Genomic DNA, 57,671 nt, shown 5'->3' on the forward strand with positions numbered 1-57,671 from the left:
CGCAAACAAATGGTATATGTGAGCGTTTCCATAAGACGATTTTGCAGGAGTTCTATCAAATTACGTTTAGGAAGAAGCTTTATAGCTCATTGGAAGAATTACAAGTTGATCTAGACGATTGGCTGAAATTCTATAATACTGAACGGACTCATCAAGGAAAAATGTGCTGTGGTCGTACACCACTTGAAACTTTACTTGATGGAAAACGGATTTGGGCTGAGAAAAATTTAGCTCAAATTTAACCTGACAGGCACAATAAAAAATGGGTAACTGTCAGATCAGGTTTGAGCTAGTACAAGTTAGGCCACCTGACCTAACGGGTTAATCTTATCATAGTACATTGCTTCAAACTCAAAAGGCGATACATAACCCAGTGCACTGTGTACACGCTTTTTATTGAACCAATCTACCCAGTTTAGTGTCGCAAGTTGTACATCCGCTGATGCCAGGCACGAAGTGTTTCAGGAATACAACTAATCTTAGGCGCAATTGCTGTGATTGCAGCCCAAGTAGAAGGATAATCTTGTTCAGATTCAATCAATAATTGAACCGCTCTTTCTCTGATTTCAGGGGTATATTTTAATTTTGTCATCGGGACACTACGCTTCGCTACGTCTTGCGAAGCAATGCTTCTCATCTCAGAATATTGACTCTCCGACAAACCCGGTACCGTTCACGGTAATCCATTCGCGTCGGTTGCAAGATGTATTTTTGTTGTTCGTCCACCGCGTGATTGTCCAATTGCTCTTTCGAAAACATGCCGAGCTCCACTTGCATGTTGATGCACGCGTATGTAGCTTCCATCAATGAATACCCATTCCTGATCCAGAATGCCTCGTAATCTAAAAAAATTTATCCCATAATCCCATACTTGCCCAGCGATTGAAGCGATTGTAAGCAGTTTGCCAAGGGCAAAGTTCTTGAGGAATATCCCGCCATGTCGCATCCGTACTTAGTTTCAATAAGATAGCTTCCATGATATTTATACTGTTTTTGAACAGTAACAACCATGTAATCGCATAGTATCTTGAATTTGCTGCCAAATATCATCGGTGAGAAGAGTACGTGCCATTGAAAAAATGTAGAAATGAAAAGAGCTTAAACGAGGATTTTAAGCATTTAAAACCAATTCTTCAAATGAGGACACGTCCTAAAATTAGTCTAAAGATTTAGATAATTTTCAAGCAGAATTTGATATATTTAGGTTTAAATTTAATTAATTTGATTAAATTATTACAGATAAGAATTAGTTTTACTTTATTGAGTGAAAAATGGAAAAATATACTTGGGTTGGAACGTTCGAAAAAATTTCAGAATGGTTATTACAGTATGAAGGTAACCAAGAGTATTTAATTCAGCTCCTTAAAAAAATTGGTGTAAATAAAGGTCTAGATGATCAAGATAAAAGTGGTAACAGTTTTCTATTACAAGAAATTGATCCTTTTAGTTTTATCGCACTCATATTGAAACATGGTGAAGAAAAAAGAAATCAATTGATCCAGAATTTAAGTGATCTAGAAAACTTAAATCTAGAAACTCCTTCAGATTACTCGGGGGTTCCTAATGTTCTACCTTTAGGCGCATGGCTATTTGCTTATGCAAAAGAACGCCAAAATTCAGATATTAAAACTTTATGGAAACTATTTGTTGCTATTCACAGGAGTGAAGAGCTAGAACAATTATTTAATAGTGCCTTAGAGATTAAGCAAACGGCTATAGGCAAGTTAAGCCAAATGATGTTTATGTTATTCCCTAGTAAATTTTTTCCGCTAGATGGTCAAACGGAAGATTGGCTAATTGAAAACAATATTTTAAGTTCCAAGAAAAAATTTTTATGGGTTGATTATAAAGCTGTTTTGGATGAATTGGCTGAGAGATTTAACTACTCTTTTGCTGAGCTTTCTCATAGATGTTGGTTTATAAATACTTATGATCTAAATGCAGAAAATCTAGATATTTTATTAGATAGGAATTATCAAAGAATTAGTGAAGGTACAGACAAAATTAAAGGTTTTATCAATCATTCAAAAAAACAGTTAGCTTTAGAAATTGGGTTAAAGAAGGATAAATCTACTAGTAAAAATATTTTAGATTTAGATAATTTCAATATCATTTTAGAGCATAGGTTAGATATAGAAATTCCTAGTCAATGGCGAGTTTTAGGTAACTCGAATCTAAGTCAAAAAAATGCACCTAATCTTTGTGGCAAAGAAGTATGTGTTTTCCGAATTAAAAATGAATTGCATAGCTGGAATAATGTTTTAGATATTTTAGATTTATATGATGGTTGTAATATCAGTGAAGTGAAGAGCTTTATTGATGATTTAGGTATAAAAATAGATATCAAAAAAAATGAGGAAAAAATGGTAAATCATCCTTTAAATCAAATTCTATACGGACCTCCTGGCACAGGTAAAACATATGCCACAACAGAATTGGCTGTTCAAATTGCTGATCCAGTGTGGTATGCCTCACTAACAGAGACCGACATTATCGAACGTCATAAGATAATTAAAGAAAAATATGATGAATTAATTAAGGCAAAGCAAATAGCTTTTACCACTTTTCACCAAAGTTTTAGTTATGAAGACTTCATTGAAGGTTTAAAAGCATATATTCCTGAAGAAGAGAAAAATATTGCTTATAAGGTTGAAGATGGGATTTTTAAACGTATTGCTATTGCAGCGATGAAATCACAAGGTATTTATCAATCAGATATAGGATTGAACCAAGAGCCAACTATTTGGAAGATATCTTTAGGTGAACGTTGGGAAACAGAACGACGTAAAAGATATTTTGAAAATGGTCAAGCAAGAATTGGCTGGAGTAATGTTGGTGATTTAAGAGAGGACCGTACTGAAAAAGAGCAACTATATTATGAATCGCTTAAGTCAAATACACATTCTACTTTGTATGATTTTAGCTCGAGAATAAAAATTGGCGATATTGTTTTATGTCTAAAAGACCAGCAAACAATTCAAGCTATCGGTGTCGTTACATCTGATTATTACTATGATTCAATTGATGAAGATGACTATGCACATGTCAGAGATATAAATTGGATTGCGAAGGATATCAGTTTAAATATCTTAGCTTTGAATGATCAAAAGAATTTAACTTTAAAAACTGTATATGAGTTATACAGAATGAGTTGGTCAAATATCCTTGAAGAGCTAAAAAAACAAGATATTGAAATAGATGGTCTGCATACGTCAGAAGTGGCTTTAGATCAGAATCATAACTATGTCTTAGTGATGGATGAAATCAACCGAGGTAACATATCAAAAATATTTGGTGAACTCATTACGCTTATTGAAGATGATAAACGTGCCGGTAAGTCTGATGCACGTGAGTTAACTTTGCCATATTCAAAAGAATCTTTCACTGTACCTTCAAATTTATATCTCATCGGTACGATGAATACAGCAGATAAGTCACTAACACAGTTAGATTTAGCTCTGCGCCGCCGATTTGAGTTTAAGGAAATTGGTCCAGATAGCCAAATTCTAGAGGATATGGAAGCATCGCAGCATGATGTGGATATTCCTCTAATGCTCAAAAAAATGAATCAACGCATTCAATATTTAAAAGGTAAAGATTATCAAATTGGTCATAGCTATTTCATGCCTTTGTGTTCGGTAATGGACGAAACTAAGTATCTGGAAACATTACGACGAATTTTTGAAAATAAGATCATTCCGCTATTGCAAGAATATTTCTTCAGTAATTTAAAACATATCGGTTTAGTACTGAATGATAATCCTGATGATATGGATAAGCGAAAGATAATTCAGGACTTGAATTTTGATGAAAATATCTTTGGCTATGGGCAGCAACCAAAAGCAAATCCATTGTTTGCCGTTGCATTAAATCTAGACTGCTTCAGTGATCTAAAACGTTTCCAACAGATCTATAAGTAAGATGATTACGGTAACAGAATACGCAGAGCTACAGTCTTATCAAAAGACTGTAGTGACTGATAAGGCTGCGAATACGGTGATAGCAAGCCGAAGAGCTTATATCAGCCAAGAGACCTTGGATTGGATCGTTGATAAGTACCAAGCACCTCATACAGATGAAACAGAACAGATTCCTATATTAGATGATGTGAGGCGTAACAGTTTTAAGCTGGGTGCTTATGTAGGCTATATACAAAGCCCTTTCAATGATGAGCAGATTCAAATTTTACCTAAAATTGAATTGGGTGACAGCCAGATTGAAAAGTCTAAGCTGATATTAAGAAACATACTTTCTGAGGTCTATGACATACGGCCTAAACAGATTAGTGAAGCTGATTTAGAGCAAACTGATTTGCCGTTACATGAATGGATTATTCGACGCTTTTTGGAAGAGCTCGAACAACTTATCCATCATGGGCTAAAACGTGATTACGAGTTAGTACAAGATGTGCAGCCTTATCTGAAAGGAAGGCTATTAGTTCAACAACAGATTAACCATGGAGTAGGTAAGGATCATCTATTTGAAATTGAATATGATGAGTTCCTGTTTAATGGTATTGAAAATCGCTTAATTAAAACAGCGTTAATTTATGCATTAGAAATGACTAGGAATGATCATTCTATCGCAATCGGGCATGATTTTACTGAATTAATGCATGAGATACCAACATGTCATGATCCCGTTGAAAGCTTAGGGCAATGGCGTGAAGGCAAGTTATTTAGTCAATACGAAGATATAAAACCATGGTGTGAGCTATTATTGCTGAATATCAATCCATCATTTCAAAATGGCGAACGCCGTGGCATGTCTTTACTATTTTCTATGCCACAGCTCTTCGAAAAATATGTGGCAAAAAAGCTACAAACTCAGTTAAAACCTTGCCATAGATTACAGATTCAACCGAGTCGACAAACATTGGTGAGTCACACACCTAAAAATAGAACATTACAAAACTGGTTTGCATTAGAACCTGATTTAGCTGTCTATCAAGGGGGGGACTGTCAGGTTATTCTTGATACCAAATGGAAATTTATTCATCAAGAGAAGGCTAATTCCACTGAAAAATATGGAATCAGCCAGGCTGATTTGTATCAAATGCACGCCTATGGCAATAAGTATTTAGGCCAAAAAGGTCAGTTGATTTTGATCTATCCAAAACATCAAAAATTTACAGTTCATTTGCCACATTTTAACTATTCAGATGAACTTAGTTTATATGTACTTCCTTTTGATTTGGAAAATGGTATTTTGGTTGGAAAAGAGTATATAGAAGCTATGATTTAAAGGGATTTTATGAAAATTTTATCAATTAATACCCTTGATATCGGTCAAAAGCTAACAAATAAGGAACTGAACCGTACCGGGATTGTCGGAGACTTTTTATTTAAGTTAGGCCACCTGACCTAATATTTTAATCTTATCATAGTACATTGCTTCAAACTCAGAAGAGGCTAGTAAGTTCTCTTCTTTATGGGATTGTAGACTGGCATAAAAAGCAACTTGAATTGAGTTGGTTTTCTCAATCAATATATGAACTAAAGATTACAGTAGTAATCTTTAGTTGTTGAAATTTACTTGGGTAAAAAGGTTAAAAATTTTCATCAGATTAAGGATGAATTTTATTTAACTAAAAGCTGTTTATTAAATCAGTGGCTATTCAGTCCAATGTTATTTTAGTGCTAGATTGTTGTTTTTTTAGTGATAAATAAGCAGAATTGTACTTTGCTTGGAAGTTATTTGAGGGGTAAGGAGTGAAAACGATACTGCTTTCGATCATGGGGATAAGCCCTCAGGTATTAACTGAAACACTTTATGCAATTCACATGCAAGGTAAGCCTTTTCCTGATGAAGTTTACTTAATCACATCAGTAAATGCAAAAGCAAAAGCAATTGAGTGGTTATTTGAAAGAGGGCAGATTGAGGATTTAAAAGCGCATCATAACCTTCCAGACTTCAAATTTGAATTAAGTCATATTTTGCTGATGCAACATGATGATGGTGTGGAGATTTTTAATGGGCGTGAAGAAGAGGATCAACAAAGTATTGCGGACTCCATTACTCGTATTGTTGCTAAGTTCACTGCAGATGAGAACTGTCGAATTCACGCATCAATAGCAGGTGGTCGTAAGACTATGGCATTTTATATGGGCTATGCCATGTCAATCTTTGGTAGAGAACAAGATATTTTAAGTCATGTTTTTGTTAGTAAAGATTTTGAATTTTCGGAGAATTTTTTTTTCCCAACCTTAAACGATAATTATATTGCTAACAAAGATAAGGTTTTAAATACTAAAGAAGCAAAAGTTACTCTTGCAGAGATTCCATTTGTGCGAATGCGAAATATGGTTGATCCAAGCTTTATAAATCAGATGGAAAGAAAGTCTTTTAGTAAGACTATTGCATTATTAAATACTTATAAAAATACAAGCATTAAGGTCCAAATAATATTTAATAAAAAATGTATTTTAGTAAATGGTATAGAGATTAAACTTCCACCGAAAGAACTAGCATTTTATCTTTGGTTATCTCAACAACCTGAAAGAAGAATTAATATTACTCGGCAGTTTTGTGCTGATACTAAATATAGCGCTTCTTACTTGAAAATGTATTCAATGGTTTCTAGCGATAGTCGAGTATTTACTTCTTTTAATGTTGATAGGGAAATGGTTGAGCAGTGTTCTGCCGAAACTTTGTCAAAATTAACAGATATAAGGCCATTCGAAAAAGATTGGCTTCAGCAAATTCGTTCTAAAATTAATGGACAATTTAAAAAATGGCTTGAAGCGATTGTGGTTGAAGCTATTGAGATAGGGAGTAATGAGTACAATACACAGCAACATGAGGTTTGTTATTTTATGTCTGAGACTGTAATCATTGAATGTTAGATAGATTAAGAAATAAACAATCCAATAGGTTTAATTTTTATTTAAATTATATGATAAAGGTAAGTTAATGCAAAAAGATAAATGTGTTATTTGTACTATAGGTACTTCTATTGCCAATGGTTGTGAGTTGCAACTTGAATACTTTAATCCAGGTCATGCATGGGAAGAGGATACAAAAATATTTGAGCAACAAATAAATCTGCGTGTTACAGGACTTAAAAACACCATACATAAAATATCTGCAGAGATTAATTCTCTTGAACGATTAGGTTTGACAACAATGAGTAAAGTGGTTTTGCTAGCAGCAGATAATGCGGCGAGTAAAGCTTGCGCTAATGAATTAAAAAAAAATATTGAACAAATTTTTGGTCTTGCGAAACAAAATATTGAAATTAAGCGTATTAAGGGGCTACAAGTACATGATGTAAAATCATTAAAAGAACAAGGATTTCGTGAGTTAGTCACCACAATATTGGCTTATTTAACGGATGATAACCTAAATTACCAATATGATTTGATCTTAAATCCAACAGGTGGCTATAAAGGAGTGATTCCATTTGTAACAGTATTAGGGATGTTATATGGAAAACGTAGTGTATATATATTTGAACATGCGGAACAATTGATTAATCTCCCCCCCCTGCCATTTAGTTTTGACATTGATATTTACAATCGTGTTGTGCCGGCATTGAAGCGTATTGATGAGCAAACGGCTATAGCTGAGCAAGAATATTACGCTTGTATTATTGATTATACTGAGCAGGAAAAACCGCTATTTACTTCATTTATTGAGCCTATTGGCGATAATATGGTAACGATTTCTCCTCTTGCTGAAGTACTTTTATCGATAGAGAATCGTAATTCCTATCCTATAGTTAGCCAGAATGTGATAGATGAACTCCAATATGATAATACACAACCAGCGTTAGCTTTAAAGCGATTAATTAAAAATAGTGTGAATCCATTATGGCGTAATCAACATAGTGAAAAATGGCATGAAACTAATTTAATCGTGATTAAGCAAAATGCTACTGCTGAACGTTTAGCTGGTTTTGTCAAAAATAATGCTTTTTATGTAGCTTATGCTTTTCGAACACATGAAATTTATGAGCGTGATTTACCAAAATATGATGAGAAAATGGCAAAAAATCTTAAGTATCAGCAATGGGAAATAACTGAAAATGTAGGCAAGTCACAAAGTAATGATATGGATTTATTAAGGGAAAGAGATCAATTGCTCATTGAAAATCGGTATTTAATAGAAAAAATTAAAACTCTAGAAGAAGTAATGGACAATAATGACTTGGATAAATTAGAGGAAAAAGATCAGCTTGAAGTGCTTAATCAAAAAATAATAGAGTTAAGTCAATGTATAGTAGACACTAAATTAGAATTAGAACAACAAAAAACACACGCTGAAATAAATTATCAAGCATTGGAAAAACAACTTGCTGAACAGCAGAAATCCACTAAAAAATTAATATCCAAAGGTTTCTTCTCAAGACTTTTTTATGTAGTTAAAGGAGGGAGGTAATTTGGTAATCCCCCCTAAAAATCAACAGTAAGAATCTATCGTTATGAGTGAAATATTACAGTGAATTATATAATTGGCAAGCTTGCTATTGAAGAATTTTTATTTAAATATGATATTGTAAATTTACACAGAAATTGTAAGTGAAGATAGCAGTTTGTTTAAGCATAGTTTACTAAGAGTTCAGGTGGTCAGACGTAGCTGTGTTAATACATGTGCTTAATTATTTGTTAATTATATATTTAAGATAATAAGAGGATAAATTATGGCTGGATTTAACCCTGCTAATTTTACAGTTGCTAAAGCAAAACCTTTGCCAGTAGTGCTACTGTTAGATGTCAGTAGTAGTATGGGGGGGGAGAGTATTAAAAAACTTAATATTGCTGTAAAAGAAATGATTTCAGACTTTGCCAGTGCAGAAAAAAATGAGGTAGAGATCTTAGTTTCAATTATTACTTTTGGTGCAAAAGTTCTCCTTCACACACCTTATACTTCAGCCAAAGATATCGAGTGGCAAGACCTTACAGTAAGTGGTAGTACCCCAATGGGTACAGCTTTTTCGATGGCAAAAGCAATGATTGAAGACAAGGAAACAACGCCATCACGTGCATATCGTCCAACAATTGTTCTAGTTTCAGATGGTGAACCAACTGATTCTTGGCAACAACCTTTACGTGCTTTAGTTAATGATGGGCGCTCAAATAAGTGTGACCGTATGGCAATGGCAATTGGTGGTGCAGCTTCTAATACCGTACTTAACGAATTTATCTCGGGTACAGAGAATAAAGTATTCACAGCTCAAGATGCTTCACAAATTCAAGAGTTTTTTAAATTTGTGACCATGTCAGTTACTACTCGTACCAATAGTCAAAATGCCAATGTTGTGCCTAAACCAGAAGAAATAGAGCAATTGGTTAAGCAAGAGCAAAATCAACAGCAAGAAGAGTCAGATGAGTTTATCTAAGCTTCACTGCATTATCGATTGTTCTGGAAGTATGGTGGAGTATGGTAAGCCAATGTTGTTAGTTAACTTAGTACGCTATATCAGGCAATTTACTGAGCAACATGACACCAATATATGTTATTTCAGCTGGCAAGAGAATATTACACAACTTCATTGGTCAGTTGGAAGTGATGTTGAATTACCTAGCACTAGCGGGGAGGGGAATGTTGATGCACTTTGTAAGTGGATTGAAAGAAACCCAGACGTCAAATTTTTGCTATTGACAGATGGTTACTTTAAGTTAAATGCACAACAGCGGTTTCAATTAAGCCAACTCGATCATTTATATCTGATAGGTGTAGGTGGTGATGCGGATCTGCCACACTTAAATACGCTATCTAATAATTGCTATCGTGCAGAACAATTAGATCAAGTTTTACATATGATTTTGCGATCCGAAATTGTAGCCATGATTCCATCGCGCAGAGTTGATTTAACTCATATTATTGAAAATGAATCGAATGATGATGACTGGTAATAATTTAGTATGGCGAGGTTTCAGTGGTACCGAAATAGGGCCGTTTCATCAACGCCTTGGATTACCTAATCAAGATGCTTGTCACTTAGAACTTGATAATGAGTTGGTCTTGATTGCTGTGTCTGATGGTTTAGGAAGTAAGCCTTTATCTCATATTGGTTCTCAAGCGGTATGTCGAGCAGTAGTGAGAGTTGCTCGACACTATATGAGTACATTAGTAATTGAACCATTATCTGTTATTGAGTTGTTTCATAGTTTTTGGTTAGAAGAGCTGAATGGGGCTGAAGTTGAACAATGTAGCTGTACAGCACTCTTCGCTATTGTATTTGGAGATAGTACTTTTATTGCTCACATTGGGGATGGTGATTGCTGCATCATTACGTCGGTTAAAAATGAGCAACAGATCCATTTTTTAACTGATAAAGATGAAAGTTTATTTGCCAATCAAACATACTCATTAGGTAAAAAAAATCAGGTTGAAAAATGGAAATTTTGTGTACAGCCAACTGTAGAGTTAGAGGCTTGCTTTTTAGTTACAGATGGGATTGCTGATGATTTAGCTTCTGAGCATCGTATTGATTTCTATCGTGAACTGTTGAACCAATATCGTCTGTTATCAGATATTGAAGTTACTTTAGATGTAAAGCATTGGATAAGCGATTGGCCGGTGACAGGTCATAGCGATGATAAGACTATCGCTGCTTTATATCGTTAATCATTGTTGGATATATGTTTGAGTGCTCTAGTTAAGAGCTACAGGGGAAGCTTTATATGCAACAGCAAAAAGAACAAAAACTTACTCGGGTGAAAGATCAATTATCTCAATGGCATGAGCTGAAAAAAGAGTTAGGAAAAGGTGGACAAGGGGTTGTATATAGAACAGCAGATTCCGAGTTGTTAGTTAAAATGCCACTGAAAAATGGTAAAGAAATAACGGATAAGGAAGAAATCAATCATTTTCAAAAGCGGTTTGAAAACCTCTATCTGTTGCCATTAACCAATAAAATGCATATTACGAGACCACTTTATTTGCTTGAAGGGCAGGCTGGTTATGTGATGCAGATGATGCAAGATATGCAACCGATAGGAAAATGGTTGCCGCAAATTTTGAATAAGCAACTTGCTAAAACTTTCACTCGTCCTAGTTGGTTGAGTGAAGAAGTTCCTTTAGAAGTTGCTTACTCATTGGCTATGTATGCTAACACTGGCGGTACTAAGAGAAGATTAGAACTATTGAGCCAGACTTCTATCGAGTTATTAAGATTACATAGTGTAGGAGTGATATTTATGGATATTTCTCCAGATAATATTTACTGCTCAACTAAGCCAGAGCATAGTGAAGTGTGGATGATAGATGCGGATAATTTGCGCTTTGAAGGGGTAAGTTCGAAGTCTGGTGTAATCACTCCACAATATGGTGCACCGGAGATAGTTAAAGGTATTGATGGTGGTAGAGTTGTTAGTGATACTTACTCATTAGCATTATTAGCATTTAAAATGCTCACGATGTCTAATGCTTTTGAAGGACAACTTTTTAGTGATGTCGTAGGTGATGAAGATGACTGGGCAACAGACGATTCAGAAAGTAGTAAGCCTAATTTAGAAGTTCAAGCAGCACAAGGCGAGCTTCCGTTTATATTTGATGCTGAAGACAATAGTAATTCACGAGTCAATGGATTACCTGCTGAGTTGGTTTTAACACCCGATGTACTATATTTTTTTCAAAGAATGTTCGGAAAAGGACGTAAAGAGCCTTGGCAACGTCCGAGTCTTCACTCATTACCGAGGCTATTGGCTAAAGCAGCAGATAGTTCTATTCAATGCCATTGTGGTATGAGTTTTTATTATCAATCTACAAATGATACACAGTCTTGTCCATATTGTAATGAACATCATTCAAAACTTTTGGTCGCTACTAGTTATTTTTATACATCAGAGGGGGTAAGTGATCCAATTTGGACTTGGGTTACTCCTTTTATTGATGGTCAAAATATCCAACTACCACGGCGGATATCTGGTGATTTTGATATAGATCAACACAATATGCCAATGATTGAGGTGAATCAATTTGATCAGGATAGGTTTCTCTATGTTTCAGCAGAGGATGTACGAGTAGATATTCTGGATAATAATCATGTTCAGCAATTAACGAACCAATGGTTTTTGAATGAGCAGCAGATAGAGGAAGGTGTACAGTTATATCTACATGCTCCTTACTCGGTAATTATTGAGATTAAGGTTAAGGAAAATAATGCGATTCAAACAACTCAATATTGAAATAAATCATCTTTTTTGGATAGAACCGCTAGATAGTAAAGGAATTTCTTTTAAACAAGGAGATTTAGGCCAGTTACGTTTGAGTTCACGAACGGGTCAGTTACAGCTAGTTATTCATGGAAAATTATTTACGATTACTTTGCGTGAGCCTATTTTATTTAATGAGATAGTACTTGGGTTTGATCGAGCGAATGCTAATCTGATTGAGATCAGTCGAGTACATCAACAAAAGGATTGGCCTAAAGATAGTGTACAGCTTGAGTTGGCAATGGTGTCCTTTAATGGTTCTGAAATTGAACTAGGCCCAATTGATATTGTATTAGACCCGAGAACATTAGAACAAGCAAAATCTGTAGGTTTAGGTGAGAGTTTCGAGACTATTCAAGTAGCGCTTGAACAATATTGTAGTTTTAGCCTATCTGATGAGTTAGAGCAACAGTATGCAATTGTGATGTTGGGAGAAAGCGCACTAGATCAACTTAAGTATATTGAAAAAAATGAAGATAATCATAATTTGACTAATAAAGAACCACAGCAAAAAATTAAAAATGGTCTAGTTTTATTGGGCAATAATTTGCAATTGGCAGTACAACAATATTCTGCAGTAGATTTTGATTATTTAGGGGTACGCAAGCTCGTGAGTCGTGCTTGTTCAACTTCAACACGTGCACTTCGTTTGGTGAGATTACAGCTCAGTTTTAGCGAACAACAAAAACAGGTGGCTTCTCTTGCTTCTCAGCAGATGCGTAAAATTATTACAAATCAAAAAGGATATTTAGCCACTTGGGATAAATATGGAAGTACAGAGGGTGAACAGTTACTTAAGCGTGCTAGAGAAATTGGTTGCATAGAAGTGATGCCTGAACAGTGTGAAGTCTATGGTGCGTTTGGTAGACAGATGTCTATTTATTTGAATAGAGATCTACGCACTTTATTAACAACTCAAGATGCATTGTTAATGATGAGCCCTGAAACCTCGGTTCCTTATCTCGAAGATCCTGAGATGGATTGGCAGACATTTAGTTCACAATTACTTGAGGACTATAAACAAAAAAAGGGCTTTGATAGCAATCTTTCAAATTGGGATCAACAATCTAATTCAGTGAGTACAGATGCTGAGTACCAAGATAATGTGGCATCAGTAGCTAATGAGCCAAGCCAAATTTTAAAAATTGTTAAAGTTGAGCAAAATCGACTTATTGTAGAAGGAGTTGATATACCGTCGACTAAAATGATTATTGTACAATCTATTATGGGTGATCAAGTGCAGATTGAGCGACGGATGGCAGCTCGTAATGCAATTATTGAGGGTAAAAGTGCGATGCCTCATTTAGGATTGCTTATCGAGGAAGATGCTAGATTACCAAGTGGACGTGTTCAGCGTCCTGAAATAAAACCATTATCGAGTTTTGTTAAAACTAAAATATTTCCTAAAAATCCACCAACTAAGACTCAAGAAAAAGCGATTAAACTTGCTTTGAATACTCCTGATATCATGATTATTCAAGGGCCACCAGGGACGGGTAAAACGACTGTTATCACCGCCATTATAGAACGTCTTAATCAGGAATTGGATAAGAGTAAGTCAATACAGGGTGATATTTTGGTTTCAGGTTATCAGCATGATGCGGTTGAGAATCTATTAAATCGTTTATCAGTAAATGACTTGCCTGCAATTAAATTTGGGCAGCGTTCAGGTGAGAAAGAACAAAATAATGCTACTGATATTAAATTAGATGAATGGCGATTGAAAACTGTTGGAAACATCTATCAGCATGTGCCTGAGTTGAAAGAAAGTATTGCTTATTTACAGCTTGAAAATGAAGCTATAGCGTATGCGACAACACCAAGTGACAGTGCAGCTTTACGATTAGTGAACAAAGCAAAAGCATTATTAATTGGAATACCAAATAGTGCTGAGTTGATAAGTTTATTAAAGATTCTTGGTACTGAACTGAATAGTCAGCATTTAGGTGAGAGCGATGGCATAAGATTTTTACGTGCATTACGGCTATCAAAACCAGCATTTAAGGATGATGGGGTGCAGAGAGTTGCAGCATTAATGGCTTGGTTGGATGAGGAAGAGATCACTATTGAGAAAAAGTATTTAGATATATTACAACAAGCTATGATTTGGCAACCAAAAAATAATCTAGATTTTTTACCTCAATTAAAAGAAGTAAAGCAACAATTATTAAAGCAGTTTACACCACGTCCTCAACTCAAACGCAACTTAGCTAGAGAAGATGTGAAGTTAGCAATACAACGTACACTTGATTTGCTGCAAGATCGTAGTCGTAATGAATCTAAAAATAGAGCCTTAATAGATTATTTGAGTGATTTAGAGGGTAATCCGCATCTAGTGCAAGAAGCATTAGCAGAATACAATTTAGTTTATGGGGCGACAACAGGGCAATCTGAGGGCGAAGTCATTCGTCGTTTTAAATCAAAAAGTGGCGATGGAAAAGGTTATCTGCAGTATAGCACGGTGATCATTGATGAAGCTGCTCGTGCTAGCCCCCGAGATCTGATGATTCCTATGGTGCAAGCAAAAGATCGTATTATTTTAGTTGGTGATCATCGTCAACTACCACATATTGTTGATGAAGCTTTATTGCAGCAGATGGAGCAGGAGTCAGATGATATCCATGAGGATATAAAAGAAAAATTTAATCAGCATATAACAAGTAGTATGTTCCAATATTTATTTCATCGTGCTAAGCAATTGGAGCAACAAGATGGCATTCCTAGAACGATCACGTTAGATGCACAATATCGTAGTCATCCTTTATTAGGACAATTTGCTAGTGATCAATTTTATAAGCTGTATGGGGAAGGGTATGAATCACCTCTACCAGCCAGTAAATTTTCTCATCAACTTGAAGGGATAGAAAATAAAGCAGCTATATGGATAGATGCACCAGCACGGCTGGGGAATGAGGATCGTAATGCCAGTAAGAGCCGATTTAGAAAGGCTGAAGCAGAGATGATTGCTAAGAAATTAAAGCAATGGATTGATAGTGAACAAGGTAAAAATCTTAGTTTTGGTGTGATTTCTTTTTATAAAGCTCAAGTAAATGAAGTAATGAAAGCACTTGCGAAATACCAAATTACTGAACAAGATGAAGCCGGAAATTATGTTGTTACTAAACACTATCAAATGCTTTTTGATCATGCAGGCAAACCTATAGAAGAGCGTCTACGGATTGGTACTGTAGATTCTTTTCAAGGTATGGAATTCGATGTAGTCTTTTTATCAATGGTTCGTTCTCAATCACAAAACTCACAATTTCTGAAAGATCGTAATTTTTCAGCAAAGCAACAAGAACAAGTATTTGGTCACCTGATGTCTAAAAACAGATTATGTGTATCTGTAACACGACAGAAAAAGGCATTGATTCTTGTCGGTGATAGTCAGTTGATTCAAGCACCCATAGCGGAACAGTCAGTACCTGAATTAAAAGCATTTTATGAGCTGTGTAAGAATCATGCGCAAGGAGTATTGCTTACATGAATCTACATATCCCTAAATTATTTAAGGTATTGCATCAGCCACACTCTATTGCTCAATATCATGCTAAAGCGACGCAGGATATTTTATGGCCATGCTTACGTTTTGCGATTTCATTACAAGCGAAAGCAGATCAAGACTTAAATCTATTTGAGAGTACATTATTACGTTTATTAGCTGAGGGAGAAAGTGATCTAGAGAGATTAAGCCAAAAAATGGGGCTTACGAATGAGGATGGCAAGTCTAGCCTTGTAGAGTTTCTAAGCCTTAAATTACAGCAATTAGACTTAATCACCGATAGATTGAGATTAACACCTGCAGGTGAACAAATCCTTGATCAAATTAATAATAATCAAACACAGGTTATTGGTGCAAGTGTATATTTTGATTTAATTAATCACTGTTGGTTGCCAATAATCACTCGTGGTGAAATAACATCAATTAATGTTGAAGCAAATGATGATGGCTTAGTTGAGTTTTGGCAAGGGACTGTAGGTAATCCTACACCAATAAGAGCAATCCCCCTGTTTAGTGAAACAGTTTCTAAAAATGCGCCTAATGAGCGTGATGTAATTGATATTATTAAACGTTCTCGACAGCAAAGAAAAAAAGTAGCATTGTCTTCTAGCAATACTCATCGGGATGGTTTTATTACAAGTAAGGGGACTATATCAGTCAATTCGGATGGTGAATTAGTTTATCTACATTGTTATGCTTTTATGGTGTCTGGTACATATTCCTTATATGTAAGTGATGGTTTTCGTTCAGGTATTCAGGATAGATTTACGAGAGGTTTTAATAATAGGAAGAATCATGATAGTAATTTATCTATTAAAACAGCATATGAAATCCTATATCAAAAAAGCCGAAAAAACTATCCACTTAAGGGTATGCAAAAATCAAAATCACTAGCTAAGATTTACGAGGAGTTAAAGAACAGCCAAGTAAAAAATTCTATCGATCAGTCTGAATACGAAAATAATTTATTATCTTTTGTGAGAAAGAGCTATTACGAGATTGAGAAAATGCTAGCGGAATGTTATGCATTTTCTAAGCTTGAACGCTGTATTTCTGAACTTTCGAGCGATCCACAGCGCAATGCGAATGAAGCAGAGAAAATCGCATTACAGATGGGTTTTAAGTTTAAAGATGGCAAGCTTGTTAATAAATTACTAAAGACAAATAAGGGTAGTATTATTTATCTCAAGGCAGAGCAACCTGAAATGTCAGCCTTATTATTTTGTCATTTGCTTTTAGCAAGGAATGATGAACAGCAACCCATGAGAGGGCTCGCTAAAGCCTACCCAGAGTTATTAAATGATATCGCTAAATTGCGCCGTTGGCGAAATCCGATTGATCATCAGGATGCGAATACTGTGCGTAATGAACTTGGTTTTGAGCAAATTGAATTTATTCATCAGCTTGTAGAGCGAATACGTGAAATTGTATCAGATTGGTTGAAGAGTAATGATAATCAAGTATCAGAGCAAATTACCCCTAATTGGCTTAAAGAGGATATCCGAAGTGAAGCTAACTATAAGTTAAATCAGCATTTTGGAATAATGCGTAGCGTAATGAATGAGCGTGTTTATCAAGGGTTATTTGATGCTTTAGTATTTGCCAATTTAGAGGATGCTAGAGATAGAACAAATGCTTTAGCAGGTGCCTTACAGCATGCTTTCTATCAAGCGTGTCAGTCCCTCGATGTAAATGAAGCAAATGACATCGAATTTATAAAAAGTCAGTTAGTAACTTTAGGTGCTAAACAAATTAGCAAAACTAACTCAAATAAAGTGCAGCAGTCACTTAATGGTTGTAATACAACTCTTGGTGCAAATTTTATTGCTTTTTGGGCACAGATTACGGATCAGCAGAGAAAAGAATTTCCATTTGCTGAGAAGTTAATCACAGCGATAGATCATTTAATCAAGATACGGGGGCATTCTGGTCCAATTTTAGGTCAGCATGAAACTTTAAAAGAAATTGAAAAAGCGGTATTTAAATTAATTAAGATTTTAATGGAGCAATATTGTGGATAAAAAACAGCAACAGCATGACAAAGATCAGGTTGAAAATACTCAGATGTTATCAGGGCAAAAAGAAGAGCTGGCAAAGCAAAAGCTAGAATTAATAGAAGGGCAAAAAGAAGTAGAACGCCAACTTCAATTTGTGAAATTGCGTGAACAGGCTGCTATTAAAAAGGAAGAGGATAATCATGCTCGTAGTCTTGAACTTGAAACACGCCATCAACAACAAGAGGTTCGGCAGTTAGAAATAGAGCAAGGTTTACCGGCTCTTCGAGACAAAATTTTTGCGGAGCGTGATCAACAACTTGCAGATTCAAAACTACAGTTGAAACAACAGTTACAAGATGTAGCAAATCAACAGCAGCAGTTAGAAGCAGAACGTGAGCGACTTGATCGAGTGCAAGAAATCGTTGATGGTGATTTTGCAGAGCAAAGAGCTAATTTGCAGAGAGAATTACAACAGAAACGCTCTGAAGCAAGAGCTGAATTAGATAAGGAGATTCAAGAGCAGCGTGAAAAATGTTTTAAGGTGCTTGAAACAGAGATTCAGCAGCGTCGAGATGATCTTGAAAAAAGCAAACAAGAGTTTGATAAAAAGCAAGCTAAGTTAATTACTGACCAAAATGATGTAAAACTTGATCGAGTAAAAGTCGATGCATTACAAGATTCTCTTGAGCAAAAAATTGCAGAACGTATTCAGACCCGTTTACAGGAGTTTGAACAAAATGAGAAACAGTTTGAATCAGATAAACAGCGTTTGTTAGATCGTATTAAACAGCAAGAAGAATTGTATAGTGCCTATGATGAGCTTAAAAAACTGTTAGGTGACCGCTCAGCAGAGGAGGTGTTGCACGATCTTACGACTAAGAATGAAGAGTTAAAAGTATTGCGTGAAGAGCTCCAACGCCTAAGTCAGGAACCAGAGCAATATTACGATAACCATCGTGCTGAAGTTGCAAAGCTAGAGCAAGCTAATCAGAAGCTACAGGACGAAAAACGCGAACTGCAACGAAATTTGGATACTCAAGAGCAGTTAGAATATGACCAAGAACGTTTGCAAACTAAGTTTAATAGTCTTGAAGTAAGATATGAGGCAGTTATTGCAGATAATAATAAATTAAAAGAGACCTTGGATCGAGTTAGTCCATCTTATAAAGATCCAGCAGATATTAAGGCACGGCTTAGAAATATTAAGCGTCCTCATATTGAAAAGTTTGTGCCACGTCGTCAAGAAAAATCTATTAATGAACTAGACTGGCTTGAAACTATTCGGTCAAAGATTGATGACTATGGGCTACATTTTTCAAACCGTATTTTATGTGCCTTCCATACAGCACTCAAAATTGCTGAATGGTCACCTTTAACAGTCTTAGCCGGTGTGAGTGGTACAGGTAAATCTGAGTTACCTAAGTTATATAGCCGTTTTGGGGGGATAAATTTTATTAATGTGCCTGTACAACCAAATTGGGATTCACAAGAATCAATGTTGGGCTATTTTAACTCGATCAGTAATAGTTATGAAGCTCAACCGATGCTGAATTTTCTTGTACAAAGTCGTGAGAAGTTAATAACAGACAGTGAAAACTCAGAAGATAATTATAATGGTCTTGAAGATACTGTAAGTTTGGTATTACTTGATGAAATGAACCTTGCTCATGTTGAACTTTACTTTGCCGACTTTCTGAGTAAGTTAGAGCAACGCCGTGCTGCGAAAAATAATGATCTACCTTACATCGATATTAATTTAGGTTCTAATATAGATCCTTATAAATTATCTCTTGGTCGTAACTTATTGTTTGCAGGTACTATGAACCAAGATGAAACGACTAAATCATTATCAGATAAGGTGATTGACCGAGGTACTTCAATCTACTTCCCTCGTCCAACTTCATTGCATCGTCGTGAAAAACTTAGAGCATTGCCTGAACAAGCAAATTTACTCCCAATGAGCATTTGGTGGGGTTGGATTAATAAACAAAGTAGCTTATCAGATGAGATTGTAAAACCTTATAAGCAATTAATTGAAAATATTAATAATTGTTTGGGGGCTGATGGGAAAGCATTAGGACATCGTGTTTGGCAATCAATTGAATATTATATGGTGAATCATCCATTGGTTATAGGATTGGATGCACAGCAATACCCTGATGAATATAAAGAGGCGCTAAAGTTTGCCTTTGAGGATCAATTAGTACAGAAGGTAATGCCTAAATTACGTGGGATAGAGACACGTGGATATGCCAAACAGCATTGCTTAGATCCAATTCGCGAAATTTTAGTTAAAGAAAAGTTAGATATTCTTGATGATTTTGATAAGGCGATGCGTATAGGACATGGGCAATTTAATTGGGTAAGTGCAGATTATTTGAACAATGAACAGAGCAATGAACGCTATCAAGAACTATTTAAGCTAGCAACCCCTACGGTGTCATCAGATCAAAAAACTAACGTTCAGCAAGAGTCGGTACAAGGAGTCTAAATGATCAACTTTGCAAATGAAAAGTTGAACGACTTTGGGCAACTATACGGTCGCTATACAGCACAGGAATTTATTGCACAGCAATTATTACAGGGACAGCATTTCTACTTGGTTAATCTTACCTTTGATCCGCTCACAGGTGAAGCATTACCACAACGAATGAGTCATTGGTTAAGTCACGATGGCCATGCACTCGAAAATACTGAATTACAGGATCGTTTTACTTATCTAATTGATCATGCTGTTGATGCTATTAACAATATTCTGATTATGCCTCGACAAACGATTAATAGAGTTCATGAGATGACCCCAGTTTACTTAGCACAACGCCTCGATAGCCGTTCTTTGCAGTGGTTAAGTCGTAAACCTGGCAATAATCTGCGTGAAAAATTAGCAGCTAATCCGCATATTTTAGCTGCTACGCGTAAGATGAGCTTTGATACGCTTGAAAATCGTTTGTTAAAAACATTCTTAATTCGTGCTTTAGGTTTACTCTTAGATCGGCAAGCAGCGAATTTCAAATTAACAGAGCAGCAAGAGACTTTTATTGATTCAATACAGAAAATTTTACGACAGGAGGAGTTTCTTGCGATTAAACCATGGCAGCATATGCCACCTAACAATGTATTATTACAAGATAAACAATATAGAAAAGTTTGGCGATCATGGCGATTGTTAAATCGCCTAGAAGATGATTGTGAATGCCAACAAAAAAATGGTATCGCTTCTGGTTTTAATCTATTTAGTGAATTACTTAAGCAACTCGCAAGTATAGAAAATTGTCTAGTATTAGATCAGGCTTGGGACTTTAAGCTTGATGATTTATCAGCAAGCCCAGCTGTTAAACATACGGAAGAAGAAAATTTAGTTGAGGTTTTGGTTCTCGATCTTGGTAATAATGTAGCAAAGAGTTGTGCAAAAATAATGCCTCATGCCGAATTGCTATTGTCACTCACAATTGATGGTGATATCCAAATACAGCGTCGAGTGAGAGCAGAGCAAACACAGACTTGGCGAATAGAGTTCCGATGTGTAGATGGTTTGATTGATTTAAAAGTCAATTCTAATGTTGATAGTGCTGATTTAAATACTTCTTGGCAAAGAGCGATGCCAAGAAATTTTTCTAGAGTGGCTAAAAGACTTGTTAACGATTTACTACAAGGTGATAGAGGACTTAAGCTGAAGAAAAATCCACAAGTTCAGATATCGAGTGACTTTGTCTCAGTAATGTTTGATGGTGCTAGTTATAAATTTAAAAGTAATGATAAAGTAGGTTGGATAGGACCAAATTTTCTTGATGCATCAGGCTTAGACTGTAGTCAAAGCCTATCATTATCAGATCATGAATGTGTATTTAGCACGAAAGAATTAGCTCAGGTTAATAATAGTGATCTCTATAATTATCAGTTGAATAGTTTTGCAACGTTATTAACGACTCAAATTCGAGTAAATAAAGGGATGCATTACTTGGTGAGAGATCACCATAGTGACTTTGAAACGAGTGATTTACGCCGAGAAATTAATCGTAATTTTAGTAATGTAAATCCATTACCAATAAGTATTGCAGCAGTCTATGCTTTATTGGATAAAAAAATTTTTAAACCTAATGATTTGATTATGGTATTAAGTTCAGACCAAGTCGGTATTTATGCTACGCCTGTATATTATCGTTGCGGCGAACAGATTGGAGAGACTTACCTTGAAAGGCACCCATCTATTAAGCTTTCTCAACAAGGTGAACAACAGTTATTACAGCAAGCTTTAGTTAATTCTGGCTTACCTCATCATATAGCGAAGAAATTTATTCAACTCTATAGTTATAGCGAAATAGTGTTAAATAAGGCACAGCTAGTACTACATGATGGTGAGAACTGGTATCGTGTACCAGCTGGAATTAAAGTAGAAAATATTGATATTTTTGATGTTTTATTGAAAGAAACCTCTGTATTACAGAAAAAAGAAGAAAAAACATACTTTCTTTCAGTTTCTACAGCAATCAAACAACAAAATGGAATCAAATCTACACAGTGGTTAGCTAGTGATCCTCTTTTAGGGTCACAAATTTTATTAGAAAAGCAATTTTTAGCGCCACATAAGATCTTTTGGAAAGATCATTTGCCTCCATTGATGGCCCGTTTACCCGTGCAAGGTATTGAGCAAAATTTTTACTTTGTTGATACTCGTACTTCGGTTAAACCAGAGCGTGGTGTTGCGATCAATATTCCAATAGAAACTCCCTTTACGTTGCCACCAGATAAGGAAGAGATACGTTTTACTATTTATCAAGGTAAAAATAGTCATAAACAGATATTTTCATTACTGTTATCGCTAAGACAACCACTTAAAATGCCCTGCGACTGTAAACTAACACTCACTTATACTTATGGCGATGAACAACCCTATAAATTACGTTTTTCTCCAATAGGTGAAAAAAAACCTTTTCATCATGTGGATGCACAATGGGGTAAAAAGATTGATGATAATGAAAGTAAAGTAGTTGCGATTCCTATTTTTCCTGAGAAAGTTACATTCGAAAAACTATTTACCTACCCTGGTAAAGAAAGGGAAACTAATATTATTGAATGGATTGAACGGAATTTAAATCAACTTGATGATATATATCATCTTAAATTACACGGACGAAATTCAAAAAGGTTTGATTTTAATTACCAAGATATTAAATGGGTTTCTGCTAAGGATTTTGGATTTTATGAATTGCATCCTCAGCATAAAAGCATTTTTGTACATAAAAGCAAATTTAAAGATTTAGATGTAGAAAAACAAATTTTTTCTGCTGATGTATTTACTAAAGAGGGGAGATCTTCGTTAGAAAATATCGGTGAGCAAGGAGAAATCTCAGAATACGATCTAAAAGGCCTGTCAAAACGTTGGCGTTTTCCTATGCTCATTTTTAGTGACCAATCCCGTTGTTTTAATGATGCAGCAGAGTTGTCAACTGATTTCGCCCGTTTAGGGACTCAGGCCATAAAACAGGCTCAAGATTTATTAGTAACTCAGGGCATTAATACAACTCTTGAAAGCGAACTTAAAATGTTCTTGAGTTACTGCCATAAATTAATGCCGCCTCTTGCAGTAAATGATTTATTACAAGCTTCTCAGGATAAAAATTTACTCCGTAATGAAGATACACGATTTAAGTATGCTTTAGGTGATGTAAGTGAATTATGGCAACAACAATTACTTGAAAACCTCTTAGCACCTAGTGATGATACAGGAGGTACACGTGCAACTACGCTTGAAATTTTATCCGTAGCTATGTGGCGTGATAAAGCAGTGATTCATCGTTTAACAGCAGAACAAGTAATTACACTGACTTATCGATTAAATGAGCATTTACTAGAAGAGATTAAATGGCTTAAAAAAGAAGATAAGTTCTTTAAATGGAATTCATTTATTTTACGACTAGAATTGCTATTAGCACTATTACGTACGCGAGAAAGCCAAGATCCAAATATACGTTCGCTGTTTGCGCTTAATAGCGATTTAAGTACACAACTCTTAAGTACAGTTGAAAAAATGACTGATAAACAAGGTGAGGCACTCGCATATCAGCTTGAACAACCTAAAGTAGTAGCTAGAGTTAAATTAGTTGTAAATAAACCAGAGGGCTATCATCGTACACCAGACTTACTATATGCATTAAAACTTTATCTATCAGGGGATGATGGAGCAGATCAAATCATGATTACTGAATTAGTTAATAATGCCTGATAATTATTAGGAAGAATAAATTTTACATGAATGACATGAGTATTACAAAACCCATTGATAAATTATTAACAGCGCTAACTGCCCCGACGAGTTTAGCTGAAATCGCCAAACGGTTAGTCCCAAATGATGCTTTACAGGCTGCTGACTACCATTTTTTTCAGATTAATAGTTTAAGCCATATTTCTGATGCACCTCGCCGAGAAGCACTAGAAAATGTTTATAGTAGTATTCGTTATCCTGGTGCTAGTGTAATTTATATACTCAAAGGAGAAACACATGGTGTAACACTTTATTTGGGAATTGCACGTAACCATATGTATTCTAAACCTGTTATTTCTATATCTGATATCTCAGAAAGTATTTTAAAACCTAACTTTGAAGGAAACTTTAAAGGAAGTCACATACAGCAATTAACAGATAATGGCACAGAGCTAATTAACAAACTGCAGAGATACCGTCATGTAGGTGTCTTACAAGGAACAGTTGGTGATCAAGCTCAAGGAGAAAATGCTTTTTTTCAGGGCATTGATCGGTTAGTGGATGTGATGACGGGGAGTGATTTTTGTCTTGCAATAACAGCTTCTTGTGTTGCAATGGAACAATTGATGGAGTTAGAGCAATGGTTATATCGTGGTTATGAAGTGCTTGCTCCTCTTGCTCGAGTTTCACTTCAGCATGGGAAAACGAATGGTCGTTCTGTAAGTTGGGGTGAGAGTAAAGGAGAAAGCCGGGGAACAAGTTTTTCTACAAATAATAGTTATACAAAAGGTGGGAATGAAAGCACAACAAAATCTGCAAATAGAAGAGATAGCTCACAATCGGGAACTGAAGGTAGCTCACATTCCAACTCTGAAGGTGAATCGAAAGGAGAAAATGAATCAAAAAGTAGCGGAAGCAACTACAATGCTTCAGTGAATCAAGGTGAAACACTAAATATATCTGAAGAACGCCACAATAGGCAAGCACAACAATGGTTGAGTTACTTAGATGAGGTCTTACTACCAAGAGTAGATTATGGCCGTAGTCGTGGCAGTTTTATATGTAATATAAGTTTATTGACAAATTCTCATCATAGCTTACTAAGATTAGGTGATGTTACACGCTCAATTTTTAGTGGAAATATGGGGAATCAATATCCATTACAAATGCTAGATATTTCAGCAGTACCAGAATGGGTTAGAAGTGTTAAAAAATTACAGATTCCAGTTATTTCTCGACATAGTAATGATCAAATATTAAATATATTCGATAGTTTAAAGTCACGTATTAATCTAAAAGGAAAAGTTCTGATGGGTGCATATGTTACACCAAAGGAACTAAGTTTAATTGCAGGCTTACCTCAGGAAGAGGTAGTTGGGATAGAACTTAAAGAGCAAGTGACATTCGGATTAAATCCACCAAAAGTAAGTGTTGTAGAGAGTTTACCATTAGGTAGTCTTGTACAATATGGTCGTATATTAAAAGATAAAAAAGTAGCTCTGAATAGAGATGATTTAAACAAGCATGTATTTGTTGCAGGTGTGACAGGTAGTGGAAAAACAACAACTTGTCATCATCTCTTACGAGAAAGCATGTCAAAATTTTTGGTTATTGAACCTGCTAAAACTGAATATCGCATGTTAATTGAAGAATATGATGATTTGCTTGTATTTACACCAGGACGTGATGATATTGCACCATTAAGATTGAATCCATTAGAAATGATGCCAGGAGAGACTATCTCAAGTCGAGTTGATATTATTAAGGCAAGTTTTTTGGCCTCATTTGATATGGAGGCCGCGATTCCTCAGGTATTAGAAGCTGCTGTTTATCGATGCTATGAAAAAATGGGATGGGATATTAATACTTCTAAACATCCTTTATATCCTGATCCTTTCGCCCCAGGTTGCTATCCATTCCCAATATTACGAGATTTGCTTGAAGCTTCAGAGCAAGTAGTTAAGGAACAGGGGTTTGATGAACGGTTACGTCAGGATTACATTGGTTCTATTAAGGCACGTTTACAAGGATTATTAGTCGGTGCCAAGGGGCAGATATTTAACACATTACGTTCTATTGACTTTAGTGAATTGATACATCGACCAGTTGTTATTGAGCTTGAAGAAATTCGCAACGGGGCTGAAAAATCGTTACTAATAGCCTTTATTATGACAAATGTTATTCAGGTATTAAAAAATGAACATCGTAAAAATCCAAATTTTCGACACTTAACACTTATAGAGGAAGCACATCATCTTCTCACGAAAGCAGATCCTTCAATGAGTAGTAATCGAAGACAAGCTGTTGAAATGTTTAGTGATATGCTCGCAGAAGTACGTAAATATGGTGAAGGTCTAATCATTGTGGATCAAATTCCTAATAAGCTTACGTCTGAAGTAATAAAAAATACCAATACAAAGATTGTTCATAAGTTATTTGCTGAAGATGATAAAGTTGCGATAGGTAATACTATGGCATTAGAACCATTGCAACAACAGCATTTATCTAGATTAGAAACAGGCCAGGCAGTTATATTTAGTCAAGGTTGGAAAAGCGCTGTGCTTACTCAAATTGAGCCTAATTCAACGACACAAGCAGATATTCCATTAGATGTAATTGAGCCTAAACTACGTTACCGTTCTTGGCGGTTCTATCAATTACTAAACAATCGACATGTACTACCACTAACAGCTCAACAATCAACACTAAGTATTGAACAATGGCAAGATCAATTATCGTTTAGTGCAGATATTAAAATATTGAGTGCTTATACAAAATACATGGAGGAGAGAAATGAGAAAAATCACCAACATCTAATATTAATGTTAAATATGGCTGTGAATCGTTTGGGTTCTGTATCAATGGTGATTGAACATCTACTTCATCATCTTTATATACCATCTCAAAGTGAATCTATTGTTCAGTGGCGGAGCAAATTGCAAGCTTGTTATCCACTCTTATGTGATAAGGATCATGCTAAAGTAGTTAGCAAAGAAAATTTTCATACTAGTACAAGGAGAAAATATTAATGTTAGGTGGATTAATTAGTGCAGGAGCCTCCTTGTTATCTGGAGCAATAAGTGCAGTTGGTACAGCATGTTCTGCAATTGGTGGAACTGTTATATCTACAGGTCGCGTTATGATTGATGCAATCAATGGTGGGCTTCCAATGGTTGCAAGGATTTGTGATGCTGCACTTACAGTGGGTAAAGGGCTAGGAGTGTTTGCAACTGAACATAATGAAGTGGATATGTATGAACTTGGTATGCGTACTGAACGTGCAGTAGAAGAGGGCACTACTTCGGAGCAGTTTGATAACAACCAAGCATATATTGACTATTTGCGAGAAAAGATAACACTGAGTAATGAAGACAGAATAAATTTGAAAAATCTTTCAGATAGTGACAAGTTAAAGTATGCCTGTATTGGTAGTGCTATGACTATTGCCACTATTAAAGAAAAATATGAGATAGATATTCCTGAGACATTTTGGAGCATTACTACTGACCTTGGGATTCAACCTGAAAAGTTCAAACCAATGTTAGATATATTTGAAAATGCAAAATTACAACCTGATTTGAATGGTTTTATGAAGGGAGAGTTAAGTTCTGATTTGCAACGTAGTATTTATGATTTGATCGATGAGCGACTAAGTGGTGTATTGGGAAAAGAAATAGTTGATAAACTAATTTCTTGAATTTCAATAGATCGGTGACTATTCAAAAAATTTAAGTCAGGATACACCAGCTATTAGGTTCCAAGGCTGCATTTGATTTTTGATCTCTTGCGAAGTAGTACTTCTCAGGCAAATTGGTAGATTATTGTCATGCTCCAAATTAACTGATTAAAACTGGCCAATCCTTCAGCGTATAATTGATCGATTTGGAAGTGCCGTAACTTGATGGCGTCTTCAGCCTATATTGATGAAGCGCTAAAAAACTTTTAAAGAAATGTACTAAACCTTATTGATTTAGCTATGCAACATAATCTTCTGACAATTCTCGGGGTCGCTTTTTGATCTTTTGATCAAAAAATAGCATTATAAAATCAATATTTTATAAATTATTTAAAAAATGATGTACAATTTTAATTCAATGAAAACTAGATCTGGTTATTTTTGAGTTTTAATTAGCTAATTAATGAAATTAAGATTAAATATATAAAGGTTTATATGATTTTTTTATTTAAATTGAGAAATAACAAATGAAATTGACTGATCACTTATTATATATAGATATTACACAAATATGTGGTATTGGTTGTTCTTTTTGCATGTATTCTGACAAACATAAAGGTGGAGTAAATTTAACTTTAACAGAAAAATCAAAAAAAAAWTTAAAAGGATTAATAAATGATAATGCTGTGAAAAAAATATCCATAAGTGGGGAAGGTGAACCTCTAAACAATATAGAAACATTCCATAGTATATTGGATTTTTCTCATAAAAAAAATGAGTTTGAATTTATTAGTAGCGGTTTTTTACCAAAAGAGTTGATGTATAAATTTTTTATTGATACTAATAATATCTTATTGAAATCTAAAAGCAGATGTAATATTAGGATAAGCTCTGACTCTTATCATCTTGAAAAAATAAAACATAGATCACATGGATTAAGCATAGATTGGTTTATTAAAAATCCTAAAAGTCTTCTATCTTTTTCATTTAGATCAATCGATACTGATAAAGAATTTACAAGAAATTTTTTAGTCACTGAGGCTATGAAATTTGGATACCACGCAAAAATAAAAGAAGTAAATAATTTAACCGATGAAATTATAATTAATGAAAATTACGTTTTTAAAATTGATTATAAAAACTTAGTAAAACCTGAAAATATAGAAAATAATAATTTTTTAGATTTAAAGGAGTATATTAAGGAAATAGAAATTAAAACAAATAAAAAATTTACTTTAGGTAGTATAAATGTTGAAAATAATGGTATGGATGTAACCATTAAGCCTGATGGCAGCATTTTTTTCTATGGAATTGAAAATATAAAACTAGGTAATTTAAACCTGGATGATATTGATTGGGGTGACTTGGAAGATCATGTTAAAAACAATAAATTAATTAATAATTTGTATAGGATTCCATTTATGGATTTAATAAAACCTATGGAAAAAAACTTGATATTAAATGAAATTATACGAAGAAATAACAATCCTTATTGGGTAWTGAAGGAGTTGGAAATGTATCCAGATATTTTAAAAGAGATTGCATCTAATGATTGATTCACATGTGCATTCAGCATATTCTAAACATGCTAGTGGATCAATTGAGCAAGTTATAATATCTGCTATTGATAAGGGTATAAGTATATTAACAATTACAGATCATGCGCCATTTTTTTTAGATTCAACTAATAGATTAAGAAAAGATGAAATATGTGACTATAAAGAAAATATTTTATCTTTAAAAGAAAAGTATTTTAATAAGATAAAAGTATTGCTTGGTCTTGAATGTGATTATTTTGAAAATTGTTTCGATTACAACCAAGAAATAATTGATTTTATTAAACCTGATTATATTATTGGTTCCATTCATTACATACCAGGTGTTAATAGAAACATTAATGTATGGGATTTAGATAAAATTAATAACCCTCAGGTTTTTTGTTCATATTTTAATCAAGTAAAAGCTCTAATAAAATCAAATCAGTTTGATTCAATAGGGCATCCTGATATTTTACTAAGAGTGGTTAATAGTGATGTTTTGCAAAAATACCATTGTGAGATAATGGATTTGTTAACGGAGAGTAAACTAGCATATGAATTAAATACATCGGGATTGAGGAAAAGTAAATATAATCCAACAACAAATTTGGAGTATTTTGGAGAGTGGAGTTACCCATGTTTAAGCAATATTCAATATGGGGTAGAAAATAAAATTGATTTCGTAATTGGTTCTGATGCACATACACCAGAAGATGTGGGTTTAGGAATTGAAGATATTTTATTAACAACTCATAAAATTGGTTTGGAAAAAATTTGTTATTTTGAAAATAGAATCAAAAAACATGTAGAAATTAGTAGTTTATTAAGGGATTAGATTGTGGTTTGTAAAATTGATTTTATAAGTCTTATTGAAAAAGAAGAAGTTATTGATTGGAATGTTTTTAAAAATGAAAATAAAGACAATCTAACTTTAATATTTGATTGGATATCAAAAAACCTAATAAAAAGTATGTCTATAAAAAATTTTAGATCTATTATGTATTCATTTTTAGATTCTGGGATTATTGATATAAATAAATACTTCAAAATGACAGATAGTTTCTATATTCATTCATTATTTTTGAATAATGGAGAATTTTTCGGTGCATCTGGACAAGATTTAATAAAATTTACAAAAATGTATAGTCAAGCAAAATATGGTAGCTATAAAGATATTGAATTTTTTTCAAATATTTTATATGAGTACATGGTGGCTGAATTACAAAATAAAAATAGTCACTGGTATATGTTTTTTGAAAATGTAAAAAAAAATAATGAGAAAGTTGTGTTGTTAACTACTGGTTGGAGAAGTGCACCATCAACTGCCAATATTTTATTTGAAATTTTTTCTAAAAATCTCAATGTTTGGTTGGCTTTAAAAAATTACCCAACCATAATAAATGTAAAACTGCCCAGACTGGCCTTACCTTGTGAAAATTATGCTTCATTAAGTGAAATGGAAAGGATTAGCATCTCAAAAAATAGAGATCATATCATTCCAGCAAGTAATTTTTTTGCTAGTAGGAATGTTAATATTATATTTGGAGATGATATTTTTATTACAGGTTCTACTGCTGATAAATTGCAATTAGAGTGTATTCAGAATGGTGCCAAATCATTTAAATCCTTATACTTAGCTATTTTAAATCCTTTAGATGCCTTTATAGATCCTAGTCTAGAGGAATACTTGAATAAAAAATTTATAACAGAGGATTTAAATGATGATGTAGCGAATTTATTGAATTATAAATATTTTACTCCAGTTCTTAGAACTTTAAGATTGATTTTTGATAGAAAAAATTTTATACAACTGCCTAGCTTTCTTCCAAAAGTAAAAAATACAGTTTGGCTGAGTATTTATATTTCATCTTTAAATAATGATTTTCATCTTGAAGAAAATTGTAAACCATCTATTGAGTTGGTAAAAAAATATTTAATTTTAACAAAAACATTGGATGAAGAAGGAATGCCTTTAATAATTAATCAATAATATATTATTTCAATGGTGTTCAACGTTGTTTTATAAAATTTCTAGAGTTTAATCTACGAAGTTTGCTGCAATTGTAAAAATTTGATTACTTTCGTTCTATACCTAAATCATACTGCAATGATTTACGTCAACAAGTCTTAGATTTCTAGTAAGCATCCGATTGAACCGTACCGGGTTTGTCGGAGACTTTTTTATTTAAGTTAGGGGTAATCCTCCCATAAATAACCGAAGTTAAAAGTAGAGGTTAAGCAGCCATTAGAGGTGGCCTTCCTTTGTTAGCTTGATGTGGTCTTTCATGGTTGTAATGCCACAACCAGTTTGTTGCATAATCTTGTACTTCATCCAAAGTATCAAATAAATGCTTGCTCAGCCAACTATAACGTATGGTCCGATTATAGCGTTCAATATACGCATTCTGCTGTGGCTTACCCGGTTGAATATATTCAATACGAATACCGTGCTCAGTAGCCCAGCGCACAAATTCGTGACTGATAAATTCGGGACCATTATCGCATCGGATCACTAACGGTTTTTCTCTGCACTCCAGCAATTGATTCAACGTACGAATAACCCTGATTGTGGGCAATGAGAACCCTGCTTCAATGGCTAGGCCTTCGCGGCGGTAATCATCAATCACATTCAATAATCGAAACTTGCGACCATCGGAAAGCTGATCATGCATAAAATCTAATGACCAAACCTGATTTTCTCGGATTGGTTCTTTCAATGGTTCAGGCGCATGCCGTTTTAGTCTTCTTCTCGGTTTAATACGCAGATTCAGTGCCAACTCACAGTAAATGCGGTAAACCCGCTTGTGATTCCAGCAGCAACTCTCAACATGCCGTAAATACGAGAAGCACAAACCAAAGCCCCAATCGGAATTTTCCTCAGTGAGTTCAATGAGCTGTTCAGCAATGAGTGCATTGTCATCGCTGAGTTTGGCTTGATAGCGGTAGCAGGTTTCACTAATGCCAAATGCTTTACAAGCCAAACGAATACTAATGGCATGCTGGGCAACTGCCTGTTGTGCCATCTTACGCCGGCAAGATGGCTTTACCCTTGCGCAGCAGTGCTGCTCATTGCCATCGCTTCCTGGATGATTTCGSYCTTTAATCGCTCTTCCGCATACATCTTTTTAAGTCTGGTATTTTCGGCTTCTAGCTCTTTCAGTCGAGCCATTAATGATGTATCCATACCACCATATTTGGCACGCCATTTATAAAAGGTATCATTACTCATGCCGTGTTCACGGCAAAGGGTCGCTACAGGTGTGCCAGATTCTGCCTGTTTCAAGATGGACATGATCTGACTGTCAGTAAATTTAGATGTTTTCATGCAGAATCTCCTGCTCGTATCTTAAGAGAAAATTCTACTTTTAGATCCTATTATTTTTAGGGGGGATTACCGCCTAACTTAAATAAAAAAGTCTCCGAAAAACCCGGTACGGTTCAAAACTTAAACACTTTCCCACTAATACGAATAATTATCTTTCAATCTTTGCGCTATTTCTTTATATTTATGAAGTTTTACCTAACTATATAAATATTGAGGGATTTTTGTGAAACATTTTTTTCTTATACTAACTTTTGGGTTGTTAATCACTACACTTTCAGGATGTGCAACATCTCGTGGACTTATCCAAGTTCCAACCTCTAATCAAGTTTCTACACAAGAGGCCAGTAATTCTAAAAAAGTGATTATTGCACTTGTTGAAGATGAAAGGTCTTTTCAAGATAAACCACCAACTGCTGATATCCCATCTTTAAAAGGTGGTTTAGCAAAGGCTACGGCTGAAGAAAAAGCAAAAGCTGTAGCTCGAAAGCGTAACGGTTATGGAAAAGCTTTAGGTGATATTCTTTTAGAGAAAGAAACGGTTTCTGAATTATTAAAGAAACGTACAACTCTAGCACTTAAGAAATCAGGCTATGAAGTTCTTGAAGATAATGCTGCCAATCGGGCGAATGCAGACCTAGTTTTGAATATTAAAATTAATAAATTCTGGTCTTGGTTCCAGCCAGGATTTGCATCTATTAAAATCCATTCTGAAATTGATACCGATATCTTCAATACGAAGAAATCGCCAGCTGAACCTATTCACGTTTACAGCAAAGTTGTTAGATCAGCACAGGTAGCCAATGGTACAAAATGGATTGAAAATATTGATAATGTTTTGAATGACTATGAAGCTAAATTAATTTTATCTTTGCCTAAAGTTACCCCCTAATAAATCATTTTAGATCCAAATTATAGACTCTTAGAATAAAGCTCTTTTAGAAGAGCTTTATCATTTTATCTATCTGTTAGATTTCCCAGTCTACATTCAACTTCACATAGGCTTTGTTGCACAAACCTATCTGTAAAGGCTTTTTCAGCAATATAATTTTCAAATGAAGAAGCTTACATACAAAATCTACCGCACAACCAATTGGTCAGCATATAACCAAGCACTCTTTAATCGTGGGAATATTGACATTTGGTTCGATCCAAAAACACAATGGCATGCAGAACCGCAAGGCAAATAAGGTCTAAGTAAAACTTACTCCGACATAGCGATTCAATGTATTTGATGATCAAATCTCTATTTAGACTCACTTTACACAGGGTTACTGGCTTTGTTCAAAACTTAATTAAACTTTGCGGATTGGATTGGACAGCACCAGATTACAGTATGCTTTGTAGAAGACAAAAGCATATTGATATTGCAATTAGTTATCAGAAAAACAGTGATGGGCTTCATCTACTCGTAGACTCTACAGGCATGAAGTTTGTGAATGTACAATGAGGTCCTTAGCTGGTTTTTGATTGTGAATAGCCATATTCGATGCATCACAAACAAGCTTGGCTGTCATACGCTCATTTAAGCTGTAGCCAACCACTTGTTTCGTGTAAACGTCTTTTACAACTATTAAGTACAACAAGCCTTCAGTCGTCCATATATACGTAATATCACTCAATCACGCTTGGTTTGGTTTAATCATTGAGAATTGTTGCTCAAGCAAATTTGGGTAGATCGCTCAGTTATGGTCACTGTTCGTCGTTCTTTTGAAACGTTTGTGGTACTTACAATGCAGCTGATTTAACTTTTTTATCTGACATACTGCATATGTACTAATTTTTACGACCTGAGCCTGTAAATGCTTGGTTAAGCGAATATAGTCATAGCTCTGTTTCGTTTATTTGTGCGCTATTTTGACCAAATTTGTTTGTTGATTTCGCTGAACTAATCGTTTATTCACACCTCGTTTTAGCCAATTATAAAAGTGTGAAACTAATACATGAAGTAATCGTGCCATCAAAATAATCGGCAATCAGTGTTTTTGCGATTTCATATAGGCGTACCTTACTGACGTACTTTGGCAAAGTACGCTGCTGCCTTTTTTAGAAATTTACGTTCCATTTCAGCGGATTTAAGCTGTTTGTTTAAGTTGCTTATTTTCTTCGAGCAAAGCGTTTAGGTCAGGTGAATACTGTTTAGTACCAGCTAAAGTCCCTGCCTTTGCCTTATTGTTCCAATGCGAAAGGGTCTGCATGGAAATGCCGAGTTCTCTAACTGTTTCGGATACATTGCCTTGATTTGCTTCTAATGCTTTGATGGCTTCAGATTTAAGTTCTACTGTATACGTCTTGTGTTTCTAGCTCATGGTAAACTCTTGATGAGTATGTATAGTTTACCAAGTTAAAACCTCCTGTTTTTTCAGCATACAGCAATTGATAATTGAATGGATTTCACAGTTTTATTTTTGAAAACAACATGGTTTTGTTATTTTTTGTGAAAAATTTAACTCGGTGTTATAATTACACACCTGATAATTGTCAATTTTTTAATTACTGATCATGATGATGCAACTCCACGTGTCCCACTTAAATCTAAGTTCGATTGATCAAGTGTTATCAGCTATACAACACATTCCTGCGATGCAACGCCGGCGCTTATCGCGCCTAGCAAAGCTGGCTATGAATAGTGCAATACAGACTTTAAATACACACAAAGTCGATTATATTGTGTGGGTGTCGCAATATGGCGATGAATCAAAAACACTAAATATCTTAGAAGATGTATTAAGCGAGCAAACGCCTTCACCAACGCAGTTTTCAACCTCGGTGCATAATGCAATTTCCGGGCTTTATTCCATTTTATGTCAGGATGCGACCCCTGCGACCAGTTTGGCGGGTTCGTGGAATGATGGGTTGATTGAAGCCTATGCGTGGCTAAAAACAATACCTGAAGCCGGTCATGTTTTGCTGGTGTATTACGATGAAGCCTTGCCAGAAATGTATATCGAGCATCAACCATTTTCTGCTTTTGCGATGGCAGCGATGATTTCATTAGCGCCTGCAAATTTGATACTGACGCCAAAGCATACGAATGCAACGCCAGCCTATCAGCAAGCTTTAGCATTTAACACGTTTTGGACTAATCCTGAGCAAACTGAATCTGAAGCGTGGACGAAATGCTGAAATTAAATCGAATCAAGCAAAAAGCCAACTATGCATGGCGGGTTGGGGCGACAGGATTTAGCTTTGCCAGCTTTGGCTTAGGCGGTGTGGCGATTGGCGGTTTGGTTGCCCCTCTGGTTAAGCTGAGTTCGTCTGATCTGGATGTCCGAAAACAGCGCACTCAAAAGGTGATTAAACACAGTTTTAAAGGTTTCACCGAAATGATGGTGAAACTGGGCATTATGACTTATACGGTTGAAGGTTTAGAGAAATTAAAAAACAGTCAACAGGAGTTGGTGATTGCCAATCATCCGACACTGATTGACGTGGTGGTTTTAATTGGTTTAATGGAGCAAGCAAACTGTGTCGTTAAGCAGGCACTGTGGTCAAATCCATTTACCAAAGGTCCTGTGCAAAGTGCGGGCTATATTTTAAATGCGGGTTCTGAACAATTTATTCAGGACTGTGTACATAAACTACAACAAGACCATGCTGCCTCGTTGCTCATCTTTCCTGAAGGAACACGGACGGCCAAAGGTGAGAAGTTGAATGAGTTTCAGCGTGGCGCAGCCAATATTGCACTAAGAGCAGGGGTGCCGATTCGTCCTGTGCTAATTAGCTGTAAGCCCTCGACACTCACAAAAAACGAAAAATGGTATCACATTCCAGAACAGCCTTTTCATATCCATGTGAAAGTCTTGGATGCGATCCGTGTGGAAGACGTATTGGATGACGTAATGGTTAATCCAAAAAATGTACGTCAATTAAATCAACAATTACAGTGGTTTTTTAACCAAGAGTTATCCCAAAATGACTAATCTTGCTGATGAATTAAAGCAAATGATTATTGATGTCCTTGCCCTTGAAGACATCAGTATTGAAGACATTAATACAGACGCGCCTTTGTTTGGCGATGGTCTGGGTTTGGACTCGATTGATGCCCTTGAATTAGGCTTGGCATTGAAAAAACGTTATGGCATTCATTTGAATGCAGAGTCTGCAGAAACCAAAGAACATTTTAAATCAATTCAAAGCTTAGAGGCTTTGGTTGAAGCACAGAAAACAGCATAAGAGGTTGCTATGCTTGCACAAGAAACCGTGTTAGAAAAATTACGTGAATGGATGGAAGAGCTGTTTGAAATTGCGCCTGAAGATGTGCAATTAGAGTCAAACCTAGCTTCAGACCTCGATGTTGATAGTATAGATGCCATTGATTTGGTCGTAAAAATTAAAGAACTGACAGGCAAACAAGTCAATCCTGAAGACTTTAAAAATGTGCGTACCGTTCAAGATGTGGTGGTCGTCATTCAGAATATGTCAGTTGCATGAACAACATCTTAAAAGGGGTGGCAGGGGTCGGATTGATCCTCTATCCTTTTTTTGTGGCTTATGCTTTCGCGCATGGACAGTATGTCTGGGTCAGTGCGGTATTGATTGCACTGGGCATCCTGCGTCTATTGAGTAAGGGCAATGCCTTGCTGTGGCCATTGACGGGTTTTGCCATTTTATGTGGCGGGCTGAGTTTGATTTTAAAAGATCATGCATGGCTTAAACTCTATCCTGTCTTTATGAGTCTTGGGGCACTGTCTATTTTTGCCAGCACCTTGATTCGACCGCCTTCAATGATTGAACGTTTTGCGCGTTTGGCAGAGCCTAATCTGCCCGAAGAAGGAGTAGAATGGACACGTCAAGTGACCAAAGTTTGGTGTGGTTTTTTTTGCATCAATGCGGTCATTGCCCTGATCACTGTTTTCTTTGCACCGATGAAGATTTGGGTGCTGTATAACGGTTTGATCTCTTATGTCTTGATGGGTGGGTTGTTACTGGGTGAATTTGTGTTGCGCAAACGTCAGCGGCGACTGCATCAAGTTCAGAAATAACAGCATCTCCGTCAGGTTAACTTAAAATAGTGGCCTCGAACTATAGCGATTAGAAATACGGTTTTTAAAAACAAATTATATGTCTTGTCATTTTCAGCAGCATCTCCATTCTTCGCGTCCCTTGTGTATTCAGACGGACTTAAGTTTCGTTTCCTTTCACACTTTTTGGTTGGATGTAGCTTTACAGGCTACGCAAATTCAGCAGTTGGAACAGCCAGTATGGGCGCTTTGGCAAGAAGACAGTTATGAGTTTTTAGTATTGTTGTTTGCATCCTTACAAGCAGGTAAGCAAGTGCTGTTGCCGCCGCATCGGGTCAGTGACTTAGAAAAAGAATTGGCTGAACAGCAGATTTATTTTTTACAACGTTTGCCGTCGACAGCCACGCCAACTTTTGAGCTTCAATTTGATGCTACCTTTCTCAATCAGGCACAGCTGTATTTTTATACTTCGGGCTCAACAGGGCAGCCGAAAAAGATTCCGCGCACCTTGCAACAATTGTTCAATGAAGTCTGTGGTTTAGAAGCCAGTTTTGATTTGCCTGAGCAGGCTATCGCGATTTCTACGGTGAGCCATCAACATATTTATGGTTTGCTGTTTAAGTTGTTGTGGCCTTTAGCCAGTGGACGCAGTTTCTATCAGAAACAATTGGCTTTCCCTGAAGATGTGGTTGATCTTCAAAAGAAAATTGCCCATTTGCAACTGCCCAATTACCTGATTTCAAGTCCTGCATTGTTGAAGCGCTGGACCACAGATGTAGTGTTGCAAGACTGCCATCGGGTCTATTCCTCTGGTGGAAAGTTGGATGCAGGCGTGCGTCCTTTGCTAAACCGTCCCATTACCGAAGTGTTTGGTAGTTCTGAAACAGGCGGGATTGCTCACCGTCAGGCAGATGATGCGCTATGGACTCCCTTTGCCAATGTCGAAATTAACTGCGCCGAGCAACAAGAGTTAGCCGTTAAAACCAATCATGCCTTTAGCATGGATTGGATTTTGACTGGAGATAAAGTGCAGGTCGTGGATGCAAATAATCCCAAAAGTCCATTCCAACTATTGGGGCGTTTGGACCGTATTGTCAAACTCGAAGAAAAGCGGTTAAGTCTCGATGCGATTGAAGTGAAAATCGCTGAGTTGGCAGAAATACAGCAGTGCCATGTTTTAATTCATGAAAAAGAACAGCGTCAGATTTTGGCGGTGGTAGCGGTGCTGACAGTGGATGCAAGGGTGCTGCTTATCGAAAAGGGCAAAGCTGCCTTTACCGCACAGCTGAAAAAACAATTACAACAGAAGCTGGAAAGTATCGCGATTCCGCGGCAGTGGCGGTTCTTAACGCAAATGCCACAAAATGCACAATCGAAGCTGAATAAACAGTATTTAAAATCACTCTTTCTGCCGATGACCTTGCCTGTGGTATTGACACAGCAGTCTCAGGATATGCAGATCAGTTATGCTTTGGAGTTTGTGCCTGAGCTGGAATGCTTTAAAGGGCATTTTCCGAACTTTCCGATTTATCCGGGCGTAGGGCAAATTGGTTTTATCCAGCATTTTGCCAAACAAAATTGGGTGGATTTACTGTGGTGCAATGGTTTTGAGCAATTAAAATTTCAAGGACTGATCCAACCCTATCATACGGTGGAACTGGTGCTCAGCCGTAAAGCGCATAAGGTCAGTTTTGAGCTGAAAAATCATGACAAAATATTGGCATCAGGACGTTTGCTGTTTGCTATCCCTTCAGACGTTTAAGCCGAGAGAAAAAATGAAACACTGCTTTGTGATTCCTGTGTATAACCATCCACATTATTTGGCTGCGTTACTGTCACATTTAAGCGCTTTTGAGTTACCCATCATTATGGTGAATGATGGCAGTGATGCCGATTGTACGGCGGTATTACATCAGCTTACGCAGGACTATCCAAGGGTCGATTTGGTTGAACATACCCACAATCAAGGGAAAGGGCAGGCGGTGATCACGGGGCTCAAGCATGCCTTTCAATGCGGTTATAGCCATGCCTTGCAACTCGATGCCGATGGACAACATGACTGGCAGGATGTGCAACGCTTTTTAGACACCTCTATCCAGCACCCCGAAGCCATGATTATTGGTCAGCCGATCTTTGATGCGACTGTTCCCAAAAAACGTCTCTATGGCCGTTATGCAACGCATATTTGGGTGTGGATTAACAGTCTGTCTTTTGAGATTAAAGACAGCATGTGTGGCTTTCGTGTCTATCCTCTAGCGCAGACAGTGAACATTCTAAACACTGCCAAGTTTCAACCGCGGATGGGCTTTGACTCGGAAATTTTAGTGCGTTTGAAATGGGACAATGTGCCGTTTATTAATCTGCCCACGCATGTGATTTATCCTGAAGGTGGTATTTCACATTTTGATGTGTGGCGTGACAATTTGGGCATGGCGCGCGCGCACAGCCGCTTGTTGGGTGGCATGCTGCTGCGGTTCCCCAAACTGATTTATCAGAAAGTCAAAGGTTAAGGCGGTCAGAGAAATATATGCAGAAATGGAGCGCCGTGAAAGAACGGGGCGGGATGTTACCGCTAATGCTGATGCTGGGTTTCTACCGTTTGGGTGGGCGTTGGCTGTGCCGAGTCATCTTATACTTTGTGATTTTATGGTACTGGCTCTTTTCCAATACTGCGCGTCAGGCTTCACTGTTGTACTTAAAAAAATTGCATCATTTTGCAGGTGCGCAGTCGCCGTTTCAGGCTGAGCCGCAGCTGTGGCACAGCTATACGCATTTGATGCAATTTGGCGAATGTATTTTAGATAAAATTGAGGGCTGGCTCGGGCACATTCCTGAGCAGAACTTAAAGCTGCATGGTCATGCGCACTTTCGTTCGCACTATCAAAAAGGTGTGGTGATAGTGGTGTCACACTTTGGCAATATTGAATTGCTGCACGCCGTCAAAGCAGAGCATCCGCAGAAAATTAATGTGTTGGTTTATCAAAAACATGCTACCAAGTTCAATGCATTTTTAAAAAAACTGAATGAACATGCCGATGTTAATTTGGTTTCGGTGGATGAGTTGGGAATTGAAACAGCAATGATTTTACAGGATAAGTTGGATCAAGGTGAATGGGTGATTGTGGCAGCAGACCGCGTACCCGTGCAGTCAGATCGTGTACAATCGGTTGCTTTTTTAGGAGAGCAAGCGCTGTGGCCGCAAGGCGCTTGGATCTTGGCTAGCTTATTGAAAGCTCCTGTGTTGGCAGTGTTTTGCTATCGAGTTGATACACATTTTGAAGTGCATATTCATCAAGTGGCGGAGCAGTTGAACTGGCCGCGTAAAGAGCGTTTACAGGCCATGCAACAGACCACAAGACAGTATGTGCAACTGTTGGAACAGCATTGCATACGAGCGCCCTATCAATGGTTTAATTTTTATAATTTTTGGAATAAAGGATAAGTCTTGTGTTAATGGTTGGGGAAACTCCGCTCAGTATTGAAGATGTTGTGGCTGTAGCGCGTAAAGAAAAACAGGTGGTATTGCCTACCTCTGCTGAATGGACAGCATTGATTCAACGCGGTGCAGATTTCCTCGATCAGCTGTTGCAAGACGAAGGCGTCATTTATGGCGTGACCACGGGTTATGGAGACTCGTGCTTAGTCGGAATTCCAGCCCACCAAGTGCATGAGCTGCCGCTGCATTTGTCGCGTTTTCATGGCTGCGGCATGGGCCAAAACTTAGACTTAATTACCGCACGTGCTGTCGTGGTGGTGCGTTTATGTTCTTTGGCACGCGGCTATTCGGGTGTCTCGCATGCCTTGTTGCAACGGTTGGTCTGGATGCTGAATGAAGATGTGATTCCGGTGATTCCATCTGAGGGTTCGGTCGGTGCCAGTGGTGACTTGACCCCTTTGTCTTATATCGCTGGGGCATTGGTCGGTGAGCGCGATGTGTACTATCAAGGCCAGATCGTGCCGATTGCAAAAGTGTATGCCGAAAAAGGCTTGCAGCCTTTGGTGATGCGTCCTAAAGAAGGTTTGGCCCTGATGAATGGTACAGCGGTTATGACTGCGATTGCCTGCCTGAATTATAAAAAAGCCGAACAGATTTCTTTTGCCAGTACTTTAATTACTGCATTGAATGTTTTGGCTTTAGAGGGTAATCCAAGTCATTTTGATGAAGTCCTGTTTGCACAAAAACCACATCCGGGACAGCAACATATTGCAGCGCAGTTACGCGACTGGTTAAACAGTGAAGTACAAACCGAACACCAAAGTTCACGCTTGCAAGACCGTTATTCATTGCGCTGTGCACCGCATGTGATCGGGGTGTTTGAAGACTCTAAACAGTGGCTGCGTCAGTTTATTGAAAATGAGCTGAACTCRAGCAATGACAATCCATTAATTGACCCAGTCAACCTGCGGGTACTGCATGGTGGGCATTTCTATGGCGGACATATTGCCCAAGCCATGGATAGTCTAAAAATCATGATTGCGAATATTGCTGACCTGATGGATCGTCAATTGGCGCAGTTGGTGGACTATAAAATGAACAATGGTTTACCGCGTAATTTAACTGGTTCAAGTCCTGAGCGGTTACCGCTGAATCATGGCTTTAAAGCAGTGCAAATCGGGGTTTCGGCATGGACGGCAGAAGCCTTGAAACAGACACTCGCTGCGTCGATTTTCTCACGTTCAACCGAATGTCATAATCAAGACAAAGTCAGTATGGGCACCATTGCCGCACGTGATGCTAGCCGTGTCATTACTCTGACCGAACAAGTGATTGCAGCACTCAGTTGTGCAGCAGTTCAAGCAGTTAAACTTAAAGGTGTAGATAAAGAACTCAGCCCTGTTTTAAGAGCGTTTCAATACTGGGTGCTTCAGAGCTTCACCTACGTAGCGGAAGATCGTCCTTTGCAACAAGAGCTTCAAACGCTGGTCAATCGTTTTGATCATTTAGAACTGTTAGACAGCATTGCTGTTCAATATTTATAGGAAATGAGCATGTATGCTGACGTAATTATTGAAGTGCCTTTTCATGACGTCGACACCATGCATGTGGTGTGGCATGGGCATTATTTAAAATATTTTGAAATTGCACGTTGCAAACTGTTAGATCAATTTCACTATAACTATAACCAAATGCGCGACTCGGGTTATGCATGGCCTGTCATTGAAAGCTATGTGCGCTATGTACAAGGCATCGAATTTGAACAGAAAATTCGTGTGCGCGCTGTTTTGAAAGAGTGGGAAAATCGCTTGAAAATTGAATATCTGATTTTTGATGCAGTCTCGGGTAGAAAGTTGACCAAGGGCTTTACTTCGCAAGTGGCAGTTCATATTGAAAAGCGTGAAATGTGTTTTCAATCCCCACAGGTGTTGTTGGATTGTTTAAATGCATGGCCTGAGTTTAAGGCGGAGTAATGCAAGCATGATTCGATACAAATTCTCCACGATGATTTTCGTTGCGTGTACAGCCAGTGTGATAACTTCGCTTGCTCCCACAGCGAATGCACAAAATACTGAATTGAAGCAGGTATTTGCTCAGCTTGGCGCAACGCCTGTGGTGCGTGCCCAATTTGAGCAGCAGAAAAAACTGGCAGCATTGAATAAAACCTATGTGTCCCAAGGTACTGTGCTGTTCAGCAAAAACCAAGGCGTGCTGTGGCAGATTCAAAGTCCAGTCAAGGCCGATTTGGTGGTGACAGCGCGTAAGCTGGTACAAAAGACGCAGCGCACGTCCAGTCAAATTGAAGTCGATAAGACTCCTTATGGCTCTGTAGCGACGATGTTTTTACAGTTGATGTCGGGCAATGAAGCGGCGCTCGCTAAAAACTTTAATGTGGTGTCTGCCAATTACAGCCCAACGCAGTGGAATGTCAGCTTAACGCCGAAAAGCAGTCTATTTAAAAAGCTTTTTGTCCAAGTCGATGCGCAAGGTCAGCGTTATGTGGACCGTATTACCATTTTGGAACAAGCCAATAACCGCACCATCATTCGTTTTAGCCAGCAAACGGCTCAACCTCAAACTTTAACGGCTGCGGAAAATGCGCTTTTCCAATTGGCAAAATAAATTTAGCGCTCTGTGGTTGTTGGTGCTGTGTGTCATTGCTTTGGCACTGGGCGTGGCTTGGCTGAATAAAGGCATCAAGATTGAGACCAATATTTTTGCTTTGCTGCCTGAAGCCCATCAAGATGCTCATCTGGAACAAGCACAGCAATATGTGAGTCAGCAGTTAAATGACAAAGTTTTTGTGGTGTTGGATGCCAAAGCAGATCTGCAATTAGAACAGGCAACGCAAGTACTCAAAACCCAAGCCGACCAAAGTCAGCTGTTTTTACCTGTGCGTCCGCAGCTTGATCCTGATCAATTTGCCCAAGCACTGTATCAGCACAAAGCAGGGCTATTATCCAAGTCAGATCAGCAGATTTTGCAAGGGCAGGATCATACCGCACTGACAGAGCAGGGCTTATTACAACTGATGAGTCCGGGCATGCCAATCACGGCTGAAATGCTCAAGCAAGATCCCTTGCTGCTGTTTCCCAGTTATGCAGTGGGTTTAAGTGCCCTACAAAGCAATGCCGATATCAATTTAGAGCAGGGCTTTGCCACGATTCGTGATGAGCAGGGCATCTCGCGCCTGATGGTACTTCAGCTCAATAATAGCCCCTATAACATTGCCTACCAAGAGCAGACCGCTGCATTTATCCAAAATATCAATCAGCAACTCAACCAGTTGCAGGTCAAACCGCACTGGACAGGTACGCTGCTGTTTGCACAGTTCGGCACTAACTCTGCCAAAGAGGAAATTTCCACCATTGGAGTGGGTTCGACCATCGGGATTTTGCTTCTAGTCTGGTTTGGCTTCCGTTCGATACGACCCATGCTGACGGAAATGGTTGCAGTCGGCACAGGCAGCTTGGTGGCCTTTGCTGTGACCTATTGGGTTTTTGGCGAAATTCACCTGATGACACTGGTCTTTGGTGCCAGTCTGATTGGGGTCTGTGTCGATTTTTCATTTTACTTCATGGCCATGCAGTCTCAGCACCGACAGATCGATGGATTTACTGTTCTAAAGCCGTTATTGCCAAGTCTATTTGTGGGGTTAATGACCACGCTATTGGCCTATGTGGTGCTTAGTTTTACCCCATTTCCGGGCTTTAAACAGATTGCAGTCTTTTCTATGGTTGGACTGAGTGCCGCATGGGTGACCAGTATTTTATTGCTGCCACGTTTGCCTGCGCTGAATGCGGAACCTGCGATACGTGCACTGGGCTTTATTGGCAAAGCGCGTAGTTATGTGCAGAGCCACAACAAGCTACGTTATGGCATGATTGCATTGATTGTACTGGTGACGGGTATTAGTCTCACCTTGCTGAAAAGCAATGATGACATCCGTAATTTACAAAGTATGGATGCCACTTTAAAGCAGGAAGATCAATATATTCGTTCTCGTTTTATGCAGCAGCAAAGCAGCGAATACTTTGTGGTACGGGGCAGAAGCTCAGCAGAGTTGGAGCAGCGCGAACAGCAACTACTGGCAGAGCTTGCGTCCTTGCAACAGGCTGGCAAGTTGGATGCTGTTCAAGCTTTAGGGCAGTGGATTCCATCGCTTGAGCAGCAAAAAAAGAATGTTGAAATGTTACAGGCGATTCCTCAGCCGGCTTTAGTGGAATATGCGCAAGCGTTGCAGCTCAACGCAGCGGATATTTTAAACTGGCAAGCGCATTTAAAAGACCAACCGTTATTGACCGAAGCGGTCTTTAAAGATCATCCTCTGCATTTTTTGCAGATGAGTCCGACACAACGTTTGGTGATGCTGCAAAATGTGCATGACGTCAAAGCCGTGCAACAGCTTGAAAATGCGGATGTACAACTGTTACGCCCCGTTCATCAACTGTCTGAATTGTTTAAACAACACCGTGAGCAGGCACAGTGGCTATTACTCAGCGCTTTGCTGATTTTAGCCATTGGCTTAGGGGCACTGTATGGCAAAAAATCCATTCTGCCTTTGGTGTTGCCTGTCAGCATGGCCTTAATGACCACGTTTGCGATTCAAGCATGGCTGGGTGTCGAGATTAATTTATTCAGCATTATGGGTACCTTCCTGATCATTGGAATTGGGGTGGATTATGCTATTTTCTACCGCCATGGACATGATCATCCACAAGTGGTGGGTATGGCTTTGTTTCTGTGCATGATGTCGACGTTCTTTGGTTTTGGTTTGCTGTCCTTTAGTCATACTTATGCCATTCACAGTTTTGGCCTAACAGTGTTGCTGGGCGTTATTTTTTCATTTATTTATGCCACACTTTTTACATCCTCCGATGCGAAACATGTGGTGGTTCAACAATATCAGCCAAAGAGCTGAGTCAAAGGGTACAGTGCAATGAGCACCATGCAACAGACAGATGTTTTAATTATTGGGGCGGGACCATCAGGCAGCTCGGCTGCAGCTTTGCTGCGTCAAAAAGGTTACCACGTCACGGTCATCGAAAAGCAATATTTTCCGAGGTTTTCCATTGGTGAATCTTTATTGCCGCAGTGTATGGTGTTTTTGGAAGAAGCGGGTTTGTTGGAGACCGTTCGCGCACATGCCGATGAATATGCCTTTCAGTTTAAAAATGGCGCGGCTTTTTTAAGAGGTACGCAGCGCAGTTTTTATGACTTTACTCAAAAGTTTAGCGAAGGTCCAGGCACTACATGGCAGGTAAGACGTGCCAACTTTGACCAGCTTTTGGCACAGCAAGCCGAAAAAATGGGCGCAGATATCCGTTTTGGTCATGAAGTTTTGGCGGTCGATGTGGCATCTACACAACCGATTTTGACGGTGAAAGGTGAGCAAGGCAACAACTACCAAATTCAAGGCAAATTTCTATTGGATGCCAGTGGTTTTGGCCGAATTTTGCCGAAGTTTCTCGACTTAGAAAGTCCATCGGACTTTCCAGTGCGCCGTGCGGTCTTTACCCATATTGAAGATGGTTTGTTGGATGATCCTGAGTTTGACCGTGAGAAAATCTTAATTACCGTGCATGAAAAAGACCATCGTGCGTGGTATTGGCTAATTCCTTTTGCCGATGGGCGGTCTTCATTTGGCGTCGTTGCGGAGCAAGATTTCTTTGAAAGATATGGTTATGACGGTAATGCAGATTATGATTTAGAAGCCTTGCAAAAACGTATTTTGGCCGATGATGTCAGKTTGTCGCATTTATTGCGCCACGCTAAGCATGATACTCCTGTACGTACTTTGGTGGGCTACTCTGCCGATGTTAAACATTTGGCATCTGAAAACTACGCGTTACTGGGCAATGCCGGTGAGTTCCTCGATCCTGTCTTTTCTTCAGGGGTAACTATTGCCTTAAAATCGTCTAGTCTAGCTGTGCCATTGGTCGAGCAAGTGTTGCAAGGTCAGAAGGTAGACTGGATGGAGCAATATGAAAAACCGCTACGTAAAGGCATTCAAGTGTTCCGTGCCTATGTCGAATCATGGTATTCAGGTGAATTTCAGGATGTGGTGTTCTCCACTCATCAGGATGAAAAAATCCGCCGTATGATTGCTTCTTTACTGGCAGGTTATGCGTGGGATGAGAGCAACCCGATTCATCGTAATGCCAAGCAACGTTTGAGTACTTTGGCCGAATATTGTCGAGAAGAACAAACTCAAACAACTTCAGAAAGAGTCGCTGACCGATGAAACTTAAGCTGCATTTGAAAACTGTCAGTTGGGTTTTAGCCAGTGCTTTGCTCTGTAGTGCCTGTCAAAGTTGGATCCCTAAAGCGCAAGGACTCGCGACCCCAGAGTGGGCTGCGCAAAATTATCAACGTCAAGATCAAATCGAAGTGCAGTGGAAAAGCCAGAGTTTCAGCTTTTTACTGTACCAACAGCAACGGGGACAGTCGCTTGACATGTTGGCGCTTAGTCTCACAGGACAGCAGTTATTCAAGCTCAGCTTTGATGGTCAAAAGGTAGACGTTGAACAGCGGATTGATCCAATGAAACGGTTGCCTTTTGATTATGTGGTGCGCGATATTTTGTATGCGACCTATCCGAATTTTGCTGGGTTACATGCTGCTCAAAATGCGATCGTACAGAAAGCCGATACCATTTATATGCAGCAACAGCCCGTGTTGAAAATTCAGCAAAATGAGGGGGCAATTGAACTGGATAATTTGCAAGTGCCTTATCAGATGGTGATCAGCGCGGTGAACAATACTTTAGAAGATGATCAAGGTGACCATCATGACTAAAAATCTACAGCATGTTTCAGCTGTTGGCATTCAGTTCAGTGCGGCGTTGTCGGCTTTGGGACAAAATGCCGCTGAACTTCAACATGCCTTAACACACACAGAAAATACTTTGTCGCAACGAGAGGATTTGATCGCGGGGCGTTCGGTCTGGGTCGGTGCATCTGACCAAGCCTTGCTTCAAGCAGTTCCTGCAAGCTTGAGCGGTGCAGACTCACGGAATTTACGCTTTGCCCTGACGGCTCTGGCACAAATTCAAACCGAGATTCATGCTTATACTGCACAGTTTCCTAGACAACGTCTCGCAGTGATTATCGGCACGTCAACCTCAGGCATCGCGGATAATGAGCCTACTTTAAAAGCGCAGTTTCAACAGCCAGCGTCGCAGTCTGTACAGCACCAAAAGCAAGAAATGGGCAGTTTAGCGAAAGCCCTACAACAGTATTTGGGCTGGGAAGGGCCTGCCTATACCATTTCTACTGCCTGTTCCTCTGCGGCTAAAGCAATGGCTGCGGGGCAACGTCTGCTGAATGCTAATTTGGCTGATGCAGTCTTAGTGGGTGGAGTCGACACCCTATGCAAGCTGACCTTAAATGGTTTTGATAGTTTAGAAAGCTTATCGAACGGAATTTGTCAGCCCTGTGGGGCCAACCGTGGCGGCATTAATATTGGTGAAGCGGCAGGATTATTTTTACTGTCCAATGCGCCTGCCCCTGTGATGTTACTGTCGAGCGGCGAGTCAATGGATGCATGGCATATTTCAGCACCACATCCAGAAGGGAAAGGGGCTGCGGAGGCGATGCAAAAAGCTTTAGGCGCTGCACAGCTGCAAGCAAGCGATATTGATTATTTAAATTTGCATGGCACATCCACACCGCAAAATGATGCGATGGAAATGAAGGCGGTACAGACTGTTTTCTCTGATGCAGCTGTGGCCTTGAGCAGCACCAAACATAAAACGGGGCATTGTCTGGGGGCAGCGGGTGCAATCGAAGCTTTTATTTGCCAGCAGGTTTTATTGGATCAATCTTGGTTGCCGCTGCATCATGCAGGTGAATTGGACGATGCTTTGGCTGGGCAAAACTATGTGTTTACACCGCATTTGAATACACCCATTCGCTATGCGATGAGTAATTCTTTTGCTTTTGGCGGCAGCAATATCAGTTTAATTTTCGGGACAGCTTTGCCATGATGGATGCAGTACAGTTTATTCCGCATGCGAAACCGATGGTTTTCGTGAGCCATTTGATTGAAGCCAATGATGAATTTGCTATTGCAGAACTTCACATCACGCCAGATTTGATGTTTTGTGAGCCAAAAGGCTTGCCCACATGGAGCAGCATTGAGTTGATGGCGCAGACCATTAGTGCCTATGCCGGTTATAAAGGACAAACTCAGGGCTTGCCACCGAAAATTGGCTTTTTATTGGGAACGCGTAAAATGCAGTTACCCTGTGCCTATTTTAGTTTGGGTACAACCGTGCGGATTCGAGTAGAACAAAGTTATCTGCACGAAGGTTTGGGGCAGTTTAATTGTGAAATTGAATATCAAGAACATCGGTTCAGCGCCATGTTGAGCGTATTTGAGCCTGAAAATATGAATGAAATCATTGGAAAATTAGTGTGAACAGAAGAATTTTAGTCACGGGTTCGAGTCGTGGAATAGGTAAAGCGATTGCTTTGGAGTTGGCAAAGGCAGGCTTTGATGTCACGGTCCATGCTCGTTCAAGACAGTCTGAGGCCGAAGCAGTGGCTCAGAAAATTCAAGCGCTTGGGCAGGCCAGCCATGTACTGATGTTCGATGTGAATGAGCGTGAAAAGATTGCCGCCATTTTAGAGCAAGATATAGCACAGCATGGCGCTTTTTACGGTGCTGTGCTGAATGCAGGATTAACCCGTGATGGTGCTTTTCCCGCACTGACCGATGAAGACTGGGATGATGTGGTCTCGACCTCTCTGAACGGTTTTTATAATGTGCTGAAACCCTTGATGATGCCGATGATTCGCTTGAAAAAGGGCGGACGTATTGTGACCTTATCTTCGGTGTCTGGCATTATGGGTAACCGTGGTCAGGTGAACTATAGTGCTGCTAAAGCAGGCTTAATTGGCGCGACCAAAGCATTGGCACTGGAATTGGCCAAACGCAAAATTACGGTGAACTGTGTGGCTCCAGGCTTGATTGAAACCGAAATGGTCACGGAAGAAGTCAAAGAACATGCCCTGAAAATGATCCCGATGCAGCGCATGGGGCAGGTGGAAGAAGTCGCAAAAGCGGTGAAGTTTTTATGCAGTGATGATGCCAGTTATATCACCCGCCAAGTGATTTCAGTCAATGGAGGCTTGATCTAATGAAACGTGTTGTTGTGACAGGCATGTCTGGGATTACCTCTTTGGGGGAAACCGCAGAGCAAATTTTTGAGCAGTTTGCACAAGGGAAAAGCGGTATTCGCTATATGCCTGACTGGGAAATTTATCCTGATTTACGCAGTAAATTGGCGGGCCCTGTGGAATCCTTTACTGTACCCAAGCATTTTAACCGTAAGGTGACCCGTGGCATGGGGCGTGTTGCTTTAATGTCTGCCGTATGTGCTGAAAAAGCACTGGAAGATGCAGGTTTACTACATGCCGATATTTTAAAAAGTGGCGATACAGGTGTGGCCTTTGGTTCCTCTGCGGGCAGTGTGGATGCCGTACGTGAGTTTGGCTCGATGTTGATTGAGCATAATATGAGCCAACTCAATGCTACGACCTACATTCGTATGATGTCTCATACTAGTGCAGTCAATATGACGGTTTATTTTGGTTTAAAGGGTTTAACGCTGCCGACCTCAAGTGCGTGTACTTCCGGTTCGATGGCCATTGGACAAGCTTATGAAGCGATTAAATACGGCAAGCAAACTGTGATGATTGCAGGTGGAGCAGAAGAGCTCAGCGCTGCGGGTTCAGCTGTGTTTGATGTACTGTTAGCGACCAGCGTTCAAAATGATCATCCAGAGAAAACTCCGCGTCCCTTTGATGCAAATCGGGATGGTTTGGTTGTTGGTGAAGGTGCAGGCTGTTTGATTTTAGAAGAATATGAACATGCTCAAGCACGTGGAGCGACTATTTATGCTGAGATCATCGGTTATGGTAGCAATACTGATGGTCAGCATGTGACGCGACCTGATTCTGAGATGATGGGACGCTGTATGCAATTGGCACTGAAAGATGCACAGCTTACTGCTGCGGATATTGATTATGTTAATGCACATGGCACTTCGACTGATCAGGGTGATATTGCTGAATCACAAGCAACTGTGCGTATATTGGGTCAAAAGCCAATCAGTTCATTAAAAAGCTATTTTGGTCATACTTTAGGTGCATGTGGTGCAATTGAAGCATGGCTCAGCATTGAAATGATGCAACGTAATCAATTCGTGCCAACTTTAAACTTAGATAACATTGACCCTGCGTGTGCGGAATTAGATTATATTTGTGGTGATATTCGCCCGATGTCAGCAAAAATTATTATGACGAATAATTTTGCCTTTGGTGGCATTAATACATCATTAATTTTCAAAAATAATATAGACCATAACTGAAACAGAGGGTAAAAAATGGGGTTTAAAAAAACACTATATATCTTATCAGCAGTGAGTATGCTGGGATTAACAGCTTGTAGTACTGTAAAAATTTCTGATTATCCGCAGCGGCAATTAATGACAGCAAAATATGCGACTGCGGCTGATATTGTGAACAATATTCGACTTGGTGTTGGGCAAAATGCGCGCACTGGTTGGGTAGTTGAACAGGCAGATCAGACAAAGGTAGTTGCGGGTTTAACCCGTCGTAGCCATTATTTACAAGTAACCTATCTCATCTCAGGTAATCAAGTCAGTTCACAAATTACAGGTAGCCGTAATCTCGATCAACGTGGTAATAAAATTCATAAAAATGCGATGGCATGGAAGGCACGTTTAGATAATTCGGTATTTACACAACTTTCAAAAACGTTAAATTAAATAAGAGAGCAATTACTATGAATATTAAGCAATTTGGCTTCACAGCTATTCTGGGGCTAGCTGCATTTACATCAGCACATGCAGCTGACCAAATGCATGATTTCAATTTCCAAGAAGCTGTAAGCCGTGCTGTTGCTGATGGGGTTTTGGATGGTTCAGTAAAATTTTATTTGGCGGGAACCAAGTCGGGCGGTAAGGTGATTGAAAAAGGCTTAGTGACCAATAAAAAGACCAATGGTTTTGCCAAATCTGCGGAAAGTTCATGTGATCATGTACTTCGTTCGGCATTGATTCAATTTCAAAATACAGCCAAAGCCAAAGGCGCCAATGCGGTGACCAATCTGGTGAGTTTCTATAAGTCCAATGAAACACGTAGCACCACGACTTACCAATGTGCGAAAGGTACGGCATTAGCAGGGGTGGCATTAAAAGGTGACTTAGTAAAGTTCTAATATGGTCTGATAGCATGGTCTTTCTAGAAACAAGAGAAAGACCTTATCTGACTGGATTGGTCGCTGCGGTGTGGAACTGGAACCTTTGGCCAATGCTTTAAAAGAGGTGGTGCTGCAACAGCAGGTGCTGCATGCCGATCAAGCGCCGGTCACCATTGTTAGCGGCAGTGTAAAAATGACCCCCTAATGGCATTTAAAAACTGCCCCCCTTGGTTAATATAGCGGTCATTTTGGACTGCTCAACATGTTAACTTTGGAGCAAGCAGTGACAATCCAAATACTTCATCAGCAAGGTAAATCTATTAAAGCTATTACTCGTGAACTGGGGGTGTCCAGAAATACCGTACGTAAATATTTACGGCAAAACACCACACCTCAGTATCAGCGTATACAGCCTAGAATAAGTATCCTTGACCCATATAAAGCCTATTTACTCCAACGTGTAAACGCAGCTCATCCTGAATGGATTCCTGCTGTTGTGCTCTACCAGGAAATTTTAGGGTTGGGATATCCAGGAAAGATCAGGATCTTGAGGGAATATCTTGCAACATTAAAACCAGTTGCTCAACCGGAACCGATCATTCGTTTTCAAACCCAACCTGGCCAACAAATGCAGGTAGATTTCACGACAATTCGACGCAACAACACGACTTTAAAAGCCTTTGTCGCAACATTAGGGTATTCCAGAGCGACTTTCGTGAAATTTTATGATCATGAACGTACCGATGCATGGATCGATGGTCTAGAAAATGCATTTCAGTTCTTTGCAGGAGTACCTCAAGAAATCCTGTTTGATAACGCTAAAACGATCATGATTGAACGGGATGCCTATCAGGAGGGGCAGCATAAATGGAATCCCAAACTGCTCGACTGCGCCAAGAAATACAGCTTTCGTCCTCGCGTATGTAAGCCCTACCGTGCACTGAACCGTACTGGGTTTGTCGGAGACTTTTTTATTTAAGTTAGGCCACCTGACCTAACGTGTTAACCTTATCATAGTACATTGCTTCAAACTCAAAAGGCGATACATAACCTAGTGCACTATGTACACGCTCTTTATTGAACCAATCTACCCAATTTAGTGTCGCAAGTTGTACATGTGCTAAACCTTGCCAATCTGCTTTTAGATATTCAATCACCTCTGTTTTGTATAAGCCATTCACCGTTTCAGCCAAAGCATTATCGTATGAATCACCCGTTGTACCGACTGATGCTCGTAAATTTGCTGCTTCAAAACGATTGGTATAGCGAATAGAAAGATATTGAACACTTCTATCGGAATGATGAATCACATTCTTTGGCATGCCTCGATCGTGCAATGCTTCTCATCACAGAGATCTAGAGTCCGATAATAGGTTGAAGGGGCGATCAGTAAAATTCTACAAATCGCCTCGACTCCGTACAGCTCTTTATTATGGATAAAATCCACCATTATTTGTGAGGGCGGTCGAGCTCCGCCTGGGCGAAAAAAGCGGCTGCTTTGCGTAGAATTTCATTGGCACGCTTTAATTCTTTAATTTCACGTTCCATTTGCTTCATTTTTTCTTGGTCAGATATCTGTTGTACTTTGGCAGGATTTAGTTGATCCATATGCTTTAAATACCAAACACGCAATGTTTCAGGAGTACAACCGATTTTAGGAGCAATAGCTGTGATTGCTGCCCAAGTAGAAGGATAATCTTTTTCAGATTCAATTAGTAATTGAACCGCTCTGTCTCTAATTTCGGGGGGATAGTTTGGTTTTTTCATCGGAATAGTCTCTCAGAATATTGAGTCTCCGACAAACCCGGTACGGTTCAGCTTTCCTTAAAGCCGGTTTACCTATTGTAATGGAAGAACCTGCGACAGTTGCGTGGTTTGGCCTACGTCTTGGACCTACAACATTTGGTATTTTTGATGCATTTCCTGATGAGGCGGGTCGCCAAGCGCATTTATCTGGCAAGGTTGCAGCTGCGTGGATGGCTCAGGCCGAAGAGCTATTTTCAGAGCCACCGTCTATTGAAAAAGTAGATGTTTTGGCGAGTAAACTACCAGCTTAAACCGACGCTTAAATGTATAAGGGTGCTGCCTGAAATTTTGAATGAAAGGCAGCACTTCAACCCTGTGAGGTTTGTCAGAGGTTTTTTATTCAAGTTGGGCTACTTTATTTATTGGCTTAATCTCATCATTTAAATGGGTCAATATCAAAACAGATTGGACCGAAAATCTTGGACGATTCAGCAGATTATGACACGCGTGCGAATTTGATGTGGGCTGCTAGCATGGCACTGAATGGGCTAATTGGAGCTGGTGTACCACAAGATTGGTCAACCCATTTGATTGGACATGAGCTCACGGCTTTATATGGTATTGATCATGCTCGTACCTTGGCCATTGTGTTGCCGGCCAATCTACAAGTGCGTCGTCAAGAGAAGCGAGAAAAATTACTACAGTATGCAGCTCGAGTCTGGCAGATTGTCGAAGGTGATGAAGAACAACGTATTGATACTGTTATTGCTCGTACTCGAGCTTTCTTTGAGCAACTTGGATTGCCGACCCGTCTTAGCGATTATGGACTGGGGGAGACAGATATTGAGATCATCATTACGCAACTTAAATCACACAATCTTACACAGCTAGGCGAACATAAAAATGTTTCATTAGAGATCAGTCGCCAAATTCTCGAGATGAGCATCTAAGCTAAATGCGCGTATATGGCATGCTCTGACCCTGTAACAATGCTCCTCAATCATGAAAATTATCGGAGAAATAACATGAAAATTTTAATCGTTTTAACCTCACATGATCAACTTGGCAATACTGGTAAGAAAACAGGTTTCTGGCTAGAGGAACTTGCTGCACCGTATTACACCTTTATTGACTCTGGTGCTGAAGTTACGCTGGCGTCGCCTCAAGGTGGGCAGCCACCACTAGATCCGAAAAGTAATTTAGCCGATGCTCAAACTGAAACCACTCATCGTTTTGAAGCAGATCCAACTGCAATGCAAGCATTGGCACAGACGCATAAACTGAGCGAAATTTCTGTAGCTGATTATGATGCAGTGTTTTATCCAGGCGGGCATGGCCCATTGTGGGATTTAGCAGAAGATCCGATTTCAATTTCTCTGATTGAACAGGCGATTCAGTCTGGCAAACCTGTTGCAGCAGTGTGTCATGCCCCAGGTGTTCTTCGTCATGTGAAAGCGAGTAATGGAGCGCCTTTAGTTAGCGGTAAATTAGTGACTGGTTTCACCAATACTGAGGAAGCCGCTGTAGGTTTGACTGAAATTGTACCATTTTTAGTTGAAGACATGCTTAAAGAAAACGGTGGTCATTATTCTAAAGTAGATGATTGGCAAGTATATGTTCAAGTAGATGGCTTGCTGGTTACTGGACAAAATCCAGCATCTTCTGCTGCAGCGGCCTCAGCATTACTTCAATTGTTGAAATAAAGAGTAGCTAGTGCCTGTTGTGGTGCTTAGTCGTGAATAAACTTCTGACTCTGAGCAACTGGCGCAACAAGCAAAATAACCGTCACTTAATGGTGAAGGGCCTGAGTGAATAGCTTTCCTTCCTTTATTTTTCTATGTACAGGAAGGAAGGGTATTTTTATTTGAATCTTCACTTTTTAATAGAAATTTAGTTGTTCTCAGCGCTTGATGTAATGGTGTTTTATCTTTTTGCAACTTACTCAGTAATGCTGCACCTAACCACATTTGGTAAAGTACTTGTGCCAAAGTCGAGGCCTCAGTATCTGCTTGGATAGACCGATCCTGTTTACCCAAATCAATTAAACCAGCAATACGTTCGATTACATCATCGACGCCAGCGGACATAATGGAGCGCATATCTTCAGATAGATCGGCAACTTCTGCGGCAAGTTTCACAATTAAACAGCTATCCGCCCAACCACACTGTGTTTCAGGGTCTTCTATCCATAAATTAAAATACTCAATCAGCTTTTGATAAGGGGATTTATCGCTACGCCATACATCATTTAAACGGACTTGGTAATTGTCTACATAATGCTGTACCAATTCACATCCGAAAGCTTCCTTAGATTGGAAATAATGATAAAACGAGCCTTTAGGGATCTCACAGCTCTGCAAAATTTCCTGTAATCCTACACCGGTAAAACCTTTATGCAAAATCAGGTCTGAACTGGTGTTAAGAATGTGTAAGCGCTTCGCTTCAGACTTTTTAATAGGAGTAGGCTTCATATTAATTATTTACTCTATTGAAAAAATAGACCAGTCGTATTATATTTTAGTTTAACTCATCTACAATAGTTGTAAAGAAATTTTTAATCATAATTTTTGATTGTGAAGAGAAATACTTCTAAACAAAACATGGAGTTATATGTGTGAAAACAGTTATTAATCAACGCATAGTTTTAGCTAAACGGCCAGTGGGTGAGCCAAAACACAGCGATTTTCATATTGAGCAAATTGAGCTCAATGAACTTAAACAAGGTGGAGATATTATTGAAAACCATTTACTTGTCACTCGATCCTTATATGCGTGGTCGCATGAGTGATGCTCATTCATATGCAGCAACAGTGAAACGAGGCAAATATATTAGTTCCGACTTAATTTGGCACAGAGCTTGAAAAAGAAGAAATTACCGATTTTGATTAGAGGTGTCGAATCTCTATCAATAAAGCTAATTTTCATGTTGCATACTAACGCCTGAGTTAAGCCGACCTGCGTAGCGGTACGGCCTGAACGAATTGTTAGACCGCGCAGAGTGTTTATTGCTCATGCTCTTGATCTGCAACTAATAGTCCACTGATCTTTTCAAAGCAACGGCCAGATGGCCATATAACATCAACCATATCTAGATCAGAAATATCAAATGGTGGTTCGACAACCTCGCCAACTCCTTGTCCTCGTCCCCATGAGTCGAATGCGTTAGGTTCCCAAGTGTTGGGATTTTTTCGAACTAAGGTTCCAACAACGATTGCTGAAGTCATTGGCTGCGGCACTCACATAATTTTCTTCAAGTTTGGTACTAACCGCTGCCAGCCGTCATCTCCAAGTTCTGCGTCGTCAAACACGAGATAGATTTCCCACATATCATTTGAAACCCTGTCTTTGGATATGGCATACCCAGCCAAGTTATTTATGGCCTTATCGAGTTCTTCAAAAGAGGCATCTTGATTAATAGCTTTTTTGGCTATATGAACAGCCAGTCGATCAATAAGTGGTCCTATTTCATTTTCATGGCACAGTGAAACCATGCTGTTGAACTCATGGATGAACGCGTCATCTGGCTTTGAACGAACGCAGATCTGGTAGAGGGTAGCGATGATATCGGGCATGCCGCCTAACACCTGAGTTAAGCCGCGCCGCGAAGCGGCGTCGGCTTGAATGAATTGTTAGCGCGCATGTAGCGACTGCACACGCTGTTGCAGTTCAACCAGGTTACGTGATGAAAGCATCTCCTGCGCAGACGTGGGGAACATCTGCGCAATATCGATCTGATGTTGCGAGCCATCACCAGGCTTGAGCAGCCTAACGGGAGTTCCATCTTCCGCAAGTCTCACGACTGCAGGGCCATTTGTACCTTGCTGATGGTTGGGTGATCGACAGTCAAGATAGATAAAAAGTTCGTTGGTCGATTCGCCGATCTGCTCATAGAAGCAAC

44 protein-coding genes, 12 pseudogenes and 1 other annotated feature (1 of these 57 running past the window's edge) are annotated in these 57,671 nt (G+C 38.6%); of the genes and pseudogenes, 46 read left to right on the plus strand and 10 right to left on the minus strand.

What is annotated here, in order from left to right; all coding sequences use genetic code 11:
* Positions 1-242: integrase core domain-containing protein (locus tag BJN41_RS05915; RefSeq protein WP_141730354.1), on the plus strand; the 242-nt coding region annotated here is incomplete at its 5' end.
* A gap of 57 nt (positions 243-299) precedes the next feature.
* Here BJN41_RS05915 and BJN41_RS15370 read toward each other — a convergent pair.
* The 3 pseudogenes from BJN41_RS15370 to BJN41_RS15840 all read right to left on the minus strand — a co-directional run.
* Positions 300-440: pseudogene (locus BJN41_RS15370) on the minus strand (integrase core domain-containing protein); the annotation flags it as partial.
* Positions 437-592: pseudogene (locus BJN41_RS15835) on the minus strand (IS3 family transposase); the annotation flags it as partial. The pseudogenes BJN41_RS15370 and BJN41_RS15835, both read right to left, overlap by 4 nt.
* Positions 593-676: 84 nt before the next feature.
* Positions 677-1,072 (minus strand): annotated as a pseudogene (locus BJN41_RS15840) (IS5 family transposase); the annotation flags it as partial.
* 199 nt (positions 1,073-1,271) lie between these two features.
* Here BJN41_RS15840 and BJN41_RS05930 point away from each other — a divergent pair.
* From BJN41_RS05930 to BJN41_RS06010, 17 genes are all read left to right on the plus strand, one after another.
* Positions 1,272-3,920, plus strand: a complete 2,649-nt coding sequence (locus BJN41_RS05930) for an AAA family ATPase (RefSeq protein WP_070153976.1) — start codon at positions 1,272-1,274, stop codon at positions 3,918-3,920.
* Between the two features lies 1 nt (position 3,921).
* Positions 3,922-5,244, plus strand: a complete 1,323-nt coding sequence (locus BJN41_RS05935; RefSeq protein ID WP_070153977.1) for an McrC family protein — start codon at positions 3,922-3,924, stop codon at positions 5,242-5,244.
* Positions 5,245-5,711: 467 nt separating this feature from the next.
* Complete coding sequence (csm6, locus tag BJN41_RS05940) at positions 5,712-6,845, plus strand: CRISPR-associated ring nuclease Csm6 (protein WP_070153978.1); 1,134 nt, start codon at positions 5,712-5,714, stop codon at positions 6,843-6,845.
* Positions 6,846-6,912: 67 nt separating this feature from the next.
* Positions 6,913-8,379 (plus strand): putative CRISPR-associated protein, encoded by a 1,467-nt coding sequence (locus BJN41_RS05945; protein WP_074964456.1) that lies wholly within the window; start codon positions 6,913-6,915, stop codon positions 8,377-8,379.
* A gap of 262 nt (positions 8,380-8,641) precedes the next feature.
* The gene (locus tag BJN41_RS05950) at positions 8,642-9,340 is read left to right on the plus strand and encodes a vWA domain-containing protein (RefSeq protein WP_010111349.1); all 699 of its coding nucleotides are present in this window, start codon (positions 8,642-8,644) and stop codon (positions 9,338-9,340) included.
* The gene (locus BJN41_RS05955) at positions 9,327-9,857 is read left to right on the plus strand and encodes a hypothetical protein (protein ID WP_010111351.1); all 531 of its coding nucleotides are present in this window, start codon (positions 9,327-9,329) and stop codon (positions 9,855-9,857) included. Before BJN41_RS05950 ends, BJN41_RS05955 begins: the two co-directional genes overlap by 14 nt.
* Entirely contained in the window at positions 9,847-10,572 is a 726-nt protein-coding gene (locus tag BJN41_RS05960) for a PP2C family serine/threonine-protein phosphatase (RefSeq protein WP_227515217.1), read from the plus strand. Before BJN41_RS05955 ends, BJN41_RS05960 begins: the two co-directional genes overlap by 11 nt.
* 56 nt (positions 10,573-10,628) lie before the next feature.
* On the plus strand, positions 10,629-12,134 hold the full coding sequence (locus BJN41_RS05965; RefSeq protein WP_070153980.1) for a protein kinase domain-containing protein: 1,506 nt from the start codon (positions 10,629-10,631) through the stop codon (positions 12,132-12,134).
* Positions 12,109-15,648 (plus strand): DEAD/DEAH box helicase, encoded by a 3,540-nt coding sequence (locus tag BJN41_RS05970; RefSeq protein WP_070153981.1) that lies wholly within the window; start codon positions 12,109-12,111, stop codon positions 15,646-15,648. The genes BJN41_RS05965 and BJN41_RS05970 overlap by 26 nt, the downstream gene beginning before the upstream one ends.
* On the plus strand, positions 15,645-17,684 hold the full coding sequence (locus tag BJN41_RS05975) for a hypothetical protein (RefSeq protein WP_070153982.1): 2,040 nt from the start codon (positions 15,645-15,647) through the stop codon (positions 17,682-17,684). The genes BJN41_RS05970 and BJN41_RS05975 overlap by 4 nt, the downstream gene beginning before the upstream one ends.
* Entirely contained in the window at positions 17,677-20,151 is a 2,475-nt protein-coding gene (locus tag BJN41_RS05980) for a hypothetical protein (RefSeq protein WP_070153983.1), read from the plus strand. The genes BJN41_RS05975 and BJN41_RS05980 overlap by 8 nt, the downstream gene beginning before the upstream one ends.
* Entirely contained in the window at positions 20,152-23,883 is a 3,732-nt protein-coding gene (locus BJN41_RS05985; protein WP_010111359.1) for a DUF2357 domain-containing protein, read from the plus strand.
* A 26-nt stretch (positions 23,884-23,909) separates the two neighbouring features.
* Positions 23,910-26,891 (plus strand): ATP-binding protein, encoded by a 2,982-nt coding sequence (locus BJN41_RS05990; protein WP_070153984.1) that lies wholly within the window; start codon positions 23,910-23,912, stop codon positions 26,889-26,891.
* On the plus strand, positions 26,891-27,559 hold the full coding sequence (locus BJN41_RS05995) for a hypothetical protein (RefSeq protein ID WP_010111364.1): 669 nt from the start codon (positions 26,891-26,893) through the stop codon (positions 27,557-27,559). The genes BJN41_RS05990 and BJN41_RS05995 overlap by 1 nt, the downstream gene beginning before the upstream one ends.
* Before the next feature lie 506 nt (positions 27,560-28,065).
* Positions 28,066-29,094 (plus strand): 4Fe-4S cluster-binding domain-containing protein, encoded by a 1,029-nt coding sequence (locus BJN41_RS06000; protein WP_070153985.1) that lies wholly within the window; start codon positions 28,066-28,068, stop codon positions 29,092-29,094.
* Positions 29,087-29,911: a histidinol-phosphatase gene (locus BJN41_RS06005; RefSeq protein ID WP_010115568.1), complete on the plus strand. Its 825-nt coding sequence runs from the start codon at positions 29,087-29,089 to the stop codon at positions 29,909-29,911. Before BJN41_RS06000 ends, BJN41_RS06005 begins: the two co-directional genes overlap by 8 nt.
* Positions 29,912-29,914: 3 nt before the next feature.
* Positions 29,915-31,066, plus strand: coding sequence for a phosphoribosyltransferase family protein (locus BJN41_RS06010; RefSeq protein ID WP_081406286.1), 1,152 nt, complete (start codon positions 29,915-29,917; stop codon positions 31,064-31,066).
* Positions 31,067-31,310: 244 nt separating this feature from the next.
* Here the strand turns inward: BJN41_RS06010 and BJN41_RS06015 are convergent.
* A pseudogene (locus tag BJN41_RS06015) lies at positions 31,311-32,401 on the minus strand (IS3 family transposase).
* A 223-nt stretch (positions 32,402-32,624) separates the two neighbouring features.
* Between BJN41_RS06015 and BJN41_RS06025 the strand changes: the two are divergent.
* Both BJN41_RS06025 and BJN41_RS06030 read left to right on the plus strand, forming a co-directional pair.
* A complete protein-coding gene (locus tag BJN41_RS06025; protein ID WP_070153988.1) occupies positions 32,625-33,290 on the plus strand; it encodes a flagellar biosynthesis protein in 666 nt (221 codons plus the stop codon).
* A gap of 163 nt (positions 33,291-33,453) precedes the next feature.
* Positions 33,454-33,836 (plus strand): annotated as a pseudogene (locus tag BJN41_RS06030) (transposase); the annotation flags it as partial.
* Here the strand turns inward: BJN41_RS06030 and BJN41_RS15380 are convergent.
* Positions 33,835-34,698, minus strand: a pseudogene (locus tag BJN41_RS15380) (IS3 family transposase); the annotation flags it as partial. The pseudogenes BJN41_RS06030 and BJN41_RS15380 sit on opposite strands and share 2 nt — an antisense overlap.
* A 205-nt stretch (positions 34,699-34,903) precedes the next feature.
* Between BJN41_RS15380 and BJN41_RS06040 the strand changes: the two are divergent.
* From BJN41_RS06040 to istA, 22 genes and pseudogenes are all read left to right on the plus strand, one after another.
* Entirely contained in the window at positions 34,904-35,524 is a 621-nt protein-coding gene (locus BJN41_RS06040) for a beta-ketoacyl synthase chain length factor (protein ID WP_070153989.1), read from the plus strand.
* Complete coding sequence (locus BJN41_RS06045) at positions 35,518-36,321, plus strand: lysophospholipid acyltransferase family protein (protein WP_070153990.1); 804 nt, start codon at positions 35,518-35,520, stop codon at positions 36,319-36,321. The genes BJN41_RS06040 and BJN41_RS06045 overlap by 7 nt, the downstream gene beginning before the upstream one ends.
* Complete coding sequence (locus tag BJN41_RS06050; protein ID WP_070153991.1) at positions 36,314-36,574, plus strand: phosphopantetheine-binding protein; 261 nt, start codon at positions 36,314-36,316, stop codon at positions 36,572-36,574. The genes BJN41_RS06045 and BJN41_RS06050 overlap by 8 nt, the downstream gene beginning before the upstream one ends.
* A 9-nt stretch (positions 36,575-36,583) precedes the next feature.
* The gene (locus BJN41_RS06055; RefSeq protein WP_070153992.1) at positions 36,584-36,832 is read left to right on the plus strand and encodes an acyl carrier protein; all 249 of its coding nucleotides are present in this window, start codon (positions 36,584-36,586) and stop codon (positions 36,830-36,832) included.
* Positions 36,829-37,383 carry a septation protein IspZ gene (locus BJN41_RS06060; protein WP_070153993.1) on the plus strand — a complete coding sequence of 185 codons (555 nt, stop codon included), beginning with the start codon at positions 36,829-36,831 and terminating at the stop codon, positions 37,381-37,383. The genes BJN41_RS06055 and BJN41_RS06060 overlap by 4 nt, the downstream gene beginning before the upstream one ends.
* Positions 37,384-37,462: 79 nt before the next feature.
* On the plus strand, positions 37,463-39,124 hold the full coding sequence (locus BJN41_RS06065; RefSeq protein ID WP_070153994.1) for an AMP-binding protein: 1,662 nt from the start codon (positions 37,463-37,465) through the stop codon (positions 39,122-39,124).
* A 13-nt stretch (positions 39,125-39,137) separates the two neighbouring features.
* Positions 39,138-39,872: a glycosyltransferase family 2 protein gene (locus BJN41_RS06070; protein WP_070153995.1), complete on the plus strand. Its 735-nt coding sequence runs from the start codon at positions 39,138-39,140 to the stop codon at positions 39,870-39,872.
* A 17-nt stretch (positions 39,873-39,889) separates the two neighbouring features.
* Positions 39,890-40,804: an acyltransferase gene (locus tag BJN41_RS06075; RefSeq protein WP_070153996.1), complete on the plus strand. Its 915-nt coding sequence runs from the start codon at positions 39,890-39,892 to the stop codon at positions 40,802-40,804.
* An 11-nt stretch (positions 40,805-40,815) separates the two neighbouring features.
* Entirely contained in the window at positions 40,816-42,342 is a 1,527-nt protein-coding gene (locus tag BJN41_RS06080) for an HAL/PAL/TAL family ammonia-lyase (RefSeq protein ID WP_141730378.1), read from the plus strand.
* 9 nt (positions 42,343-42,351) lie between these two features.
* A complete protein-coding gene (locus BJN41_RS06085) occupies positions 42,352-42,771 on the plus strand; it encodes an acyl-CoA thioesterase (protein ID WP_005090845.1) in 420 nt (139 codons plus the stop codon).
* A gap of 7 nt (positions 42,772-42,778) precedes the next feature.
* Entirely contained in the window at positions 42,779-43,420 is a 642-nt protein-coding gene (locus BJN41_RS06090) for a LolA family protein (RefSeq protein ID WP_070153998.1), read from the plus strand.
* Positions 43,395-45,719, plus strand: coding sequence for an MMPL family transporter (locus tag BJN41_RS06095; RefSeq protein ID WP_070153999.1), 2,325 nt, complete (start codon positions 43,395-43,397; stop codon positions 45,717-45,719). The genes BJN41_RS06090 and BJN41_RS06095 overlap by 26 nt, the downstream gene beginning before the upstream one ends.
* Positions 45,720-45,737: 18 nt before the next feature.
* Entirely contained in the window at positions 45,738-47,042 is a 1,305-nt protein-coding gene (locus BJN41_RS06100) for an NAD(P)/FAD-dependent oxidoreductase (protein WP_070154000.1), read from the plus strand.
* On the plus strand, positions 47,039-47,596 hold the full coding sequence (locus BJN41_RS06105) for a DUF3261 domain-containing protein (protein WP_070154001.1): 558 nt from the start codon (positions 47,039-47,041) through the stop codon (positions 47,594-47,596). Before BJN41_RS06100 ends, BJN41_RS06105 begins: the two co-directional genes overlap by 4 nt.
* Positions 47,589-48,785, plus strand: coding sequence for a beta-ketoacyl-[acyl-carrier-protein] synthase family protein (locus BJN41_RS06110; protein ID WP_070154002.1), 1,197 nt, complete (start codon positions 47,589-47,591; stop codon positions 48,783-48,785). The genes BJN41_RS06105 and BJN41_RS06110 overlap by 8 nt, the downstream gene beginning before the upstream one ends.
* Entirely contained in the window at positions 48,782-49,219 is a 438-nt protein-coding gene (locus BJN41_RS06115) for a 3-hydroxylacyl-ACP dehydratase (RefSeq protein WP_070154003.1), read from the plus strand. Before BJN41_RS06110 ends, BJN41_RS06115 begins: the two co-directional genes overlap by 4 nt.
* On the plus strand, positions 49,216-49,941 hold the full coding sequence (locus BJN41_RS06120) for a 3-ketoacyl-ACP reductase FabG2 (protein WP_070154004.1): 726 nt from the start codon (positions 49,216-49,218) through the stop codon (positions 49,939-49,941). The genes BJN41_RS06115 and BJN41_RS06120 overlap by 4 nt, the downstream gene beginning before the upstream one ends.
* Entirely contained in the window at positions 49,941-51,173 is a 1,233-nt protein-coding gene (locus BJN41_RS06125; protein ID WP_070154005.1) for a beta-ketoacyl-ACP synthase, read from the plus strand. Before BJN41_RS06120 ends, BJN41_RS06125 begins: the two co-directional genes overlap by 1 nt.
* Before the next feature lie 57 nt (positions 51,174-51,230).
* Positions 51,231-51,593 (plus strand): hypothetical protein, encoded by a 363-nt coding sequence (locus BJN41_RS06130; RefSeq protein ID WP_227515218.1) that lies wholly within the window; start codon positions 51,231-51,233, stop codon positions 51,591-51,593.
* 17 nt (positions 51,594-51,610) lie between these two features.
* The gene (locus tag BJN41_RS06135; RefSeq protein WP_005090826.1) at positions 51,611-52,045 is read left to right on the plus strand and encodes a hypothetical protein; all 435 of its coding nucleotides are present in this window, start codon (positions 51,611-51,613) and stop codon (positions 52,043-52,045) included.
* 34 nt (positions 52,046-52,079) lie between these two features.
* Positions 52,080-52,205: pseudogene (locus BJN41_RS14725) on the plus strand (IS66 family transposase); the annotation flags it as partial.
* Positions 52,206-52,289: 84 nt separating this feature from the next.
* A pseudogene (gene istA, locus BJN41_RS06140) lies at positions 52,290-52,967 on the plus strand (IS21-like element ISAba8 family transposase); the annotation flags it as partial.
* 40 nt (positions 52,968-53,007) lie between these two features.
* Here istA and BJN41_RS15145 read toward each other — a convergent pair.
* A pseudogene (locus BJN41_RS15145) lies at positions 53,008-53,794 on the minus strand (integrase core domain-containing protein).
* Positions 53,406-53,519 (minus strand) — a sequence feature (AL1L pseudoknot). Its footprint overlaps the pseudogene before it by 114 nt.
* A 50-nt stretch (positions 53,795-53,844) precedes the next feature.
* On the opposite strand from BJN41_RS15145, the pseudogene BJN41_RS06155 reads away from it, so the two are divergent.
* The 3 genes and pseudogenes from BJN41_RS06155 to BJN41_RS06165 form a co-directional block, all read left to right on the plus strand.
* Positions 53,845-54,084 (plus strand): annotated as a pseudogene (locus BJN41_RS06155) (putative quinol monooxygenase); the annotation flags it as partial.
* Positions 54,085-54,234: 150 nt separating this feature from the next.
* A pseudogene (locus BJN41_RS06160) lies at positions 54,235-54,723 on the plus strand (iron-containing alcohol dehydrogenase); the annotation flags it as partial.
* Between the two features lie 75 nt (positions 54,724-54,798).
* On the plus strand, positions 54,799-55,476 hold the full coding sequence (locus tag BJN41_RS06165) for a type 1 glutamine amidotransferase domain-containing protein (protein ID WP_070154010.1): 678 nt from the start codon (positions 54,799-54,801) through the stop codon (positions 55,474-55,476).
* 132 nt (positions 55,477-55,608) lie between these two features.
* On the opposite strand, the gene BJN41_RS06170 is transcribed toward BJN41_RS06165, so the two are convergent.
* Positions 55,609-56,244, minus strand: a complete 636-nt coding sequence (locus BJN41_RS06170) for a TetR/AcrR family transcriptional regulator (RefSeq protein WP_070154011.1) — start codon at positions 56,242-56,244, stop codon at positions 55,609-55,611.
* Positions 56,245-56,387: 143 nt separating this feature from the next.
* Here BJN41_RS06170 and BJN41_RS14740 point away from each other — a divergent pair.
* A pseudogene (locus tag BJN41_RS14740) lies at positions 56,388-56,598 on the plus strand (hypothetical protein); the annotation flags it as partial.
* Between the two features lie 177 nt (positions 56,599-56,775).
* Here BJN41_RS14740 and BJN41_RS06180 read toward each other — a convergent pair.
* The 3 genes in view from BJN41_RS06180 to BJN41_RS06190 are tightly spaced (at most 57 nt apart) and all read right to left on the minus strand, a layout consistent with a single transcriptional unit that may run on beyond the window.
* Positions 56,776-56,997 carry a hypothetical protein gene (locus tag BJN41_RS06180; RefSeq protein ID WP_070154013.1) on the minus strand — a complete coding sequence of 74 codons (222 nt, stop codon included), beginning with the start codon at positions 56,995-56,997 and terminating at the stop codon, positions 56,776-56,778.
* A gap of 12 nt (positions 56,998-57,009) precedes the next feature.
* Positions 57,010-57,345 (minus strand): hypothetical protein, encoded by a 336-nt coding sequence (locus BJN41_RS06185; RefSeq protein WP_070154015.1) that lies wholly within the window; start codon positions 57,343-57,345, stop codon positions 57,010-57,012.
* Between the two features lie 57 nt (positions 57,346-57,402).
* Positions 57,403-57,671 carry the 3' portion of a hypothetical protein gene (locus tag BJN41_RS06190; RefSeq protein WP_070154017.1) on the minus strand. The gene runs 133 nt beyond the window's last position, so the window shows 269 of its 402 coding nt (coding positions 134-402); its start codon lies off the right edge, out of view; it ends in the stop codon at positions 57,403-57,405.

Origin of the sequence: Acinetobacter towneri, from assembly GCF_001758345.1 — a bacterium.
Classification (GTDB): Bacteria; Pseudomonadota; Gammaproteobacteria; order Pseudomonadales; family Moraxellaceae; genus Acinetobacter; species Acinetobacter towneri_A.

What these genes read in the sequence shown, in the direction of transcription:
- BJN41_RS05930 (WP_070153976.1), top strand. Translation starts at nt 1,272, where the DNA reads ATGGAAAAATATACTTGGGTTGGAACGTTCGAAAAAATTTCAGAATGG.
- BJN41_RS05935 (WP_070153977.1), top strand. Translation starts at nt 3,922, where the DNA reads ATGATTACGGTAACAGAATACGCAGAGCTACAGTCTTATCAAAAGACT.
- BJN41_RS05945 (WP_074964456.1), top strand. Translation starts at nt 6,913, where the DNA reads ATGCAAAAAGATAAATGTGTTATTTGTACTATAGGTACTTCTATTGCC.
- BJN41_RS05950 (WP_010111349.1), top strand. Translation starts at nt 8,642, where the DNA reads ATGGCTGGATTTAACCCTGCTAATTTTACAGTTGCTAAAGCAAAACCT.
- BJN41_RS05955 (WP_010111351.1), top strand. Translation starts at nt 9,327, where the DNA reads ATGAGTTTATCTAAGCTTCACTGCATTATCGATTGTTCTGGAAGTATG.
- BJN41_RS05960 (WP_227515217.1), top strand. Translation starts at nt 9,847, where the DNA reads ATGACTGGTAATAATTTAGTATGGCGAGGTTTCAGTGGTACCGAAATA.
- BJN41_RS05965 (WP_070153980.1), top strand. Translation starts at nt 10,629, where the DNA reads ATGCAACAGCAAAAAGAACAAAAACTTACTCGGGTGAAAGATCAATTA.
- BJN41_RS05970 (WP_070153981.1), top strand. Translation starts at nt 12,109, where the DNA reads ATGCGATTCAAACAACTCAATATTGAAATAAATCATCTTTTTTGGATA.
- BJN41_RS05975 (WP_070153982.1), top strand. Translation starts at nt 15,645, where the DNA reads ATGAATCTACATATCCCTAAATTATTTAAGGTATTGCATCAGCCACAC.
- BJN41_RS05985 (WP_010111359.1), top strand. Translation starts at nt 20,152, where the DNA reads ATGATCAACTTTGCAAATGAAAAGTTGAACGACTTTGGGCAACTATAC.
- BJN41_RS05990 (WP_070153984.1), top strand. Translation starts at nt 23,910, where the DNA reads ATGAATGACATGAGTATTACAAAACCCATTGATAAATTATTAACAGCG.
- BJN41_RS05995 (WP_010111364.1), top strand. Translation starts at nt 26,891, where the DNA reads ATGTTAGGTGGATTAATTAGTGCAGGAGCCTCCTTGTTATCTGGAGCA.
- BJN41_RS06005 (WP_010115568.1), top strand. Translation starts at nt 29,087, where the DNA reads ATGATTGATTCACATGTGCATTCAGCATATTCTAAACATGCTAGTGGA.
- BJN41_RS06040 (WP_070153989.1), top strand. Translation starts at nt 34,904, where the DNA reads ATGATGCAACTCCACGTGTCCCACTTAAATCTAAGTTCGATTGATCAA.
- BJN41_RS06045 (WP_070153990.1), top strand. Translation starts at nt 35,518, where the DNA reads ATGCTGAAATTAAATCGAATCAAGCAAAAAGCCAACTATGCATGGCGG.
- BJN41_RS06050 (WP_070153991.1), top strand. Translation starts at nt 36,314, where the DNA reads ATGACTAATCTTGCTGATGAATTAAAGCAAATGATTATTGATGTCCTT.
- BJN41_RS06055 (WP_070153992.1), top strand. Translation starts at nt 36,584, where the DNA reads ATGCTTGCACAAGAAACCGTGTTAGAAAAATTACGTGAATGGATGGAA.
- BJN41_RS06060 (WP_070153993.1), top strand. Translation starts at nt 36,829, where the DNA reads ATGAACAACATCTTAAAAGGGGTGGCAGGGGTCGGATTGATCCTCTAT.
- BJN41_RS06065 (WP_070153994.1), top strand. Translation starts at nt 37,463, where the DNA reads ATGTCTTGTCATTTTCAGCAGCATCTCCATTCTTCGCGTCCCTTGTGT.
- BJN41_RS06070 (WP_070153995.1), top strand. Translation starts at nt 39,138, where the DNA reads ATGAAACACTGCTTTGTGATTCCTGTGTATAACCATCCACATTATTTG.
- BJN41_RS06075 (WP_070153996.1), top strand. Translation starts at nt 39,890, where the DNA reads ATGCAGAAATGGAGCGCCGTGAAAGAACGGGGCGGGATGTTACCGCTA.
- BJN41_RS06085 (WP_005090845.1), top strand. Translation starts at nt 42,352, where the DNA reads ATGTATGCTGACGTAATTATTGAAGTGCCTTTTCATGACGTCGACACC.
- BJN41_RS06090 (WP_070153998.1), top strand. Translation starts at nt 42,779, where the DNA reads ATGATTCGATACAAATTCTCCACGATGATTTTCGTTGCGTGTACAGCC.
- BJN41_RS06095 (WP_070153999.1), top strand. Translation starts at nt 43,395, where the DNA reads ATGCGCTTTTCCAATTGGCAAAATAAATTTAGCGCTCTGTGGTTGTTG.
- BJN41_RS06105 (WP_070154001.1), top strand. Translation starts at nt 47,039, where the DNA reads ATGAAACTTAAGCTGCATTTGAAAACTGTCAGTTGGGTTTTAGCCAGT.
- BJN41_RS06110 (WP_070154002.1), top strand. Translation starts at nt 47,589, where the DNA reads ATGACTAAAAATCTACAGCATGTTTCAGCTGTTGGCATTCAGTTCAGT.
- BJN41_RS06115 (WP_070154003.1), top strand. Translation starts at nt 48,782, where the DNA reads ATGATGGATGCAGTACAGTTTATTCCGCATGCGAAACCGATGGTTTTC.
- BJN41_RS06125 (WP_070154005.1), top strand. Translation starts at nt 49,941, where the DNA reads ATGAAACGTGTTGTTGTGACAGGCATGTCTGGGATTACCTCTTTGGGG.
- BJN41_RS06130 (WP_227515218.1), top strand. Translation starts at nt 51,231, where the DNA reads ATGCTGGGATTAACAGCTTGTAGTACTGTAAAAATTTCTGATTATCCG.
- BJN41_RS06135 (WP_005090826.1), top strand. Translation starts at nt 51,611, where the DNA reads ATGAATATTAAGCAATTTGGCTTCACAGCTATTCTGGGGCTAGCTGCA.
- BJN41_RS06165 (WP_070154010.1), top strand. Translation starts at nt 54,799, where the DNA reads ATGAAAATTTTAATCGTTTTAACCTCACATGATCAACTTGGCAATACT.
- BJN41_RS06170 (WP_070154011.1), bottom strand. Translation starts at nt 56,244, where the DNA reads ATGAAGCCTACTCCTATTAAAAAGTCTGAAGCGAAGCGCTTACACATT.
- BJN41_RS06180 (WP_070154013.1), bottom strand. Translation starts at nt 56,997, where the DNA reads ATGACTTCAGCAATCGTTGTTGGAACCTTAGTTCGAAAAAATCCCAAC.
- BJN41_RS06185 (WP_070154015.1), bottom strand. Translation starts at nt 57,345, where the DNA reads ATGCCCGATATCATCGCTACCCTCTACCAGATCTGCGTTCGTTCAAAG.